Annotated in this window: 47 protein-coding genes, 3 tRNA genes and 1 riboswitch (1 of these 51 running past the window's edge); of the genes, 18 read left to right on the forward strand and 32 right to left on the reverse strand. The window is 63.4% G+C overall.

Features of this window, described 5'->3' with window-relative positions; translation table 11 throughout:
* The 8 genes from O0879_RS20575 to O0879_RS20610 form a co-directional block, all read right to left on the reverse strand.
* A partial coding sequence (locus tag O0879_RS20575) for a GTP-binding protein (protein WP_017452634.1) occupies positions 1 to 120 on the reverse strand: 120 nt, incomplete at its 3' end.
* Positions 121 to 208: 88 nt separating this feature from the next.
* A tRNA-Thr gene (locus tag O0879_RS20580) sits at positions 209 to 283 on the reverse strand.
* A gap of 43 nt (positions 284 to 326) precedes the next feature.
* Positions 327 to 400, reverse strand: a tRNA-Gly gene (locus O0879_RS20585).
* A gap of 62 nt (positions 401 to 462) precedes the next feature.
* Positions 463 to 547: transfer RNA gene (locus O0879_RS20590), tRNA-Tyr, on the reverse strand.
* A gap of 222 nt (positions 548 to 769) precedes the next feature.
* On the reverse strand, positions 770 to 2,416 hold the full coding sequence (locus O0879_RS20595) for a tetratricopeptide repeat-containing response regulator (protein WP_289918477.1): 1,647 nt from the start codon (positions 2,414 to 2,416) through the stop codon (positions 770 to 772).
* 133 nt (positions 2,417 to 2,549) lie between these two features.
* Positions 2,550 to 4,145 (reverse strand): DUF3369 domain-containing protein, encoded by a 1,596-nt coding sequence (locus O0879_RS20600; RefSeq protein WP_099665767.1) that lies wholly within the window; start codon positions 4,143 to 4,145, stop codon positions 2,550 to 2,552.
* Between the two features lie 63 nt (positions 4,146 to 4,208).
* The gene (locus tag O0879_RS20605; protein ID WP_289918480.1) at positions 4,209 to 5,300 is read right to left on the reverse strand and encodes a DnaJ domain-containing protein; all 1,092 of its coding nucleotides are present in this window, start codon (positions 5,298 to 5,300) and stop codon (positions 4,209 to 4,211) included.
* A 149-nt stretch (positions 5,301 to 5,449) separates the two neighbouring features.
* Positions 5,450 to 6,601, reverse strand: a complete 1,152-nt coding sequence (locus O0879_RS20610) for an SAM-dependent methyltransferase (RefSeq protein ID WP_289918482.1) — start codon at positions 6,599 to 6,601, stop codon at positions 5,450 to 5,452.
* Between the two features lie 74 nt (positions 6,602 to 6,675).
* On the opposite strand from O0879_RS20610, the gene O0879_RS20615 reads away from it, so the two are divergent.
* From O0879_RS20615 to pepF, 4 genes are all read left to right on the forward strand, one after another.
* A complete protein-coding gene (locus O0879_RS20615) occupies positions 6,676 to 7,464 on the forward strand; it encodes an SDR family oxidoreductase (protein ID WP_289918484.1) in 789 nt (262 codons plus the stop codon).
* Positions 7,465 to 7,517: 53 nt separating this feature from the next.
* A complete protein-coding gene (locus tag O0879_RS20620; RefSeq protein WP_046682033.1) occupies positions 7,518 to 7,916 on the forward strand; it encodes a dihydroneopterin aldolase in 399 nt (132 codons plus the stop codon).
* A 5-nt stretch (positions 7,917 to 7,921) separates the two neighbouring features.
* Positions 7,922 to 8,884 carry a tRNA 2-thiocytidine(32) synthetase TtcA gene (gene ttcA / locus O0879_RS20625; protein WP_289912652.1) on the forward strand — a complete coding sequence of 321 codons (963 nt, stop codon included), beginning with the start codon at positions 7,922 to 7,924 and terminating at the stop codon, positions 8,882 to 8,884.
* A gap of 179 nt (positions 8,885 to 9,063) precedes the next feature.
* On the forward strand, positions 9,064 to 10,947 hold the full coding sequence (gene pepF / locus O0879_RS20630) for an oligoendopeptidase F (RefSeq protein WP_289918486.1): 1,884 nt from the start codon (positions 9,064 to 9,066) through the stop codon (positions 10,945 to 10,947).
* Positions 10,948 to 10,990: 43 nt separating this feature from the next.
* On the opposite strand, the gene kefC is transcribed toward pepF, so the two are convergent.
* The 9 genes from kefC to hppD form a co-directional block, all read right to left on the reverse strand.
* The gene (gene kefC / locus O0879_RS20635; protein ID WP_289905836.1) at positions 10,991 to 12,817 is read right to left on the reverse strand and encodes a glutathione-regulated potassium-efflux system protein KefC; all 1,827 of its coding nucleotides are present in this window, start codon (positions 12,815 to 12,817) and stop codon (positions 10,991 to 10,993) included.
* Positions 12,818 to 12,880: 63 nt separating this feature from the next.
* Positions 12,881 to 13,453, reverse strand: a complete 573-nt coding sequence (locus tag O0879_RS20640; RefSeq protein WP_289918488.1) for a dual specificity protein phosphatase family protein — start codon at positions 13,451 to 13,453, stop codon at positions 12,881 to 12,883.
* A gap of 10 nt (positions 13,454 to 13,463) precedes the next feature.
* Positions 13,464 to 14,606, reverse strand: a complete 1,143-nt coding sequence (locus tag O0879_RS20645; RefSeq protein WP_289918490.1) for a glycosyltransferase — start codon at positions 14,604 to 14,606, stop codon at positions 13,464 to 13,466.
* Between the two features lie 99 nt (positions 14,607 to 14,705).
* Positions 14,706 to 15,848, reverse strand: coding sequence for an ankyrin repeat domain-containing protein (locus tag O0879_RS20650; RefSeq protein ID WP_289918492.1), 1,143 nt, complete (start codon positions 15,846 to 15,848; stop codon positions 14,706 to 14,708).
* Positions 15,849 to 15,909: 61 nt separating this feature from the next.
* Entirely contained in the window at positions 15,910 to 17,736 is a 1,827-nt protein-coding gene (locus tag O0879_RS20655; protein WP_289918495.1) for a M14 family metallopeptidase, read from the reverse strand.
* 125 nt (positions 17,737 to 17,861) lie between these two features.
* Positions 17,862 to 20,573, reverse strand: a complete 2,712-nt coding sequence (locus O0879_RS20660; protein ID WP_289918497.1) for a TonB-dependent receptor — start codon at positions 20,571 to 20,573, stop codon at positions 17,862 to 17,864.
* 163 nt (positions 20,574 to 20,736) lie between these two features.
* Entirely contained in the window at positions 20,737 to 22,233 is a 1,497-nt protein-coding gene (locus O0879_RS20665) for a S41 family peptidase (RefSeq protein WP_289918498.1), read from the reverse strand.
* Positions 22,234 to 22,356: 123 nt separating this feature from the next.
* Positions 22,357 to 25,953 (reverse strand): indolepyruvate ferredoxin oxidoreductase family protein, encoded by a 3,597-nt coding sequence (locus tag O0879_RS20670; protein ID WP_289899557.1) that lies wholly within the window; start codon positions 25,951 to 25,953, stop codon positions 22,357 to 22,359.
* A 196-nt stretch (positions 25,954 to 26,149) separates the two neighbouring features.
* Positions 26,150 to 27,277, reverse strand: coding sequence for a 4-hydroxyphenylpyruvate dioxygenase (gene hppD / locus O0879_RS20675; protein WP_099665780.1), 1,128 nt, complete (start codon positions 27,275 to 27,277; stop codon positions 26,150 to 26,152).
* A gap of 125 nt (positions 27,278 to 27,402) precedes the next feature.
* Between hppD and O0879_RS20680 the strand changes: the two genes are divergently transcribed.
* A complete protein-coding gene (locus O0879_RS20680; protein WP_034753092.1) occupies positions 27,403 to 27,927 on the forward strand; it encodes an Lrp/AsnC family transcriptional regulator in 525 nt (174 codons plus the stop codon).
* Here the strand turns inward: O0879_RS20680 and O0879_RS20685 are convergent.
* The 4 genes from O0879_RS20685 to O0879_RS20700 all read right to left on the reverse strand — a co-directional run bounded on the left by O0879_RS20685 (position 27,919) and on the right by O0879_RS20700 (position 32,514).
* A complete protein-coding gene (locus O0879_RS20685; protein WP_099665781.1) occupies positions 27,919 to 28,632 on the reverse strand; it encodes a GNAT family N-acetyltransferase in 714 nt (237 codons plus the stop codon). The two genes, O0879_RS20680 and O0879_RS20685, sit on opposite strands and share 9 nt — an antisense overlap.
* 87 nt (positions 28,633 to 28,719) lie before the next feature.
* Positions 28,720 to 29,817: a multifunctional CCA addition/repair protein gene (locus O0879_RS20690; RefSeq protein WP_289918500.1), complete on the reverse strand. Its 1,098-nt coding sequence runs from the start codon at positions 29,815 to 29,817 to the stop codon at positions 28,720 to 28,722.
* A gap of 12 nt (positions 29,818 to 29,829) precedes the next feature.
* Positions 29,830 to 30,546 carry a glutathione S-transferase family protein gene (locus O0879_RS20695; protein ID WP_289918502.1) on the reverse strand — a complete coding sequence of 239 codons (717 nt, stop codon included), beginning with the start codon at positions 30,544 to 30,546 and terminating at the stop codon, positions 29,830 to 29,832.
* Positions 30,547 to 30,558: 12 nt separating this feature from the next.
* Positions 30,559 to 32,514, reverse strand: coding sequence for a lytic transglycosylase domain-containing protein (locus O0879_RS20700; protein WP_289918504.1), 1,956 nt, complete (start codon positions 32,512 to 32,514; stop codon positions 30,559 to 30,561).
* Between the two features lie 137 nt (positions 32,515 to 32,651).
* On the opposite strand from O0879_RS20700, the gene O0879_RS20705 reads away from it, so the two are divergent.
* Complete coding sequence (locus O0879_RS20705; protein WP_289918506.1) at positions 32,652 to 33,179, forward strand: 5-formyltetrahydrofolate cyclo-ligase; 528 nt, start codon at positions 32,652 to 32,654, stop codon at positions 33,177 to 33,179.
* Between the two features lie 15 nt (positions 33,180 to 33,194).
* Here O0879_RS20705 and metF read toward each other — a convergent pair whose 3' ends face one another.
* From metF to metK, 4 genes are all read right to left on the reverse strand, one after another.
* Positions 33,195 to 34,025 carry a methylenetetrahydrofolate reductase [NAD(P)H] gene (gene metF / locus O0879_RS20710; protein WP_034783533.1) on the reverse strand — a complete coding sequence of 277 codons (831 nt, stop codon included), beginning with the start codon at positions 34,023 to 34,025 and terminating at the stop codon, positions 33,195 to 33,197.
* Positions 34,012 to 34,368, reverse strand: coding sequence for a phage holin family protein (locus tag O0879_RS20715; protein ID WP_099665786.1), 357 nt, complete (start codon positions 34,366 to 34,368; stop codon positions 34,012 to 34,014). The genes metF and O0879_RS20715 overlap by 14 nt, the downstream gene beginning before the upstream one ends.
* Before the next feature lie 194 nt (positions 34,369 to 34,562).
* On the reverse strand, positions 34,563 to 35,987 hold the full coding sequence (gene ahcY, locus O0879_RS20720) for an adenosylhomocysteinase (RefSeq protein ID WP_034783536.1): 1,425 nt from the start codon (positions 35,985 to 35,987) through the stop codon (positions 34,563 to 34,565).
* A 27-nt stretch (positions 35,988 to 36,014) separates the two neighbouring features.
* Positions 36,015 to 36,083: riboswitch (S-adenosyl-L-homocysteine riboswitch) on the reverse strand.
* Positions 36,084 to 36,209: 126 nt separating this feature from the next.
* A complete protein-coding gene (metK, locus tag O0879_RS20725) occupies positions 36,210 to 37,376 on the reverse strand; it encodes a methionine adenosyltransferase (RefSeq protein WP_034783537.1) in 1,167 nt (388 codons plus the stop codon).
* A gap of 188 nt (positions 37,377 to 37,564) precedes the next feature.
* Here metK and O0879_RS20730 point away from each other — a divergent pair, with 188 nt between their 5' ends.
* From O0879_RS20730 to dapF, 3 genes are read left to right on the forward strand one after another with little or no spacing between them, the layout of a single operon-like run.
* Positions 37,565 to 38,434 carry a lysophospholipid acyltransferase family protein gene (locus O0879_RS20730; RefSeq protein ID WP_289918508.1) on the forward strand — a complete coding sequence of 290 codons (870 nt, stop codon included), beginning with the start codon at positions 37,565 to 37,567 and terminating at the stop codon, positions 38,432 to 38,434.
* A complete protein-coding gene (locus O0879_RS20735) occupies positions 38,431 to 39,306 on the forward strand; it encodes a lipid A biosynthesis acyltransferase (RefSeq protein ID WP_077398734.1) in 876 nt (291 codons plus the stop codon). Before O0879_RS20730 ends, O0879_RS20735 begins: the two co-directional genes overlap by 4 nt.
* 11 nt (positions 39,307 to 39,317) lie before the next feature.
* Positions 39,318 to 40,181, forward strand: a complete 864-nt coding sequence (gene dapF, locus O0879_RS20740) for a diaminopimelate epimerase (protein WP_289918510.1) — start codon at positions 39,318 to 39,320, stop codon at positions 40,179 to 40,181.
* 11 nt (positions 40,182 to 40,192) lie between these two features.
* On the opposite strand, the gene O0879_RS20745 is transcribed toward dapF, so the two are convergent.
* On the reverse strand, positions 40,193 to 41,695 hold the full coding sequence (locus O0879_RS20745) for a hypothetical protein (RefSeq protein WP_289918513.1): 1,503 nt from the start codon (positions 41,693 to 41,695) through the stop codon (positions 40,193 to 40,195).
* Between the two features lie 415 nt (positions 41,696 to 42,110).
* Between O0879_RS20745 and O0879_RS20750 the strand changes: the two genes are divergently transcribed.
* The 8 genes from O0879_RS20750 to O0879_RS20785 all read left to right on the forward strand — a co-directional run bounded on the left by O0879_RS20750 (position 42,111) and on the right by O0879_RS20785 (position 49,603).
* A complete protein-coding gene (locus O0879_RS20750; protein ID WP_289918514.1) occupies positions 42,111 to 43,187 on the forward strand; it encodes a porin in 1,077 nt (358 codons plus the stop codon).
* A gap of 179 nt (positions 43,188 to 43,366) precedes the next feature.
* Entirely contained in the window at positions 43,367 to 44,044 is a 678-nt protein-coding gene (locus O0879_RS20755) for a DUF484 family protein (protein ID WP_099665791.1), read from the forward strand.
* 7 nt (positions 44,045 to 44,051) lie between these two features.
* Positions 44,052 to 44,999 (forward strand): tyrosine recombinase XerC, encoded by a 948-nt coding sequence (locus O0879_RS20760; protein ID WP_289918859.1) that lies wholly within the window; start codon positions 44,052 to 44,054, stop codon positions 44,997 to 44,999.
* A 135-nt stretch (positions 45,000 to 45,134) separates the two neighbouring features.
* Positions 45,135 to 46,223, forward strand: coding sequence for a GTP-binding protein (locus tag O0879_RS20765; protein WP_289918516.1), 1,089 nt, complete (start codon positions 45,135 to 45,137; stop codon positions 46,221 to 46,223).
* Between the two features lie 481 nt (positions 46,224 to 46,704).
* Entirely contained in the window at positions 46,705 to 47,157 is a 453-nt protein-coding gene (dksA, locus tag O0879_RS20770) for an RNA polymerase-binding protein DksA (protein ID WP_034753066.1), read from the forward strand.
* A gap of 210 nt (positions 47,158 to 47,367) precedes the next feature.
* Positions 47,368 to 47,904 (forward strand): ATP-dependent protease subunit HslV, encoded by a 537-nt coding sequence (gene hslV / locus O0879_RS20775; protein ID WP_099665794.1) that lies wholly within the window; start codon positions 47,368 to 47,370, stop codon positions 47,902 to 47,904.
* A 136-nt stretch (positions 47,905 to 48,040) separates the two neighbouring features.
* The gene (gene hslU / locus O0879_RS20780) at positions 48,041 to 49,393 is read left to right on the forward strand and encodes an ATP-dependent protease ATPase subunit HslU (RefSeq protein ID WP_289912446.1); all 1,353 of its coding nucleotides are present in this window, start codon (positions 48,041 to 48,043) and stop codon (positions 49,391 to 49,393) included.
* Positions 49,394 to 49,408: 15 nt separating this feature from the next.
* On the forward strand, positions 49,409 to 49,603 hold the full coding sequence (locus tag O0879_RS20785; protein WP_099665795.1) for a hypothetical protein: 195 nt from the start codon (positions 49,409 to 49,411) through the stop codon (positions 49,601 to 49,603).
* A gap of 68 nt (positions 49,604 to 49,671) precedes the next feature.
* Here the strand turns inward: O0879_RS20785 and O0879_RS20790 are convergent, their stop codons facing one another.
* A complete protein-coding gene (locus O0879_RS20790; RefSeq protein WP_099665796.1) occupies positions 49,672 to 50,286 on the reverse strand; it encodes an outer membrane beta-barrel protein in 615 nt (204 codons plus the stop codon).
* A gap of 167 nt (positions 50,287 to 50,453) precedes the next feature.
* On the opposite strand from O0879_RS20790, the gene O0879_RS20795 reads away from it, so the two are divergent.
* Positions 50,454 to 51,230 carry a helix-turn-helix transcriptional regulator gene (locus tag O0879_RS20795; protein ID WP_180278646.1) on the forward strand — a complete coding sequence of 259 codons (777 nt, stop codon included), beginning with the start codon at positions 50,454 to 50,456 and terminating at the stop codon, positions 51,228 to 51,230.
* On the opposite strand, the gene O0879_RS20800 is transcribed toward O0879_RS20795, so the two are convergent.
* The 5 genes in view from O0879_RS20800 to gspD are tightly spaced (at most 58 nt apart) and all read right to left on the reverse strand, a layout consistent with a single transcriptional unit that may run on beyond the window.
* Positions 51,203 to 53,455 (reverse strand): patatin-like phospholipase family protein, encoded by a 2,253-nt coding sequence (locus O0879_RS20800; RefSeq protein WP_289918519.1) that lies wholly within the window; start codon positions 53,453 to 53,455, stop codon positions 51,203 to 51,205. The two genes, O0879_RS20795 and O0879_RS20800, sit on opposite strands and share 28 nt — an antisense overlap.
* Positions 53,456 to 53,513: 58 nt before the next feature.
* Positions 53,514 to 54,071, reverse strand: a complete 558-nt coding sequence (locus O0879_RS20805; RefSeq protein ID WP_289918521.1) for a type II secretion system protein N — start codon at positions 54,069 to 54,071, stop codon at positions 53,514 to 53,516.
* Between the two features lie 15 nt (positions 54,072 to 54,086).
* Positions 54,087 to 55,307, reverse strand: a complete 1,221-nt coding sequence (gene gspF / locus O0879_RS20810) for a type II secretion system inner membrane protein GspF (protein WP_099665799.1) — start codon at positions 55,305 to 55,307, stop codon at positions 54,087 to 54,089.
* 10 nt (positions 55,308 to 55,317) lie between these two features.
* Positions 55,318 to 56,739 (reverse strand): type II secretion system ATPase GspE, encoded by a 1,422-nt coding sequence (gspE, locus tag O0879_RS20815; protein ID WP_077398708.1) that lies wholly within the window; start codon positions 56,737 to 56,739, stop codon positions 55,318 to 55,320.
* Positions 56,740 to 56,749: 10 nt separating this feature from the next.
* Positions 56,750 to 57,671, reverse strand: the 3' portion of a protein-coding gene (gene gspD / locus O0879_RS20820; RefSeq protein ID WP_289918522.1) for a type II secretion system secretin GspD. 1,319 nt of this gene lie beyond the right edge of the window; 922 of the gene's 2,241 nt are visible here — the last part of the coding sequence; the start codon falls outside the window, past its right edge; it ends in the stop codon at positions 56,750 to 56,752.

The following is a 57,671-nucleotide window of genomic DNA, read 5'->3' on the forward strand; positions in this document are numbered from 1 at the left end:
GAATTTCTTCGACAGAACCGTTGCGATTGCAGCGGTCAGCGTGGTTTTACCGTGGTCGACGTGGCCGATGGTGCCGACGTTGACGTGCGGCTTGGTCCGTTCGAATTTACCTTTTGCCATTTTGAACTCCTAATGATTTGATTAGATTGCTCAGGCACACGCCCGACGGTCTGGTTTGAATTGCTTCTGTGCTGCCTGCTGCGAATTCTGGTGCCCTTGACGTGGATCGAACACGTGGCCTCTCCCTTACCAAGGGAGTGCTCTACCACTGAGCTACAAGGGCTGTAATTTGTTGCATGCGATGCATCAAGCATCTGAACGGAAACTGGAGCGGGTGAAGGGAATCGAACCCTCGTCGTAAGCTTGGAAGGCTTCTGCTCTACCATTGAGCTACACCCGCGAGGTATCGTTCACTTTATCTTCACTTACTTTTGCTACTACCCAGTTTTCCTTGCAAAAACTTGGTGGAGGGGGCTGGATTCGAACCAGCGTACTCATAGAGAACAGATTTACAGTCTGTCGCCTTTAACCACTCGGCCACCCCTCCGCGGGAACCGCAGAGTATGAAGCATCTACTCACAACTGTCAACCTTATTTTCTGATGCCTGACTGCTGCATTTGCTTATAAAGAAGAAGTTGGCTGCTTCGGGGCGTGATTATAAGCTCCCGATTTGAGAATGTGCAAGGGTTGGCGCGAAAAAGTCTGCTTTTTTTGGATTTTTTTTATCCCCCCTGCCGGGAAGCCGCATTTTCCCGTCATTTCTCTCTTTTACCGGGCGTCAGACGGATGCATCCAGGAGTTGCCGAGAGGCTTATATTTACGCAACAACTGCTGATGCAGGCCCGACAGCACGGGCAATTTGGGGTTGCGCGGGTCCAGGCGGCGCACGCCGGCGATAAACGTCAGCGCCTGCTGCCCCATGCGCTCATCCCAGCCTTCGTGTTCCAGGCACTTCAGCACGGCCACGGCCGCATTGAACACCACTTGCGGATTATCGGGCAGGCGCGTGACGGCTTCGCCCATCAGATCGACGGCGCCACGGAAATCGCCCTCGCCCGCCCTGGCGGCGCCGGCCGCCACCATGTCGGCCACTTCCTGGCGGCTTTGCCGTGCCAGCGCCTTGGCCAGCTCTTCGCGCCCGGCATGCTCGAACACGGCCATGGCGCGCGTCATGGCCGCACTGTCGGGCGCATTGCGCATGACTTCGCGCATCACCTCGGCGGCGCCGTCTTCGCGCCCATGCGCCAGGCAGTGGCGCGCCAGCTCGGTTTTCAGCATGTTCGAGCCGCCCACGCTGTGGCGGTTGGCGGCCAGCGCCGCGTCGAGCGATTGCTGCAGGCGCTCCTCGTTGCCCGTATGCGCATGCAGCATGGCGCTGCACAGCGCACTGCACAGTTCCGCATTCTTTTGCCCGCCCATCGACTTGTCGAGGTCGCGGATCACGGCGCCCACCTGCAGCGGGTCGCCCTTGCGCACCAGGGTCTGCACCAGGCGCACATGGTCTTCCGGGTCGCGGAATTCCGAGTACTTGGCCTTGCTGACCACCAGCTTCAGGGATTTTTCCGCCATCTCGATATCGTCGGCCGCCAGGGCCGCCTCGCCCAGGCGGCGCAAGCGGCGCACGGCGTGCGGCGACAGGGCCACCGCTTCGCTCAGGGCGGCCTGCGCCAGTTCCGGCTTGCCTTGCGCCAGATGCGTGCGCGCCAGCCAGTCGTACGCGTCGAGAAAACGCTTGTTGTTTTCCAGCAATCCCTCCAGAGTGCCTTGCGCCGCTTCATACTCGCCCAGCAGGAACTGCGTCTTGGCCTGCCCCAGGCGCGCCCAGCCGATGGACTTGGCTGCGTACAGGCCCGCGTAGATCGGCTCGGCGTCGGCCGCTTCGCCCAGCAGCAGGTGCAATTCCGCGCGCAAGCGCAGAAAATCAGTGGCGTAACGGGGATACAGGCTGGCGCCCTCCGCGCAGGCGGCAATCGCCGCGCGCTCGTTGCCCACGTCGATCAACTCGTACACGGGCACGAAGGCATTGCGCTTGTCCAGCGCGCGGCCGATGCGCTCGAGCATGTTGTCAGCGGTGAAGGGCTTGAGGATGTAATCGGTGGGCAACAGCTCGACGGCGCTGACCACCTTGGCGAAGCTGCCTTCGCCCGTGACCATGAAGAACATGGTCGATGCGTGCATCAATTTGTGGTGGCGCAAGTCTTCCAGCATCTGCTGGCCATCCTGCCCGCCATCGAGATCGTATTCGCACAGGATCAAGTCATACGATTTGCTGCCCAGCATGCGGATCGCCTGGCCGGAGCTGGCCGCGTCGTCGATCTTCGCCAGGCCGCACAGGTTGAGCATATTGTGCAGGCTAGCGCGCATGCCCGGATGCGGCTCGATGATCAGTGCGCTGAGGCCCTTGAGTTCTTTCATGTCGTGATGTCCGAAAACTCCGCGGCGCGCCACACTGGTGCGTGGCGCCAGCCAGCATGAGGCTGCCGAGTATATGACGGCGCCGCGCGCAAGGGAATGGCGGCGCGCCGAAAAATGCCAACGAAGCGGCTACTCAAGCGACGGCGCGCTCCGGATGCCACAGTTGCGGCTCATGGTCGATCAGTTCCAGCAGCGCCGTCACCACTTCCGGATCGAACTGGCTGCCGCTACGCTGCTCGATGTACTCGCGCACCTGCGGATACGGCCACGGTTCCTTGTAAGGCCGCTCGTGCAGCAAGGCATCGAAAACGTCGACCACGGCAACGATGCGCGCGGCCACGGGAATGTTGCGCCCTTTCAAGCCATTCGGATAACCGGCGCCATCGAAGTGTTCGTGGTGGCCGCCGGCGATCTGCGCGCCATACGTGAGGTAGCTGACGCCGTCGACCATGTTGGCGGCCCGCTCGAGGATGGTGCGCCCGACGCTGGCATGCAGCTGCATCTGCGCCCGCTCCTCGTCCGTATGCTTGCCGGGTTTCAGCAGTACGGCGTCCGGCGTGGCCACCTTGCCCACGTCGTGCAGGATGCTTGCCAGGCCGATCATGTCGAGCAGCTGCGGGGTCAGCTCGTCGGCATACACGCCGCGCTGCTGCATGCGCCGGGCGATGGCGTCGGACAACAACTGCACCCGCCGCACGTGGCCGCCCGTGTCGCTGTCGCGGAACTCGGCCAGGTCGGCCAGCGCCACCACGGTCGCTTCCTGCGCCTTGCGCAGCTGGCCGAACATGTACAGGTTGTCGAAAGCGGCGGCGATACGCTGGCAAAACACTTCCAGCAAGTCGCGCTGGATCTGCGCCAGCGGCCACGGCGGCGTGACGGAAATGGCCAGCTCGCGGTTGCCTTCCGTGTGGATGAACAGCACATTGGCCGGATGCTCGAACTGGCTGCGCTTTTCCGCAAACGCCTTGTCGATGGTGGACGTGAGGGCATGGTCGGCCGGCATCGCTTCGGACTCGGCCAGCACGGCATACGTGCCCGTGGCGGCCACCACCTCGGGCCGTCCGGCGCCGCCCTGCATCAGGCACAGCACGCCGTCGGCGCCCACGTCGAGGATGGCGCTGACCTGATTCAGCACGCCGGAAGCGAATTCGCGCAGGGAATGGATCTGGTACAGATTGGTGGCGCCGGCGAGAATCTTGCCCAGGCCGATGCGGCTGCGTTCAAGCATCATCAGGCTCTCGTAGGCGCGCAGGGCCGAGATAACGGTGGTAAACAACTTTTGCGTCGTCAGTTCCGTCTTGGCCTTGTAATCGTTGATGTCGTATTCGATGATGACGCGCTGCTCGGGCGCCTGGCCCGGCTGGCCCGTGCGCAGCACGACGCGCACGATGGAGTTGTTCAGGTCGGCGCGGATGCGCTTGGCGAGGATCAGGCCGGCGTCATCCGTTTCCATCACCACGTCGAGCAGCACCAGCGCGATATCGGGCGTGTCGCGCAGGATGTCGTACGCCTCGCGGCCGCTGTAGGCGGAAAACAGTTCCAGTTCGCGGCCCTTGAAACTGACATTGCGCAGCGCCAGCCGCGTGACCGCATGCACGTCGACGTCATCATCGACGATCAGGACACGCCACAGGCGCTGGTCGGGCGCGGCCAGCCCGGCAGGACTGGCCACCGGCTCATCTTCGTCGAGCAGCCAGTTATCATCTGCATCGGCCTTGAGGTCGGTCATGAATACTCCTAATGGATAAGTTCGATGTGGACGCTGCGTTGACGCATATCAAGCATAATCAGATTAGATGCTGCTTACAACAGGATTCTGCGTACCGCCTTCGCTGGCGGACGGCGACGACGCCGGCGCCGAGGCACCGCTGCGCGTGGCGCCGCCACAACTATCCTGGCCCGGCCCGACGGCCTGGTAGCGCACTTCATACTTGCCCGCGCTGAGCTGCTCCACCAGCAGCTTGTCGTACGCGAGGATGTACAGGTAGCGCACGTTCGAGCGCCGCTCCGTGTCAAACAGCTTGACGAACACGGGCGCCGCATTGCCGCTGTTGTCGATGCTCACGGCCAGCTCATCGCCCTTGTTACCGATCGGGAATCCATCGACATAGCCGGAATGGGTCGGCCAGGGTTCGCCATTCGGCGCCACCAGCGATGGGGACTCGGCCTTGCCAGCCCCATCGCAGGCGGGCTGGATGCCTTTCAGGCTCAGCTGGGACACGGCCAGCACGCGGATCTCCGGCGTCTTCGCTTGCGGCGGCTCGGGCGCATACGGCTTGCCCACGGCCCAGCTGTCGACTGCCACCGCCTCGCCTTTCGACGACGACACGGCACCGGCCGCCGGCGTGGCCGCTTCCGCATGGGGCTTGGCGCCGTCGCGGGCCAGGCCGCTCCAGGCCGACGCCAGCGCGGCAGGCACGGGCTGCGACGTGTCGAGCATCAGCAAGGCACCCAGCCAGCCCAGCAACAGGCAGATAAACAAACTCAGCCACCAGCGCCAGTTGCGCCAGACGGGTTGCAGGCCGCGCCGCGGCTTGCCCTTCGGCGGCGGCACATCCTGCGCCCAGGCGTGTTCATGCGGCTGGGCATGGCCTTTCGCGCGGCCATCGCGGCTCTTGCCTTCTTCCTGGTGGGTGCTTTCCAGCCATTCGATTTCCCACTCCTCGGCGGCGATCCACTCGTCGTGTTCCTTGCGGCGTTGTGGATCGGACAAGGTGCCATAGGCGCTGTTGAGGATCGCCATGATGCGGGCGGCCTTTTCGTCGCCGGGATTCTTGTCCGGGTGGTATTTCTGGCTGAGGGCTTTGTACGCGGCACGTATGACTTCCTGCGGCGCCAGGCGCGCCACCTTCAGGTTGTCATAGTGTGTATGTATCTTTCCCATCGTTCTATCTTGAAATCGGTGCGCGGCGACGGGTTCTTGCAGGATGGAACCGTGCTGTGTCGGTCATCATATACGATATGACAAGATAATAACCACCGGCGGACAGGAAATTGCAGGGCGATACTGCCCTGCCTTGATATTGCAGGCGCTTACAAGCGGTGACTGCGGTCGCTGGACAACAGCGCTTCCGGCAACTCCACGCGGTGCCCCACTACCAGCACCTTGAACAATTCCCCCATCTCGGAGGGCGACACCAGCTTTTGCACGGCGCTCGCTTGCGGCAAATAGGTCTTGACCTGCTCCGGATCGGTGCGCAGCAGCAAGTCGCCGAGACCCGCGCCCAGCAGGAAGGACGCCTGGTTCATGTAGGCGAGCACATCGAGGCCCGCCTCCTGCGCCGCCACCGCCATCGCCGTAAAATCCACGTGGGCCGTGATGTCCTGCAAGCCGGGCAGATAAAACGGTTCCGCGTGGGCGTGATGGCGGTAATGGCACATCAGGGTGCCCGTGGCGCGCAAGTCGAGGTAATACTCATGCGCAGGAAAACCATAGTCGAACAGCACGGCCGCGCCTCCCTTGCCATTGGTCAGCATGCGCGCCAGCGAGCGCATGAAACCGCAGGCGACGCCATGAATTTCCGTGACATAGCCGACCGGCAAGGCATCCGCCTCGGGCACCTGGGCGGCGATCTGCGCAGCCACGTCGGCGCCAGCGGGCCGTTCGACAAACACGAACTGGCCGTCGGCGATGCTGACGTCGAGTTCGCACCAGCCGGCGGGCGTCTTGCTGATCAGGTTGACGGGCATGGCGTCCAGCACTTCATTGCCGAACACGGCACCCTCGAAACTGTCGGGAAAGCCGTCGAGCCACACCACTTGCGGGAAGGCTGCCAGCGCCAGCTCCTGGCGCGCGCGCAATTCGCCGGACAATTCGACGATCGCATACTGTTCGACATGGATGCCGGCATTCGCCGCTTCCGTCAGGATATCGCAGGCCAGCTTGCCCGTGCCGGCGCCGAATTCGAGGATGCGCGGGGCCGTTTGCGCCATAATAGCGGCTGCCACATGGGCCAACGTGGCGCCGAACAGGGGCGAAATCTCCGGCGAGGTTGTAAAATCGCCATCTTTGCCCAGCTTGGCGGCGCCGCCGCTGTAATAGCCGAGGTCAGGCGCATACAGCGCCAGCTCCATGAAGCGGACAAAGGGAATGGCGCCGTCATTGCGCGCGATTTCGGCGGCAATCTGGTGCTGCAAGGCATGGGACGCGGCCAGCGCGTCGCTATCGGGTGCGGGAAGAGACATTCCCGCATTGTAGCGAATCGGCGGCGCATGCCGCCAGTGTGGCGTCCACCGAATATCTCAACCATAGCAAAGACATGACAGAAGCAACGACAACGCCATTCGACAGCACACCCCGCGTCGCCCTCGTCACGGGCGCGGCGCGGCGCATCGGCCGCGCCATCGCGCTGGGCCTGGCGCGCGACGGCTGGGATATAGCCGTCCATTACCGCGATTCGCGCGACGAAGCGCTCAGTCTGGTCGCGGAAATCACCGCGCTGGGCCGCCGCGCGCAAGCGTTCCACTGCGACCTGGCGCAGGAAGCGGCCGTACGCCAGCTGTTGCCGCAGGCACAGGCGGCGCTGGGCCCCGTGACGTGCGTCGTCAACAACGCATCGTTGTTTGCATACGACAATGCGGGCGATTTTTCCGTCGCCGCGCTCGACGCCCACATGCACGCCAACCTGGCCGCTCCCATTCTGCTGGCGCAAGCCCTGTACCAGGCCACCCCGGCAGGCGGGCAAGCCGTGGTCATCAACTTGCTGGACCAAAAACTGTACAATCTCAATCCTGATTTTTTGTCGTACACCCTGTCCAAGGCGGCGCTGCTGTCGGCGACCACCATGCTGGCCCAGGCGCTGGCGCCGAAAGTGCGCGTGGTGGGCATTGCCCCCGGCATCACCATGGTCTCCGGCGAGCAGACGGAAGCGAACTTTGCCAAGGCGCATGAAAACACGCCGCTGGGACGCTCCAGCACGCCCGAGGATGTGGCCGACAGCGTCTGCTACGTGGCCGGCGCGCGCGCGCTGACGGGCACGACCCTGCTGGTCGATGGCGGCCAGCATTTGATCGGCTTGCCGCGCGACGTCATGTTTTTGACCAAATAATCAGCAGCCCTACCAAACAACCAGCACTCCAGCATTCCCTAAAAGGTAAAACTATGTCGTCCGCCCTGTCCCACCCTCGCCTGGCCGATTGCCGCCGCCTGTTCCTGCGCAATTACGAAGTCCTCATCAACATCGGCGTCTACGACTTCGAAAAAAAGGGCGAGCAGCGCGTCCTCATCAACGTCGACCTGTACATCCCCCTGGCCCTGTCGACGCCGAAGGATGACCAGTTGGAAGAAGTGGTCGACTACGACTTCATGCGCGAAACCATCGCCAAACGCATGGCGCAAGGCCACGTGCAGCTGCAGGAAAGCCTGGTTGACGACGTGCTGGCCGCCATGCTGGCCCACCCGCGCGTGCGCGCCGCGCGCGTATCGAGCATGAAACCGGATGTGTATCCCGACTGCGAAGGCGTGGGCGTGGAAGTATTCAAGATCAAGGATGAAGCATGAACAACATGAATGACAGCGCCGTACTGGAAACGATGACGGCCGCCGTGGAAGTGCCGGCCAATGTCGAAGCGCAGAAACTGGCGCGCAAGAAGGCGGAAAAGATCGCCCTGGAAAACAACAAACTACACAAGCGCTTGTGCCGCCTGGTAGGACAAGCCATCGGCGATTTCAACATGATCGAAGACGGCGACAAGGTGATGGTCTGCCTGTCCGGCGGCAAGGATAGCTACGCGCTGCTGGACATCTTGATGACCTTGCGCGAACGCGCGCCGATTCACTTCGATATCGTCGCCGTCAACCTGGACCAGAAGCAGCCGAACTTCCCGCCGGAAATCCTGCCCGCCTACCTGACGGAACTGGGCGTCGCCTTCCACATCGAAAACCAGGATACCTACAGCATCGTCAAGCGCCTGATCCCGGAAGGCAAGACGACCTGCTCGCTGTGCTCGCGCCTGCGCCGCGGCATCCTGTACCGCGTGGCCGACGAGCTGGGCGCCAACAAGATCGCCCTGGGCCACCACCGAGATGATATTTTGGAAACATTCTTCCTGAATATGTTCTTCGGCGGAAAACTGAAAGGCATGCCGGCCAAGCTGCAGTCGGACGACGGCAAGCACATCGTCATCCGCCCGATGGCTTACGTGAAGGAAGAAGACACGCAGCGCTATGCAGAAGTCAAGGGCTTCCCCATCATTCCATGCGACCTGTGCGGTTCGCAGGAAAACCTGCAGCGCAAGCAGATCAAGGGCCTGATGCGCGAATGGGACAAGAAATTCCCCGGCCGCGTGGAAAGCATCTTCTCGGCCCTGTCGAACGTGGCGCCGTCCCACCTGATGGACCCGAAATTGTTCGGCTTCAAGGATTTGAAGGCGGACGGCGTGGCCAACCCCATGGGCGACATCGCCTTCGATGAAGAGCCATGCTCGACGCCGACCACGTTCGGCACCATCGCGCTGCAACCTCTGTAAAAACCTCCTGTTGTTCCGCCGCCACCGTCCAGGTGGCGCGCGGTATCTTCCCTCGGCCTCTTTCCCCCCGCGTCCATTTGAGGTACCGTAGTCAGCTCTGCCGGTACGCGGTGCGTCACGCGCGCATCCCTGCACGGCGGTCAGCACGCATTCTTCCGACAACCTCACTGGAATGAACCATGACGCCATCCGCGCTCAAGCGCCCCCTGCTGTTCTCCCTGCTCGCTCTCGGCCTCTCCTCTGCCTTCGCCGCGCCTGCCGCTGCCCCCACCGACCGCCAGGCCGACCGCTGGGACCTGACGGCGCTGTATCAAGACGACGCCGCGTTCGACGCCGACGCGAAAAAGCTGTCGGCGCAGCTGCAGCAACTGGGCGCCTGCAAGGGACAGTTGAAAGCGTCGCCGGCCCGCCTGAAAAGCTGCCTGGACCTGTACGCCGAGGCGCGCAAGCGCGTCAACACGCTCACCACCTACGCGGCGCAGTATTACGACCAGGATACGGGCGACAGCAAGGGCAACCAGCTGAACCAGCGCGCCGCCCTGCTGGGCAACGACTTCTCCCAAGCGACAACCTTCCTGCAGCCGGAAATCCTCGCCCTGGGCGGCAAGCGCATCGACGCCATGCTGGTGAAGGACAAGGGTTTGCAACTGTACCGTTTTCAATTGAGCAACATGCTGCGCAGCGCGCCGCACACGCTCGACGCGGCTGGCGAACAGCTGGTGGCCCAGTTCGGCCTCGCAACAAGCTCGGCCGCCAGTGTCTACCGCACCCTGGCCAATGCGGAAATCCCATGGCCCACCGTGAAACTGTCGGACGGCAAGGAAGTACGTCTCGATCAGGCGGCGTACACGAAATACCGGGGTGACGACCAGCGCGCCGACCGCAAGCTGGTGTTCGACGCCTTCTTCGGCAAGTGGAAGGAATATGAACGCACGTTCGGCGAAACCCTGTACGGCCAGCTGAAGACGGACGCCGCGTATGCGAAAGTGCGCCGCTATGCCGATTCGCAAAGCGCGGCGCTCGACGCCGACCATCTGCCGCCGGCCGTCTACCAGACCCTGATCGCGCAAACCAACGCCAACCTGCCCACCTTGCACCGCTACTTCAAGCTGCGCGCGCGCATGCTGGGCGTCAAGGACCTCGCGTATTACGACATCTATGCGCCGCTGCTGACAAGCGACCGCACCTTCCCGCTGGCCGACGGCAAGCAGATGATGCTCGATTCCGTCGCGCCGCTGGGCCACGACTACGTCAAGGCCCTCACCGCCGCCGTGGACGCTCGCTGGATGGACGTGTACCCGCGCCCGCGCAAGGTGGCGGGCGCCTACATGAATGGCGACGCGTACGACGTGCACCCGTTCGTGCTGCTCAACTACACGGACAACTACGAAGCCGTCAGCACCCTGACGCACGAATGGGGCCACGCCATGCACTCGGTGCTGGCCAACAAGGCGCAGCCATCGATCTATGCGCCGTACAGCATCTTTGTCGCGGAAATCGCCTCGACGACGAACGAGGCGCTGCTGCTCGACGCGCGCCTGAAGCAGGCCAAGGACGATGACGAGCGCCTGCTGTACCTGGGCGCGGCGCTGGAAAACCTGCGCGGCACCTACTTCCGCCAGGCCATGTTCGCCGAATTCGAAGCGGCCATCCACGGCAAGGTGGATAAAGGAGAGTCGCTGACGGGCGAAGAGATCACGGCCATCTATGCCGGCATCCTCAAACGCTACCATGGCGAGGCGCAAGGCGTCATGACCATCGATCCCGCCTACGCGCTGGAATGGGCCTACGTGCCGCATTTTTATCACGGCTTCTACGTGTTCCAGTACGCCACCTCGATCGCCGCGGCGCAGGATTTCGCGCAGCGCATCCTCGACAAGGAGCCGGGCGCGCTGGCCGCCTACCTGAAGATGCTCAGCTCCGGCGGTTCCGCGTATCCGTATGAGCTGGTGAAGGCGGCCGGCGTCGATCTGGCCTCGCCGAAACCGTACCAGGCGCTGGCGGCGCGCATGAACGGCATCATGGACCAGATCGAGACGATTGAAGCGAAGCGGGGGAAATAATGCTGGGGTCAGACCCCCTCGATTGTTAGCACAAGCCTTCGCGTTAACGGTGTTGAGGGTCTGACCCCGGTTCTCCCGCTTGCTCCGAGGCAAACGCCGCCGCATCGCTCTCGAACATGTCTTCCAGTTCCTCGCGCGCCTGGCGCGTGAGGGACATGACTTTTTGCTGGTCCTGGAAGTGCGGCGCCACTTCCAGCAGGGTTTTCAGGTTATGCCGGCCAAAGATGCCGGCCGCGCGCTGCGCCCGCTCCGGGCTGAAGCCCACCTGCTGCAAGGTCTGCTCGCCCAGCAGCAGCGCCGCGGCGAACGTTTCGCGTTCGATCAGCGTCACGCCCCGCTTCATCAATTCATAGTAATGCGTGACGTTGCGCGCACGCGCCAGAATCGTCAGTTGCGGCAGGCGCAGGCGCACGGCGTCGACCAGGGCCAGGCTGTCGTCCACATTGTCGATGGCGATCACCAGCGCCCTGGCCTTCTCGATGCCCGCCGCCACCAGCAGGTCCACGCGCGTGGCGTCGCCATAAAACACCTTGAAGCCGAACTTGCGCAGCAGGTCGATCTGGTCCGGGTCGTGATCGAGTACCGTCACGCCGATCTTGTTGGCTGCCAACAGGCGGCCGATGATCTGGCCAAAGCGGCCGAAACCGGCGATGACGATGGGATTGTCCTGCGCCTCGATATGGTCGTCGGGGCGGCGCTTCTTCTCGCCTTGCAGGCGCGGCGCGACGAATTTGTCGTGCAACAGCAGCAGCAAGGGCGTGGCCACCATCGACAGGGTCACCACCACGACCAGCAGCGCGGCCGTCTCCGGGGCAAACACGTGCGCGGCCTCGGCGGCGGCAAACACGACGAAGGCAAATTCGCCCCCTTGCGACAGCAGCAACGCAAAGAACAGCTGCTGGCCGCGGGGAATGTCGACAAACTTCGACAGCACATACAGCAAGGCGATCTTCACCGCCAGCAGGCCCGCCACCAAGGCCAGGATCAGCAAGGGCTGGGCGCGCAGCACGCCGAAATCGACGGACATGCCCACGGCGATGAAGAATAGGCCTAGGAGCAGTCCCTTGAACGGTTCCAGGTCGGAAATGAGTTCATGGCGGTATTCGGAGTCAGCCAGCAGCACGCCCGCCATGAAGGTGCCCAGCGCCATCGACAGGCCCACCGATTCCATCAGCACGCAGATGGCGATCACCAGTAGCAGGGCGAAGGCCGTGAAGATTTCGCGCAAGTCCGTCCTGGCGATGAAGCGCAGGATGGGGTTCACCAGAAAACGCCCGCCGATCACCAGCGCCGCCAGCACGGCGGCCAGCTTGGCCACGCGCAGCCAGCCCGGTTCGCCGCTGTGCGTGACCAGCCCGCCCAACAGCGGCACCAGCGCGATCATGGGAATGGCGGCGATATCCTGGAACAGCAAAATGGAAAAGCCGGCAGAACCGGCCGGGGTGCTCATCAGCTTGCGTTCGCCCAGGGTGGCCAGCACGATGGCCGTCGACGACAGCGACAGGCCCAGCGCGCCGACCAGCGCCGTGCGCCAGTCCACGCCAAAGGCCATGGCCACAGCGCACAAGCCCGCGCTGACGACGCCCACCTGCGCCCCGCCCCAGCCAAAGATGGGACGGCGCAGCAGCCACAAGCGCTTCGGCTCCAGCTCCAGGCCGATCAAAAACAGCAGCAGCACCACGCCGAATTCGGAAAAGCTGAGGATCACCTCGACATTCTTGATCAGGCCCAGGCCCCAGGGACCGATGACGACGCCGGCCACCAGGTAACCCAGCACGGCGCCCATGCCCAGGCGCTTGGCCAGCGGCACCATGATGATGGCGGCGACCAGGTAAAACAGTATGTTGATGAGAAAGCTGTGGTGTTCCATGCGGATTCCGGAAAAACGTGACTGGAATCGCAATCATGCCTGAAGTGGCGCGCCAGCGGGGTATCAGGGTTGCGGCGCCTCGATACGTGCGCGTAGTTCGTCGACATTCACGCGCTGGAGGTAGCTTTCGATATTCTTCCACACGGCGTGGTAGCCGTAGCCGCCGTTTTTCAGCTCGTCGATCGCCTTTTCGCGCGGCCAGCCCTGGTACAGCATGCGGTACATGGCGGCCATCATGCCCGTTCGGTCGGCGCCGTGCAGGCAATGCAGCAGCACGGGACCCTGCTGTCCGGCGGCACGGATGGCACGCATGGTGTCGATCACATGGCGGTCGCGGATGGCCCAGGTATTGATGGGGATGCGGACGGCGCGGATGCCGCTGCCTTCCAGCACCTGCGTATCGGAGTGGAAGGAGCGCAGGCTGATCACCGTCTTCACGCCCAGCGCCTGCAGCTGGGCCACGTCGGCGCTATCCAGCCTGGCGCTGCGGTACAGGACGGGCGTGACCTGGTGCAGGTTCGACACCTGCGGCAGCGGCGTGGCCCAGTCCGGATGGCGTGGCGGCGATGGTTGCGCCCCGGCCGGCGCGGCGGCCAGCCCCAGGGCGAGGGTCAACAGTACGACATGCAGCATCATGGTTTCCTGGTTATTGAAGAACGGCGCCGGCGCGCAGCACCTGCGCCAGCACGTCCAGGGCGGCGCGCGGGCGGCCCAGGGCCAGCGCCTTTGCGCGCATCGATTGCAACTGCTCGGGATGCTCGAGCAACAGGCGCACCCGGTATTCCAGGGTGACGGCATCGAATGCCTTCAGGGCCACGCCCTGCTCCAGCAGATAGTCGGCATTGCGCTCTTCCTGGCCGGGAATCGGCGAATTGACGATCATGGGCAAGCCCAGCGCCAGGCATTCCGAGGTGGTCAGCCCGCCCGGCTTGGTGATCACCAGGTCGGCGCACGCCATCAGGCGCTCGACTTCGCTGGTAAAGCCTTGCGCCAGCAGGCGGCCCGGATACTGGCCGGCCAATGCCTGCAGCGCCGCCAGCGCGGCGGCGTTTTTCCCCGCCAGCACGATCAGCTGGAAGTCGCCTGGCAGCGCCAGCAGGCGCGCGGCGACCGTTTCAAGGCTGCCCAGTCCCGCCCCGCCGCCCATCAGCAGGATCGTCGTGCGCCGCGGGTCGAGGCCAAACGCCTGCGCGCACGACACGCGGTCGGGCACCTGCGCGAACGCGGGCATAATGGGGATGCCCGTCACGTGGATGCGCCCGGCGGGGATGCCTTCGTGGCGCATGCGGAACGCCACTTCGTCGGTGGCGGCGAAATAGCCCTGCATCTGCTCGTGCACCCACATGCGGTGCAAGTCGAAATCCGTGACCTGCACCCACACGGGGCAAGCCAGCTGCTGCTGGCGCAATGCGCGCGACAGCAATTCGGCCGGCAGGAAATGCGTGCAAATGATGGCATCGGGCTGGAAAGCAGCGATCCGCGCCATCAGCGCGCGCGTATTGAGGCGCTCGACGGCGCGGCGCAGGCGCTGCATCGAGCTGTCGCGCGGCGCATCGTGGGTGGCGTGATACAGATAGCCCCACAGCGCGGGCGCCTTGTTGACCAGCTTGATATACAAATCCGTGTACAGCTTGCGGAAGGCGGGCGTGACGAAATCCATCACGTCGAGATGCAGAGCCAGCGCCGCTGGGCCGCCGCCATCGCGCGCCGCATACGCCTCGATGGCTTGCGCCGCGCGCATGTGGCCGGCGCCGGCCGAGACGCTCAGGAGAAGAATTTTTTGTGTCATGAAAAACCGATGCGTGAACAGGTTGCGCGCGGACGCGGAAGATGCATTGGCAGGATAACATCGCTGCAAGCTGGCCGGTTTGATCTGGCCACGTGCGCGCTAGCCGATGACGGGGACGGGCAAGGCCGACACTTTCCAGCTGCCTTTGAGCTTGCGTTCGATCAAGGCCGACAAAGTGCTGGCGTCGGGCGCGCCTTTTTTGGTGAACTTCACCGGCACCAGCAGATAGATGGTGACCTTGTCATCGTCGGCAATGTCCTCCTCCGGCTCCGGATTCCAGCGCTTGTCGATGGCCAGCAGCGCGTCGACGCCGTCCGGCCAGGCCAGGTCCGCCAGGTGCGGAGCGTCGCGCCGCAGCAGCTCGCCCGCCGCCAGGCTGGCCTGGTCGAGCGTGCGCCGTCCCAGGCGTGCCAGCAGCGCCACCGGAAAACGCCAGGGGCTGTGCTGCGCAAAGCCGTGGACCGTCAGCGGCCAGCGGCCAGGCAGGCAGATGGCCAGTTCGGTCATCGGGGATTGCTGGAAGAGGCCGGCCGTAAACAGCAGCTTGAAATCGCGCTTGCCGCCGATGCAGCTGATGCCCAGCGAAAAGCGCGCGTCGCCGCTGTCCGGGCTGAACACGGCCGGCAATACCCAGCCGGCGCTGTTGTGCATGAAGGTGCGGATCGATTCCTGCGGTGAGGCGGCCGCTTGCTGCGGCACGTCGAGTATGCTGACGCCGCCGGCGGCAGCGAGCAATTGGGTGATCGCGGGAAAACCCCAGCCGCTGGCGATATCGACCGGCGCCTGGTTCCAGCGCGTATGCAGGCGGTTCGGATTGGCGCCCGACTGCAACAGCAATGCCACCACGTCCTGGTGGCCGCCCACGCAGGCGCTGTCCAGCGGCGACAGTATATTGTCCGGCAAGCCGTCGACGGCAGCACCCTGTTCGAGCAGCCAGCGGCAGGTATCCAGATGGCCATGGCTTGCCGCCGCGTCCAGCGGCGTATGGTTGCGGTAGCCGGGCAAGGGCAGATCGACGTCCAGGCCCAGCGACACGAGCAGGACGCAGACGTCGCGGCTGCCGCCGGCCGCGGCCAGATGCAGCAGCGATTCGCCGTCATCCATGTTGTAGCGGCGCAAGGTCAACAGCAGCGGCGTGGCTTCGAGCAGGCTGCGCACCTGTTCCACCTGATTTTCGCCGACGGCGTCGCAGAGGCGAAAAAACGTCTCGCGGTGCTGGTTGTAGAGTGTCTTGTTGACCATGCATGTTCTCTGCTCGTGGTGGCGGCGCCATCATCGAGCGGAGAATAGCATTTTCTTTCGATTAATCTGCGCGATTTGACAACTTCGGTGTGCGCGTCGGCGGCAATGCCAAGCCGGCAGGCGCGACATCCGTGCGCAATACCGGATACAGGTTCAGGCGTTCATCCCAGGAAGCGTGGCGGCGGGCGAAGAATTCCAGGCGCGCGGCCGGGCTCTTGGCAAATGCGGGATCGCTGGCCAGCTTCTGCTGGAACTGCGCCGCCAGCGCCGGGTCGGCCGCCAGCTGGGCGCGCGCCACGTCTTCGGCCACGTATTCTTCCATGTACTCCTTGCGCTCGAAGGCCGTATTGAAACTGCCCCAGGCCAGCAGGGAATCGGGCGCGCGCGGTTCGAGCAGGGCCACGACCAGGCGCGCCTTGGCCTGGTTGACGGGCACGTACAGTGCGCCCGCACCGACCACGCGCGCCTCTTTCTGCCACTCGCCCTGCACGGCCGCCGTCTGGCGTCCCTCGAACGACTGCGCGCCGAATTTCACCTGCGTGGCGCGAAAGGTCTCGACCGGCAGCTTGCCCGGCGCGCCAGCCAGTACCTGATACGACACGCCATGCTGGCGCAGCTTGGCAGCCACCATCTGCGCCTGCGCGGCGGGCACCAGGTAGCCGGCCTGCGGCGCGGCCTGCTGCAGGTCGGGCACGATCTCGTCGCGCAGCGGCACGTTCCAGATCTGCGGCGTGGTTTCATCGTAGCGCGTCATCAGCGCGCCCGACACTTCGGACGGCGTACGTGTGTAGGCGTAGCCGCGAAACGCGATCATGCGCCTCTTCTCCGTCGTCTTGTAGGTGAGCGGCAGGGTGGCACCGGCCAGCAGCGCGGCGCGCGCGTCCGCCTCGAGCGCCGTTTGCCGCCACTGCGCGCCATGCAGCGCCACTTGCGACAGCAGCGAGACGATGGTGTTGCGGGTGATGCGCACGCGGGTCGGATAATCCTTCCACGAATGGGTTTCCACCAGCATGCCGAAGCGGTTGCGCAGCTGGAAATAGCCATGCGAAAAGCGGGGATTCGGCGCCGAATCGACAAAACCCGATTGCGGATTGTCGTTCTCGGCAAACGAAATATAAAACGGTTTCGGGTCCGAACCCTGGCTGGCCAGGTCGGCCAGCACGCCGTCGCGCAGCGCCGTTCCCGCCACGCGCAGGGCCGCATCGCCCGCATGCACGGGTTCGACCTGGATCGAGATATCGGGTTCGAACTGGGCGCCGTCGGTGACGTGCAGGTCGACGTAGGCCAGCGGGTCCCAGGCGTTCACCAGCGCCAGCATGTGCTGCATCTCGGGCGTATCGGCCTTCATGTATTCGCGGTTCAGATTGTAGTTTTGCGCCGTGCTGCGCCAGCCCATTTCCACGGGACCGCGCTGGTTCGGACGGTTCCACTGACCGAAGCGCTCATGGCCATCGACATTGAAGACGGGGACGAACAGCAGCACCTGCTTGTCCAGCGCGCCGGGCGCCGCCTTGCCCTCCAGGACTTCGCGCAAGGCCAGGAAGCCCGCATCCTTGCCATCGATTTCGCCCGCATGGATGCCGCCCTGCACCAGCAGCACGGGCAGCTTGCGGCGTGCCGCTTCGGCCGGCGTCAGCGCGCCCGTATTCGTCACGGCCAGCGCCAGCATGGGGCGGTTTTCCGGCGTGCGGCCAAATTCGATACAACGCACCTGCTTCGGATAGCGCGCCTGGAACTGGCGGCACAGGGTTTCCACTTCCGCGTAGCGGCCCGTATTCAAAAAGCCCGAGCGCTCGGCCACCGTCGTCAGGGCGGGAGCGGGAGCGGCGTGTGCGCTGGCGGCAAACACGGTCAACAGGGCGGTGGACAGCAGGGCGTGGCGTAGCATGGGTCAAACTCCATCGAGAGAGGACAAGCGGGCAATTATAGAGTGGCGGTCGGATAAAAACGCGCCGGAAAATAAAAAAGCCGGAACAGTGTCAGCTGCTCCGGCCTTGCTTCGGCAAGCGTGAATTACGAGCCAAAATGGTAGTTGAACTCGACCCACCCCTGGCGGCCTTGCGGGCTGTAGTTGCCGATCAGGTAGTACGGCCAACCGTTGCTGGCGTCGCGCTTGATCTTGTCGAACACGTTGTTGACGATCAGCGAAACGGTGGCGCGGTCGTTGATGCGGTAGACGGTGCTGATGTTGGCCAGCGCCGTCGGCGTCAGGTAAGCCTTGCCGGCGGCATTCGGCACCTTGCCGTAACGGCTGACCAGCAAGGTATTCGACCAGTCGCCCGCGGCCCAGTTGACGCTCAGGTTCAACTTGTCGGGCCAATCCCTGTTGGTCATCGATTTGGTTTCGTCGGTCTCTTCATCACCGGCAAATTGCTGCGATTTCTTGCTCAGTACCTTGGCGTAGTTGGCCTTGAAGGCGAAGCGGCCATAGTCCGTCGTGCGCAGCAGATACTTCAGGCTGACATCGATGCCGCTGCTGCTTTGCTTGGCCGCGTTGATCGGATTGACGGTGATGGTCTTGATCTCGCCCGCCTTGTTCAAGGCATTGGCCGCGTAACGCTCGATACGGCCCAGGGTATCGATACAGGTCGGCGAGCCGATATCGGCCTTGCCGAGGCGGCAATCGGATTCGTCGCGCAGCAGCTTGTCGGCGTCCAGATTCGTCACCAGGTCGTCGATCTTGATGTTCCAGTAATCGACCGAAACGTCGAAATTGGAACTCGGCGACCAGACGCCGCCCACGCCGAAGGACTTGCCCTTTTCCGACTGCAGGTCGCGGCTGCCGTTCTGCACGTAATCGGCACCCGGCGATTTATTGGCATACTCGCAGCCGTCGATGGCCTTGCCCGCAGCATCGCAACGGTAATAGTCGGTGGTGCTCGCATAATAGCCTTTGCCGCGTGCCTGGTAGATGTAATTCATGTCCGGCGCGCGGAAGCTGGTGGCATAGTTGGCGCGGAACAGCAGCTCCGGCGCCGGGCGCAATTCCAGCCCGCCGTTGTAGGTGAACTTGCCTTCCTTGCGGCCGGCAAAGCTGTAGCGGTCATAGCGGCCGGCGACGGTAGCGGTCAGCTTTTCATGCAGCGGCACATTCAACTCCGCGCCCAGCGCATAGCGCGAACGGGTGCCGGCCGTGACGCCCGAACCGGTGGCGACATTGAAATAGCCCTGGTCGATGCGCGCGTCGGGTTCGTTGCTGAAGCCCTGCTTGCTCGCTTCGGCAATCGTGGCGATTTTCACCGTGCCGGCGGGCAACTGGAACAGGTCGCCATTCGTGGCCAGGCTCAGGGTATTCGTCCAGGCCTTGTCATGGCTGGTGCTGTAGCCGCTGATACTGTCGAATTCGGCCGGCGTCAGGCGCTGCGACAGGCGCGCGGGATCGGCTGCGTAGATGGCCACGCCCTTGGCGTCCGTGCCCAGCTTGGGCCCCAGGAAGAAGCTGTCGATGTTCGACAACATGCGCGGCGTGTGGCCTTCGCTCTTGTAGATGGACGCGTTGTAATTGGCTTCATACTGCCAGGCGCTGCCCGGAATGCGGCCCTTGGCACCGAGCGAGATGGCCGTGGCCAAGTCGTCCCAGCTGCGGTTGTAGCGCTGCACGCCGCCGATTTCCTCGGGCGAGATAAAGCGCGTCCACTCTTCGTAGGCGCCGCTGTTCTGGTTCAGGAAGGAATTGCCGTTCAGCGAAGCCGAGGCCCACGACGGGCCGCGCGTATTGTTGACGGTCTTGTTCTTGCCGATCAGAACATCGGCAAACAGGGTGGTGTCGGCATCGAGCTCGTAATTGGCGCTGCCGAACACGTTCTGGCTCTGGTTCTTCGTCTGCGTGGTCCAGAAGGTCGGGCGGGCTTTCGGGCTGGCGCAATAGCTGCCGTTTGCCGCCGTGTACTTGCTGACGCTACCGCCGAACATGTCGCCGAACTGGCTGCAGGTGTCGCCCAGGTCGACATATTTGTCTTTTACCAGGGTGCGGCGCGCGGCGACCGTCGTCGGCACGCCGGAGCGGCTGGTCATGAAGTCGCGGTCCATGCTCCACAGCGGGTCGCGCTGGCTCAGTTCCACGCTGAACAGGGTATGCAGCTTGTCGAAATTGCCGCCGCCCGTCAGCTGCACGCGCTGGTTGCCGGCGCCGCCGCGCGAGGTGTCGCCCAGCTTGACGTTGATATCGAAGCCGTCCGTCTGTTTTTTCAGGATCACGTTGACCACGCCGGCGATCGCGTCCGAGCCATAGATGGCCGAGGCGCCGCCGTTGAGGATTTCGATGCGCTCGACAATGCTCGACGGGATGTTCGCCAGGTTGGTGAAGTTGACGGCGCCGTCATAGGCGATGGGGAAGTCGGCCAGGCGGCGGCCGTTCAGCAGGATCAAGGTATGGTTCGGACCCAGGCCGCGCAGGCTGATGGTATTGGCCGACGGCGTGAAGGTATTGCCGTAATCCTCGCCCTGCGTAAAGCCGCTGTTCTGCACCTGGCTGGTCAACGCGTCGAAGACGTTCTTGTAGCCCTGCTTGGTGATTTCGTCGCCGGTCAGGATGGTGACGGAAGACGGGCCTTCCAGGCTGGCGCGGGGAATGCGCGAACCGGTGACCACGACGGCTGGCGGGGTGGCCGCCGCCTGCTGATCCGCTGCGGGCGCTTGCGTTTGCGCGTGCGCCTGCCATGCGGTGCCGCCCAGGATGGCCAATACGCCAAGGCTGAGCGGTGTTAACTTGAACTGTTTCGACATCGTTGCGCTTCTCAAGGTGGGAGAAAAGCGGCAAGATAGCAAAATGTCAGTCATTCCAGAACGAATGGATTCATCTTTCTATATATCAAAATTGTTATATAGAAATATTCATGAGCAGGAAAACGCTAGGCGTCCTCGCTAGCTCATGGCAGGAACATGCGCGTTAACGGCGCCTGATGGCAATTTCCTTGTAGGACGGCCGCAACAGGCGCGCGGCCGTGTCGGCCGGACTCTCCATCGAACTCAGCAGCCTGGTGGCCCCCATGGCCGGCGTGCAGCTGCCGCTGCTGCGGTAGCGCAACGCCGCCGCCAGCATGCCTTCCGCCGCGTCGCCCAGCGCATGCTGGTAATCGTCCGCCACGTCGCAGGTCGGCGCCATGCCATCGGCAAAGTCGCCAAAGCCCTTGGCGTTGACACCCTGGAATTGCACGGCGAAATACGTGGTGCCGCAATTCGGCGCGGGATAGAAACCGTAGGGCTTGCCACATGTCGTGCCGCCGATCAGGTTGACTTGCACGTCCACGCCGCGCAAGCCGTTGATGATCGCTTCGCTGGCCGAGCAGGTGTTGCCCGTTGTCAATAAGGTCACCCGCTTGAGCCCCAGCGAGGGCAGCGGCGTGCCCTTGGCCAGGGGATTCTGCGCGGGAAAGCCCTGGCTTTGCGCATGGAATGGCACGGGCGCTTCCGGCCGCGTCTTGTCATTGAAGAGCACCTGCTCGAAGGTCTTGCCGGTGGTGACTTGCGGACCGGCGATCATGTAAGCGAGTTCGCTGGCGACATCGAGGTAACCGCCGCCGTTGTAGCGCACATCGAGCACCAGGTCGCTGATGCCGGCCGCCTGGAAGCGGCCCATGGTCTCGACCAACTGGCGTTCGGCCACGTTGTTGTGCGTATTGAAGGTCAGGTAGCCCACCTTGCCCGTGGGCGTATCGATGATGCGCTCGTTCTGCACGGCGCTGGTGCTCACGTCCACCGCCGTCAGGCTCACCGACAGGGGCGCGCCGTTACGGCTGAATCCCAGCGTGTGCGCGCCTTGCGCCTTGGGGAACAGGCCGGCGTTGAGGATAGCCACGCTGGCCGTGTCGGGGACATTGACGAAATCGACGCCATCGACGGTTTGCAGCACGTCACCACGCCGCAAGCCCGCCAGTGCCGCCGGCGAGCCTGGCTCGACGATCGAGATCACCGCCTTGCGCGGCGGCGTGGTACGCGTCAGCGCCAGCAGCATGCCGTAGCCCAGTTCCACGCCATTGAGCGAAGCTTCCCATTCGGCCGTCGTGTACGTGAAATGGAACTGGTCCTTCGGCTTGCCGGATGCCGTCGTGGCCCTTGTTTTCAGCACATCGAAGTACGCGACGGGCGTGGCAAAGCTCTGCGCCTGGTAGGTGGTCGGCACTTCGCGGTACCACAGATACGTTTCATCGATCCAGCTGCGCACCCACGTCAGTTCATCGAGCAAGGTGCCCGGCTTGTCGATGCTGCTGCCGCCGCGCGGCGCCGCACAGCGGTTCTCGACCGTGGACGAAGCGACCAGCGCCGCCGGACCCGCCGGCGTCACGGGCGGCACGACGGGCGCGCTGTCGCTGCCTCCGCCTCCGCCGCAGGCACTCAACAACAATACGAGAGGAACCGCCAGGGCGGAAAAGCGCAGGGAAGACATGACGAACTTTCCGAAAAGAAATTATCGAAAAATTATAAGACGTTTTACAAACAGGCGTTGTTTTCTTTGATACAAAAAAATGGCGCCCGCAGGCGCCATTGCTACAGCGTGAAATTCACCCCATCACGCCACGGTGGCCGCCACGGGTGCCGCCACGACGGGCGGCAGCGGCGTCGGCGCATTGAAGGCGATCAGCAAACTGGCTTCCTTCTCTTTCGCCGCCTTCAGATGACGCTCCTTCACGTGGCCATAGCCGCGGATGTCTTCCGGAATGCTGGCAATCGCCACGGCTTGCGCCAGCTTGGCCATCGTCAGTTTCGGCAGCAAGCCACCCACCGTCGTGCGGTACTCGAGTATCAGCGCCCGTTCCATCTTGCGCTCGGCCGTATGGCCGAACACGTCGAAGGCCGTGCCGCGCAAGCCCTTGAACTTGGCCAGCACGCCGAACGCCTTCAGCATCCACGGGCCATATTCCTTCTTGATCAAATGGCCATGGGCATCCGTTTTCGCCATGATCGGCGGCGCCAGGTGGAACTTGAGCTTGATGTCGCCCTCGAACATGGCGGCGATCTTCGCCTGGAAGGCGCCGTCCGTGTACAGGCGCGCCACTTCGTATTCGTCCTTGTAGGCCATCAGCTTGTAGAAGTAGCGGGCCACGGCTTCCGTCAGGCGCAGGTGCGGACCATTCAGCGCGCTTTCGGCGGCGCGCACCTGGCCGACGAAGTCCAGGTACTGCTGCGCATACGCGCGGTCCTGGTAAGCCGTCAGCAGGGCCACGCGCTTTTCGATCAGGTCGTCGAGCGTTTCGATGCGCTTGAATTCCACCACCTTGGCTGGCGTCGTCATGCGCACCAGGCTGGCCGCATCGTGGGCGCCGGCGCGGCCCCAGTTGAAGGCCGCCTTGTTGAACGCCACCGAGACATTGTTCAAGTCGATGGCCTTCATGATGGCAGCTTCCGACAGCGGCACTTTGCCTTTTTGCCAGGCATAGCCGAGCATGAACATGTTCGTCGCGATGGAGTCGCCCATCAGCGCCGTGGCGATCTGGCCCGCGTCGATGAAGTCCACGTGGTCGCTGCCGCACGCCTTTTCGATTTCCATGCGCGCCGAGGCGCCGGGGAATTGCCAGTCCGGGTTTTTCACGAACGCGGCCGTCGACGAGCTGGTCGAGTTGATCATGGCCCAGCTGCGGCCCTCTCCCATGCGCGACAAGGCGTCGCGGCTGGCCGTGACGATCAAGTCGCAGCCGATGACGAGGTCGGCCGCACCGGTACCCACGCGCGTCGAGTGGATATCTTCCTGGCGGTCCGCCAGGCGCACGTGCGACATCACGGGGCCGCCTTTTTGCGCCAGGCCGCTCATGTCCAGCACGGAACAGCCCTTGCCTTCCACGTGGGCCGCCATGGCCAGGATCTGGCCCACGGTGACGACGCCCGTGCCGCCGATGCCGGTGACCAGGATGCCGAACGGCTCGGCCGTCGACGGAATGACGGGCGTCGGCAAGGCCGGCGCCGCTGGCGCGTCCTTGTCGGCGGCAGCCGCCTTCTTCGGCTTTTTCAAGCCGCCGCCTTCCACCGTCACGAAGCTCGGGCAGAAACCCGTCGTGCACGAGAAATCCTTGTTGCAGGACGACTGGTTAATCTGGCGCTTGCGCCCCAGTTCCGTTTCCAGCGGTTCCACCGACAGGCAGTTCGATTGCACGGAACAGTCGCCGCAGCCTTCGCAGACGGCTTCGTTGATGACGGCGCGCTTGGCCGGGTCCGGGTATTCATTGCGTTTCCGGCGGCGGCGTTTTTCCGAGGCGCAGGTCTGGTCGTAGATCATGGCCGATACGCCGGGCATGTCGCGCAGTTCGCGCTGCACGTCCATCAGTTCCGAACGGTGGCGCACGGTGACGCCTTCCGCCCAGGCGTAATCGTCCGGGTACTTTTCCGGTTCATCCGTGACGACGATGATGGGGCCCACGCCTTCGGCGGCGATCTGGCGCGAAATGATCGCCGGCGACAGGGGGCCGTCGAATTCCTGGCCGCCCGTCATGGCCACCGCATCGTTGAACAGGATTTTATAAGTGATGTTCACCTTGGCCGAGACGGCCGCGCGGATGGCCAGGATGCCCGAGTGGAAATACGTGCCGTCGCCGAGGTTGGTAAATACGTGCTTTTCATTCGTGAACGGCGCCTGGCCCACCCAGGTGACGCCTTCGGCGCCCATGTGGGTGAATGTCGACGTTTCGCGGTCCATCCACAGCACCATGTAGTGGCAGCCGATGCCGGCCAGCGCGCGCGAGCCTTCCGGCACCTTGGTCGAACTGTTGTGCGGGCAGCCGGAGCAGAAGAACGGCGTGCGGTCCTTTTGCGGATCGGGTTTCACGCTGATGGCCTTGAGGACGTTTTCCTTCGCTTCTAGGTAAGCGATGCGCTCCTTCACGCGCTGCTCCACAGGGTGGCCGGCGTAGTAGCGCGAAATGCGGCTAGCGATGGCGCGGGCGATCATGGCCGGGTTCAGCTCATACGTGGCCGGCAGCAGCCAGTCGCCGTGACCGGTGCCCTTCTGGTTGCTCCATTCGCCCGTGTCGTCGAACTTGCCGACCACGCGCGGGCGCTCGCCGTCCTTGAGGTTGTACAGCTCTTCCTTCAACGCGTATTCGAGGATTTGCCGCTTTTCTTCCACCACGAGGATTTCGTCGAGGCCCTTGGCGAATTCGTGCACGCCGTCCGCTTCCAGCGGCCAGGTCATGCCGATCTTGTACAGACGGATGCCGATGTCGGACGCCGTCTGTTCGTCGATGCCCAGGTCGGCCAGCGCCTGGCGCGTGTCCAGGTAGGATTTGCCGGCCGTGATGATGCCGATGCGCGCCTTCGGGCTGTCCCAGATGATTTTATTGAGCTTGTTGGCACGCGCATACGCCAGCGCCGCATACCATTTGTAGCTGTTCATGCGTACTTCTTGTTCCAGCACCGTGTCGGGCCAGCGGATGTTCAAGCCACCGGCCGGCATTTCGAAGTCGGTCGGCAGGGTGATCTGCACGCGGTCCGGGTCGAAATCGACGGCGGCGCCCGACTCGATGATGTCGGTCACGCATTTCATCGACACCCATAGCCCCGTGTAGCGGCTCATGGCCCACGCGTGCAAGCCGTAGTCGATGTATTCCTGCACCGACGACGGGTACAGCACGGGGATGCCGCAGGCGTTCAGGATATGGTCGGACTGGTGCGCCGTGGACGAGGATTTCGCCGCATGGTCGTCGCCGGCCAGCACCAGCACGCCGCCATGCTTGGCGGAGCCGGCGTTATTCGCGTGCTTGAACACGTCGCCGCAGCGGTCGACGCCGGGGCCCTTGCCGTACCACATGCCGAACACGCCGTCGTATTTCGCGTCTTCGAACAGATTCGTTTGCTGCGTGCCCCAGACGGCCGTGGCGGCCAGGTCTTCGTTCAGGCCCGGGTGGAATTTGACGTGGTGTTCATCGAGGTATTTCTTGGCCTTGATCGCCGTCATGTCGACGGACGTCACAGGCGAACCGCGGTAACCGGTGATGTAGCCGGCCGTATTCAGGCCAGCCTTCAAATCGCGCTCGCGCTGCAGCATGGGCAGGCGGATCAGCGCTTGCGTGCCCGTCATGAAGGCGCGGCCGCGCTCCAGCGTGTATTTGTCGTTCAGGGAAATTTCGGACGCGTGCGCGCCCGGCTCAAGACTCGAGCCCTTGATTGGTGCATTCATTACTTGTCTCCATTATTCTCTGTGCTACGCGTGCAAAGTCGGTTGAACTCACACGTACCGGCTGTGCCTTGTGGACAATGCCGGTGCGGAAAAATGACTTGTTTGTCGTAGACTACCACAGGAATGCGCGCAGTTCTTTGCTGCGCTGCACTCCCGGGCGGGTACCATTTTCACTACTATTTGTTACAGAGCAACATTACGCCGCGTTCGTATCTTTCAGCACGCCGCGCTTGATCTGATCCAGCTCGATCGATTCGAACAGGGCGCGGAAATTGCCTTCGCCGAAGCCCTGGTCGCCCTTGCGCTGGATGATCTCGAAGAAGATCGGGCCGATCACCGTCTGCGTGAAGATTTGCAGCAACAGCTCGCGTTCGTTTTCCGTGCTGTGGCCATCGATCAGGATGCGCAGGCGGCGCAGTTCTTCCAGCTGCTCACCATGGTTCGGCAGGCGGCGGTTGACCAGCTCATAGTAAGTTTCAATCGTATCCTGGAAATCGATACCCGTATCGCGCATGCCTTGCACGGACGCGTAGATATTGTCCGTACCCAGCGCGATGTGCTGGATGCCTTCGCCATGGTACTGGTCCAGGTATTCGGCGATCTGCGACTTGTCGTCCGACGACTCATTGATCGGAATGCGGATCTTGCCGCACGGCGAAGTCATGGCCTTCGATTTGAGGCCCGTCAACTTGCCTTCGATGTCGAAATAACGCACTTCGCGGAAGTTGAACAGGCTTTCATAGAACGTCGCCCATTCCTTCATGCGGCCACGGTGCACATTGTGCGTCAGGTGGTCGATATACGTCAGGCCATGGCCGACGGGGTTGGCGACGGCGCCGGGAATGGCGACGAAATCGACGTCATAGATGCTGATGTCGCCGATGCCGCCCGGTGCGGCCGCGTCCGGCTTGTCGGCGCCCTTGCCGCGCCAGCGGTCGACGAAGTACAGCAGGGAATCGCCTACGCCCTTGATGGCGGGGATATTCAGCTCCATCGGACCTGTTTTATTGTCGAAACCCCAGGCGCCCAGTTCCAGCGCGCGGCGGTACACAAACGCCGCGTCGTCGACGCGGATGGCGATGGCGCACACGGACGGGCCGTGATGGCGGGCAAAACGCTGCGCGAACGAATCTTGTTCGGCATTGATGATGAAATTGATGTCGCCCTGGCGGTACAGGGTCACATCCTTGTGGCGGTGGCGCGCGATGGCCGTGAAGCCCATGTTCTCGAACAGCTTGCCCAATGCTTTTGGGTCTGGTGCTGCATACTCGACGAACTCGAAACCATCGGTACCCATCGGGTTATCCCAAGGCTGAAATTGCATGATGTCTCCTCCAAGAAGTAGCGCACAGTATAGGCGCGGTCTGTGGGCATTAAATGCCAAAGATCTCCCGAACAATCATGATTTGCGCAATAATATTGCGTGAAACAAGAACCACCGGAGGAAGCATGAGCAAAATTACGCTGGATAAAACGGATCGCAAGATCCTCGCCGTCCTGCAGGCCGATGGCCGCCTGTCGAACCAGGACGTGGCCGAGCAGGTCAGCCTGTCGCCGTCGCCATGCTTGCGCCGCGTCAAACGGCTGGAAGAAGCGGGCGTGATCCGCCAGTACGTGGCCCTGCTGGACCCGGAAAAGATCGGCCTGGGCTTGCTCGCCTACGTCAACGTGCGGCTGGAAAAGCACAGCGACGCCACGGCGCACAGCACGGCGCGCGTGCTGGCGCCGAATCTGGTGACGAATACCTCGCCGCGCGCCGACTTTGCCGTGGCCGTGGCGCAATGGCCGGAAGTGGTGGCCTGCTATGCGATGACTGGGGAAATGGATTATTTACTGCGCGTGCATGTGGAAGACATGGAGCACTTTTCGCGCTTCATGATGGCGACCCTGCTGCGCCACCCGGCCGTGCTGGACGTGAAATCGAGCTTTGCCTTGCAGCGCATCAAGGATACGACGGCCCTGCCCTTACTGTGACGGCGGTGACGGCGGCCCGGGCTTCTTCTTGCGCCCCGGCAAGCGATCCCACAGCTTGAACGCGGCGCGCGCGTTGGCCTTGAACGTGTAGTCGAACATGGCGAACTGTTCCTGCACGGCTTCCTGCAGCATGCTGGTCGGGTTCGGCGGCAACAGTTTCAGATATGCATCGGCTTCGCCATAGTCGCGCTGGATTTCCATGCCCGCCTTCTTGGCGATATGCATCATCGTCTTGTTCGACGACAAACAATGCATATACAGGGTATCGACATCGTTGTTACGGCAGTGAATCGCCGCCCGTTCGAACAATTTCGACCCGACCCCCATGCCGCGCATGGATTTCGACACGGATACGCCAAACTCCGCCACCTGCTCCTTGTCCGTCACCACGCTTTTCGCCGGCGACTGGTCCTTAGGCGCAAACGCCAGGTGCCCCACGCCCACCAGCTTGAACAGGCTGTTGTAGACGCCGTAGATCATGTCGCGCGAAAAATCCATCTTTTGCACGTACTGGGCCACGAGTTCATCGGGCAAGGCGCTGCCGAAGCGCAGCAGGCGGTCGCTTTTCTCGAGCGACAGGAAATGCTTCATCATGCGGCGCCGGTCGCGCTCATGCAATTGCTTGACGAGCACGGTCGGACGCCCGCCACCGCTACGGCTGAGCCAGCGGCGAAACGGGTTTTGAAACAGCTTGGGTAAGGTCACGTCGACTCCTGGGGGCGGTGCTGCGGCACGTCAGGCAGGTATTGTGCGGTGCAACATTATGGCGCCATTGTAGCCTATTCCCGCAATTCAAGCCTGGGCCAGGAACGCTTGCACGGCCGCCACCCGCGCCGCGTGGATGACTTCGGGGATGCGTTTCGGCTCAGTACAGCCTTGCGCCAGCGCACCCGCATTCACGGCGCGCGCCGCGTCCAATCCACCCTGCAGCCGCGCCGCCTGAGGGAAATCGCCAGTGACCAGCCCGTCGCAAGCCACGGCTTGCAACAGTTGCGCAAAGCGCTGCGGCTTGCGCAAGCCGTCGCAGCGTTCGCACAAGCTCACCACGGCTTCAGCGCTCAGCGCCAGCGCGCCATTGATATGGTCCCGTTCGAGCGCCGCCATGACGGCCAGCTCGCGGCACTCATTGGGCACGCGCAAGCGCTCGCTCAGTTGCTCGATGGCATCTTTGCTCATATGCAGCATCAGGGCGGCGAAACGCACGGGCAAGTCATGACCTTGCGCGGCGGCATGGTCGACGACCTGCAGCAAGCGCTCGCTCAGCGTGATTTCGCCCATGATGCGCGCCAGGGCGCCGCATTCGTGCAGCACCGTCAGCATGCGCGAAGGATGGCTTTCCATCAGCCCCTTGGCCACTTCCTGCCACACGCGCTCGGCCACGAGGGCGTCGACTTCGCCGTCGGCCACCATGCGGCGCATCAGGGCCAGGGTGGCTGGCGCAACAGTGAACGCATGAAAACGGGCGGCAAAGCGGGCCAGGCGCAAGATGCGCACGGGGTCTTCGCCGAACGCGTCGGAGACGTGGCGGAAGATTTTATTGCGAATGTCCGCTATGCCGCCGAACGGGTCGGTCAACGTCCCGTCCTCGGCCCGGGCGATGGCGTTGATGGTCAGGTCGCGGCGCACCAGGTCGTCTTCCAGCGTGACGTCGGGCGCCGTGTGGAAGACAAAGCCCCGGTAGCCGGGCGCCGTCTTGCGCTCCGTGCGGGCCAGGGCGTATTCTTCCTGCGTCTTCGGGTGCAAAAACACGGGGAAATCCTTGCCGACGGGCCGGAAGCCCTGGCGCAGCATGTCTTCCGGCGTAGCGCCCACGACGACGTGGTCGTGGTCTTTCACGGGCAAGCCCAGCAGTTGGTCGCGCACCGCGCCACCGACCGTGTAAATCTTCATAACACTCTTTTCTTATTCAGGTAATTCCGCGTCGTGCTTGGCAGCGACTTCCGTTTCCGCCAGCGCTTCCGCGATCCAGCGCGCGACGGCCGGGTGCGCCTGCACGCGCTCGCAATACGCATTCAGGGCCGGCGCCAGGCTCACGCCATACGTGCGAAAACGCATGACGACGGGGGCGAAATACGCGTCGGCGATGGAAAAATCGCCAAACAGGAACTGGTGGTGGCCAAAGCGCGACAGGCACTCTTCCCAGATTTCGCTGATGCGGCCAATGTCGGCCTGCGCGGCGGCCGTGCGGCCACGTCCCGGCAATCTTGCCTTGATATTCATCGACATGTCCGTGCGCAAGCCGGTAAAGCCGGAATGCATTTCCGCGCAGATACAACGCGCCATGGCGCGCGCGGCCACGTCTTGCGGCCACATGTGTTTATCGGGAAACTGCTCGGCCAGGTATTCGCAGATGGCCAGGCTGTCCCAGATCGTGATCTCGCCCGCCAGCAGCACGGGAACCCGGCCGCAGGCCGAGTATTCGGCGATCTTGGTGGCCGTGTCGCTCTGGTCGAGCAGCACGCGCACTTCCTGGAACGGGATGCCGAAGGCCGTCATGGCCACCCACGGGCGCATCGACCACGATGAGTAATTCTTGTTGCCGATGATGAGGGTCAGGCCCGGCTCGCGCGCGGCGGCCAGGGTTTGCGTCAGGCTGGGATCAAGGATGGTCGTTTGCATGGTCGGCGGACTTTAGTTGGATGATGGCAAATCGGCGGAAACGGCGCTGTTTTTCGGCCCTACGGTGCCCAGGCGCGCCTTCAGCGACTGCGGGCTCTTCTCGAACAGGGCAGCGTAATAGGTGGCGTTGGCCATCACGTTTTTCACGTAGCCGCGCGTTTCCGTGTACGGAATGATCTCGGCAAAGACGGCGCCTTCCAGCGGACGCGTCATGGTGGCGCGCCAGATGCGCAGGCGCCCCGGTCCCGCGTTGTAGGCGGCGCTGGCCAGCACTTGCGAACCGTCAAGACCGCCAAGCACCATGTTCAGGTAATTCGTGCCCAGCAAGACATTGGTGCGCACATCGCTCAAGGTTTCCGTGACGAAATCGGTGAGGCCGATCTTCTTGGCAACATAGCGGGCCGTCGACGGCATGACCTGCATCAAACCGGACGCGCCCACGTGCGACTGCGCATCCATGATGAAGCGTGATTCCTGGCGGATCAAGCCATACACCCAGGCCTTGTCCAGGCCCAGGGTTTGCGTGGCCGGATGCATGACGTCGTCATGCGGCGTCGGGTAGCGCTGCGTATAGTCCACTTCCAGGCGCGTGCGGTCCGAGGTGTTGACCATGCGGTCGAGCACATTGTTTTGGCGCGCAAATTCCGCGGCCGCCAGATGCTGGCGGTCCGTCATCGAACGCAATTCCCAGTTCCACTCGCGCGTGCCTTCGAAGCGCAGGCGCATGTTGAAAAATTTCAAGGCGCGCTGCAAGCCCGGATTGGCGGCCATGGCGGCGATTTCCGTCGGACTGACGGGCTGGCCCGGCGGCGGTAAGACCAGATGGTTGCCCAGCTCTTCATTGGCCAGCAAGCCATAGAAATTCGACTGGTCGGCAATCGTGCGGTACAGGGCGTCCGCCTGCGGGTTCGGGCGGCCCGGCGTTTCCGCCTGCTGTGCGCGCGCCAGCCAGTACACCCAGGTGGGATCCGTGCGCAGGGACGTCGGCATGGCCTGGATGGCGGCCTTCACCAGTGGCCAGTTGCCTTCACGCAAGGCGATACGCGCCTTCCATTGCATCTGCTCCTGGGTCAGGGGCGCGCCATTGGTTTTTTGCCAATATTCGAACGCTTCCGGCGCCAGCGCATACGACGCTTGCAGGGCTAGGCTGGCCCAGCCGATGGCCTGTTCCTGCGGCGTCAATTGCGCGCTCGCCTTTTGCAGGGCCACGACGCCCAGTTTCAAGGTGCTTTTCGCCATGCGGCCGACGGCCACCAGGTACATTTCGTGGTCGGCACGGCTGGCGCCCGCGCCCTTGGCCAGCACCAGCGCCGGCAAGTCGATGGCTTGCGCCATCTTCGCGTCGGACGCGCCCAGCAACAGGGCGATGCGACGGGCCGGGCCGGTAGCGTTGGTCTGGCCCGCCAGGCGGATCTGCGCCCACAGGTCGTTCGTGTCGAACTGGCCATTTTGCGCCAGTGCCGCGATCAGGCTGCCGCACGCTTCGCCATAGCCAGGCGGCGAGACGAGCAGGTTGCGCGCCTCGGCCGCCACGTTCTGCCCCTTGGCGGCGCGCGACATCAGCGCGTAGCACTTGAGCTGGGTATCGTCGTCGAGGGCGAATTGCGGGTATTGTTCATCAAACACGACCCAGTCGCGCTTGCGGCCCAATTCCAGCAGCCAGTCGTTGCGGAAACGGTCGGCGATGGCGCTGCCCTTGTAGCGGTTCAGGTAATCGCGAAATTGTGCCTCGGTCAACTGTTTGATGCGCGGTTTCAGCCGATAATAGTCGACATACGAGGGAATCTGGTAATTCGTCAGGCGCCCCGCATAAAAGTCGGCTTTTTCGACGTCATCCTTGCGCGCGGCGTCGCGCAGCAGCAAGAAGGCATCGTCCTCGCTGCGCGTGTCGGGAGCGGCAGGCGTTACGGTGGCGGACACCTGGGCCAGGGCGGCCAGGGGAGACAGGGCCGATGCAACACACAGCATCGTGCCGGCAATCCATTTCAGTGGGGAAATCAATGTACGACTCTCAATCTTAACTTGATGGTGATATGAATAGCGACCCTAGAATAACATGCGATCCGGCTGCACGGCCACCCATTGCGCCACAGGAAAAAGCCGGCTTGCGCAAAGCCTTGCTGGCGGCCCGGCGCGCCCTGCCCGGCGCCACGCGCGCGCAGTGGGATGCGGCCATCGCGCAGCGCCTGCTGGACTGGTGCGCGCAGGAAAACGTCGAGGAACTGGGCGTGTACTGGCCCCTGCATGGCGAGCCGGACTTGCACGGCGCGTATGCGCAGCTGGCCGCGCGCGGCGTGCAATTAAGCTTGCCGGTGGTGCTGGAAAAGCATGCGCCGCTGGCATTCAGTGACTGGCGGCCCGGAGAAGCGATGGTCAAGGATGGCATGGGCGTGGCCGTGCCCGCCGAATTGCGCCTGCGCCCGGCGCCCGCCACCCTGCTGGTACCTTGCCTGGGTTTTAATGGGGAACGGTACCGGCTCGGCTATGGCGGCGGGTATTACGACCGCACCCTGGAACACGCGCCACGCCCCCGCACCCTCGGTGTGGCATACGGCTGCCTGAAGGCGTCATTTGCCAGCGGCACATATGACATCGCCCTCGATCACATCGTGACGGAGGGCGATCTGCTCTGACGGATCAGATGGGGATTACTTGACCAGACGCTGCCACAGTGCGGTCGTGGGCGCCGCCTGGTTCATGCTATAGAAATGCAAGCCTGGCGCGCCGCCTTCCAGCAGGCGTTCGCACAAGCCCGTCACCACGTCCAGGCCAAAAGCCTTGATGGACGCGCTGTCGTCGCCAAAGCTGGCCAGTTTCAGACGCACCCAGCGTGGAATTTCCGCGCCGCACATGTCCGAAAAGCGCATCAATTGCGTGTAATTCGTGATCGGCATGATGCCGGCCACGATGGGCACGTTGATGCCCATCTTCTGCGTCTGCTCGACAAACTGGAAATACGCGTCGGCATTGTAGAAGTACTGGGTGATGGCCGCATCGGCGCCGGCCTGCACCTTGCGCGCGAACGCGTTCAGGTCGTCCTGCGGCGAACGGGCTTGCGGGTGCACTTCCGGATAGGCAGCCACTTCGATATGGAAATGGTCGCCCGTCTCGGCGCGGATGAATTCCACCAGCTCGTTGGCGTAGCGGAACTCGCCCGAGGCGCCATAGCCGCTCGGCAAGTCACCGCGCAAGGCCACGATGCGGTTCACGCCGGCCGCCTTGAAGTCGGCCAGCACGGCGCGGATCGATTCGCGCGAACCGCCCACGCAAGACAGATGGGGCGCGGCCTGCTCGCCGGCCGCCAGGATCTCGCGCACGGTGTCCAAGGTACCCTGCTGCGTGGTGCCGCCGGCGCCAAAGGTCACCGAGAAATACTTCGGATGCAATTCAGACAACTTGACACGCGTGGCGCGCAGCTTTTCCGCCCCTTCCGGGGTTTTCGGCGGGAAAAACTCAATACTGAAGTTATGCTTTTCCATCGTCGTTGCTCAAAAGTAAGGTCGACAAGGCCCAGGAAATGATGCTGTACAGAATGGCACCGCCCACGGCCGACCAGAAACTGGCGACATGGAAACCAGCGATCATCTGCGCCACCAGCCAGAACATGAAGCCGTTGATGATCAAAATGAACAGGCCCAGCGACAAGAACGTCACGGGCAGGGTCAGCAGGATCAGTAAGGGACGGATCAGCGCATTGACCAGCCCCAGCACGGCAGCGGCCAGCAGCGCGGTCCAGCCGCTGCTCATCGTCACCGAGTGCATCAAATAAGGGACGGCAAACAGGGCCGCCGCATTGATAAACCAAATCAGTAGCAAGCGCATTTCTCTAGCCTGTCAAAAAAGAGGGCAAGCCGGCATAGCCGGCCTTTTCAAAGTACACCGATCAGTATTGTTGCCTCAGGAACCGTAGCGAGCGGATGCGCGGCGTGGCCGAGAAGCGCAACTGTGCTGTAGCACAGTGAGCATCGCCGGCCGCGCCCCGCGCCGCGCAGTAGGTTCCCGAGGCAAGCAACCGATTAGTAGCGGTAGTGGTCGGGCTTGTATGGACCTTCCGTGCGCACGCCGATGTAGTCGGCTTGCTCTTGCGTCAGTTCCGTCAGCTGCGCATTCAACTTTTTGAGTTGCAAACGAGCGACTTTTTCATCGAGGTGTTTCGGCAAGGTGTACACGCCGACCGGGTAGTTGGCCGTGTTCGCGTACAGCTCGATCTGGGCGATCGTCTGGTTGGCGAACGACGAGCTCATCACGTACGACGGGTGGCCCGTGCCGCAACCGAGGTTGACCAGGCGGCCTTCGGCCAGCAGGATGATGCGGCGGCCCGACGGGAAGATGATGTGGTCGACTTGCGGCTTGATGTTTTCCCACTCGTATTGTTTCAACGAAGCAACGTCGATTTCATTGTCAAAGTGACCAATGTTGCAGACGATGGCCTGGTCTTTCATGCGCGTCAGGTGATCGTGCGTGAGGATGTGATAGTTGCCGGTGCAGGTGACGAAAATGTCGCCGTGTTCGCAAGCGTAATCCATGGTCACGACGCGGTAGCCTTCCATCGCCGCCTGCAATGCGCAGATCGGATCGACTTCCGTCACCCACACTTGCGCCGACAGTGCGCGCATGGCCTGGGCCGAACCTTTACCGACATCACCGTAACCGGCGATGACGGCGACCTTACCGGCGATCATCACGTCGGTGGCGCGCTTGATGCCGTCGACCAGCGATTCGCGGCAGCCATACAGGTTGTCGAATTTCGATTTCGTGACGGAATCGTTCACGTTAATCGCAGGGAAAGCCAGCTTGCCTTCCTTGTGCATTTGATACAAACGGTGCACGCCGGTGGTGGTTTCTTCCGTCACGCCGAGGATTTCCGGCAGACGCTTCGAGTACCAGGTCGGGTCGGCCAGCAAGTGCTTCTTGATCGAGTTGAACAGGCAGATTTCTTCTTCCGAGCCTGGATTGGCCAGTACCGACAGGTCGGTTTCCGCGCGCACGCCCAGGTGCAGCAGCAGGGTGGCGTCGCCGCCATCATCGAGGATCATGTTCGAGTAGACGGCCTTGCCATCCACGTTCGGCCATTCGAAGATGCGGTGCGTGTATTCCCAGTAATCGTCCAGCGACTCGCCCTTGACGGCGAACACAGGCGTGCCGGCGGCAGCGATGGCGGCGGCGGCATGGTCTTGCGTGGAGTAAATGTTGCACGATGCCCAACGCACTTGCGCGCCCAGTGCTTCCAGGGTCTGGATCAGCACGGCGGTCTGGATGGTCATGTGGATGGAACCGGTGATGCGCGCGCCTTTCAGCGGCTGCGCTGCCGCGAATTCTTCGCGGATGGCCATCAGGCCAGGCATTTCCGTTTCAGCAATCTTGATTTCTTTGTCGCCCCATGCGGCCAAGGTGATATCGGCGATGGTGTAGTCGTGTTGCGATTTGAGTACGGCGTTCATCACGCCCTCCTTTCAGTTGTTGAAAAAGGTACGTGAGCGCAGTTGCAGGATATTCCGAGCCTGGCGAATTTCTTCGTCGCAACGCTCCTCGGACACGGGATTTTATCATTGTCAAGGCCGCCGCGCCAGCCTGTTTGCACGGCATTGCCACGTAACAACACATAAAAAAAGCGCCCGCGGCCAGCAGGCCGGGGCGCTTTTCTTGCAAGTCTGACTAGATTATTACTTCAGGCCGGCAGCGTCGCGCAGCAGGGCGACCTTGTCCGTGCGTTCCCACGTGAATTCCGGCTCTTCACGGCCGAAGTGGCCGTAGGCGGCGCTCTTCTGGTAGATCGGGCGCAACAGGTCGAGCATTTGCACGATGCCTTTTGGACGCAGATCAAAGTGCGCCAGCACCAGCTTGGCGATTTCCGCGTCGGGAATCACGCCCGTGCCTTCCGTGTACACGGTGATGTTGATCGGCTTGGCCACGCCGATGGCGTAGCTGACCTGCACCTGGCATTGGCGCGCCAGGCCGGCCGCGACGATGTTTTTCGCCACGTAGCGGGCCGCGTAGGCTGCCGAACGGTCGACTTTCGACGGGTCCTTGCCCGAGAATGCGCCGCCGCCGTGCGGGGCTGCGCCGCCGTAGGTGTCGACGATGATCTTGCGGCCGGTCAAACCGCAATCGCCTTGCGGACCGCCGATGACGAAACGGCCCGTCGGGTTGACGAGGAATTTGGTCTCCGTCAGCCATTCGCGTGGCAGGATCGGCTTGATGATTTCCTCGATGACGGCTTCTTCGATCTGCTTGTGCGAGATTTCCGGCGCATGCTGGGTCGACAGCACGACCGTGTGCACGCCGACCGGGCGGCCATCGACGTAGCGCAGCGTGACTTGCGATTTCGCGTCCGGACGCAGCCATGGCAAACGGCCATCCTTGCGCAGCTGCGACTGGCGCTCGACCAGGCGGTGCGCGTAGTGGATGGCGGCAGGCATCAGCTCGGCCGTTTCATCGCAGGCGTAACCGAACATCAAGCCCTGATCACCAGCGCCTTGATCCAGGTCAATGCCAGCACCTTCATCGACGCCTTGCGCGATGTCCGGCGATTGCTTGTCGTAGGCCACCAGCACGGCGCAACCCTTGTAGTCGATGCCGTATTCCGTGTTGTCGTAGCCGATGCGTTTGATGGTTTCGCGCGCAACTTGAATATAATCCACATTGGCGTGCGTGGTAATCTCGCCAGCCAGCACCACCAGACCGGTGTTGCACAGGGTTTCGGCAGCCACGCGGGCGGCTGGATCCTGGGTCAGGATGGCGTCAAGGATGGCATCGGAAATTTGATCGGCAACCTTGTCGGGATGGCCTTCCGAAACGGATTCGGAAGTGAAGAGATAATCGTTTGACATTGCAAGCTCCTGTTTACTATGTGAATGTTCTGTCGCAGTAAAGAGGATTTTGCCTGCGACGCTTTAGCGAGATTTATATTCCGCATCGCAAGTTGTCTATTAACTCAGCGGTTACTGCATACGTGGTATTTTACGCTTCTTAAAAAATTTTGGCACGGCAACACGCCATTCCTGGAAACAGCTTATACATGTTAGTCCCAATTTTCCGCTTCTTATCGATCTTTCCCCTGCCCGTCCTGCATGGTCTGGGCGCTGCGCTCGGCTGGGTAATTTACGCCATTTCCCCGTCCTACCGCCGCCGCATGCGCGAGAACATGCAAGGTGCGGGGTTTTCGCAACACTTGCACACGGCCGTGGCCGAAGCGGGCAAGAGCGTGCTGGAACTGCCCTTCATCTGGTGCGCGCCAGCCGAACGCGTGGCGCGCCATGCGACGGTGGAAAACTGGGAACTGGTGGAAAAAGCGCTGCAGCACGGCCGCGGCATCGTCTTCCTGACGCCGCACCTGGGCTGCTTTGAAATCGTCGCCCAGCAAATCGCGCTGCGCACGCCGCTCACCGTGATGTACCGCCCGCCCAAGCGCGCCGCATTGAAGCCGCTGATCGAAGGCGCGCGCGCGCGCGAAAACCTGATGCTGGCGCCGGCCAATATGTCGGGCGTGCGCATTTTCGCCAAATGCCTGAAGAAAGGCCAGCCCATCGGCCTGCTGCCCGACCAGGTGCCGCAGGAAGGCGAAGGCGTGTGGGCCGATTTCTTCGGCCGCCCCGCCTACACCATGACCCTGCCCGCCAAGCTGGCGCAGATGGGCGGCGCCGAAGTCATCATCACCTACGCGGAACGCCTGCCGGGCGGGCGCGGCTATGTCGTGCATTTCGTTCCCTTCACCGAGTCCCTCGACAGCACCTCGGCCGAGCAGGCGCGCACCATCAATGCGGCCATGGAACAATTGATCGCGCGCAGCCCGTCGCAATACCTGTGGAGCTACAATCGCTATAAAGTGCCGCGCGGCGCGCCGCCGCCCACGCCGGCCGCGCCGGATGCCGCCGGGGAGCAGGCATGAGACTGCTGATCGCCTTCATGTGGCTGCTGCACTGGCTGCCCTTGCCCATCCTCGGCCGCTTCGGCGTGGCCGTCGGCAGCCTGCTGTTCATCGCCATGCCCACGCGGCGCAAGATTGCCCTGACGAATCTGCGCCTGTGCATGCCGGAATTGACGGAAGCCCAGCGCGTGGCGCTGGCGCGCCAGCATTTCCAGGCATATTCGCGCAGCGTGTGGGAACGCAGCATCCTGTGGTGGTCGTCGGAAGCGCGCCTGAACCGCCTGATCAAAAAGGTGCCCGCCTTCCCCGGCCAGCAGATCGCGGCCAAGCCGACCATCCTGCTGTGCCCGCACTTTGTCTGCCTCGACGTGGCCGGCGCCGCCACGGCCATGGAAATTTCCGCCTCGTCAATGTATGTGCAGCAAAAGAACGCCGCCTTCGACCAGGCCTTGCGCAACGGCCGTTCGCGCTTCAAGCCGCCCAAGCTGTTTACGCGCCAGGACGGCATCAAGACGATCCTGCGCGCACTGCGCGACGGCTTGCCGTATTTCATGCTGCCGGACATGGATTTTGGCGAAAAGGATGCGGAATTCGTGCCCTTCTTCGGCGTGCCCGCCGCCACCCTGACGGCCACGGCGCGCCTGGCGCTGGCCGCCAAGGCGCAAGTCATTCCCGTCATCGCCACCTTCCTGCCCAATTACCAGGGCTGGCAAGTGACGTATTACCCGGCGTGGGACGATTATCCGGGCGACGACATCACGGCCGCCACGCGCCGCATGAACGAATTCATCGAAGAGCGCGTGCGCGAAGCGCCGGCCGAATATTTCTGGACGCATAAACGCTTCAAGACGCGTCCGGAAGGCGAAGCATCGTTCTACAACCAGCACAAGTGATACGGCAGACCATGAAACTCCAATTTACCAAAATGCATGGCGCCGGCAATGACTTCATCGTCATCGACGCCATCCATCAAGAGATCGACTTCACGCCGGCCCAGTGGCAGCGCCTGGCCGACCGCCGTTTCGGCATCGGCGCCGACCAGATCCTCGTGGTGGAAAAGCCGCGCCTGCCCGGCTGCGACTTCCGCTACCGCATCTATAACAACGATGGCGGCGAAGTCGAGCAATGCGGCAACGGCGCACGCGCCTTCGTCAAGTTCGTCAGTGAAAAAGGCTTGTCCGACAAGACCAGCATCCGCGTGGAAACCATGGCCGGCATCATCGCGCCGCGCCTGGAGATCGACGGCAGCATCACGGTCGACATGGGCGCGCCCGTGCTGGAGCCAAAGCTGGTGCCGTTCGATGCCAGCGGCCTGGACGGCATAGCGCAAGGCAAGGACACCGTGTGGCCGCTGGACCTGGCGCTGCCGGGCCAAACGTCGCCCGTGCTGGTATCCGTCGTGTCGATGGGCAATCCGCACGCCGTGCAAGTGGTCGACGATGTCGATGCGCAAGACCTGGACGTGACGGGCCCGCGCATCGAGCACCACCCGCGCTTTCCCCGCAGGGTCAACGCCGGCTACATGCAGATCGTCGACCGCCAGCACGTGAAACTGCGCGTGTTTGAACGGGGCGCGGGTGAAACCCTGGCATGCGGCACGGGCGCCTGCGCCGCCGCCGTGGCCGGCATCTTGCGCGGCTTGCTCGATTCCCCCGTGCGCATCAGCGCGCGCGGCGGCGAACTGTCGATCGCCTGGCAAGGCCCCGGCCATCCCGTCCTGATGACGGGCCCGGCCGTGACCGTGTTCGAAGGCACGATCGAGCTGTAAGCCAGTAAAAGTCAGGCCGCCAGGAACTGCTGTTCCTGCGCGACATCAAGTTCCGCCAGATAGCACTTCAGGCGGTACAGGCGCTGCCGGTAATTGCCTTCCGGTCCCGCCACGCCGCAATCGACACGCTCGAACAGGCGCACCGCCTGGTCCAGCAGCTGGCGCTCCTGCGCCGTGCGGATCAATGCCAGGCGCCGCTTGCCGCGTCCATGCGTGGCGCTGATATCGATCAACAGACAATGCCCCTGGTCGGCCGCGTGTATATCGAGCAGCAATGCCTCGGCACGCGACAGATGAAAGCAGCGCGCCAGCGCCAGCCGCATCGCCAGCAGGGGATGGCTCTGGCCCAATTGCCGTAAATGCCCATCGGCGTGCATGGCGGCGCACTGGCCCCAGTCGCCGGGTTCGCCTTGCGGCGCGATCTTCGCCAGCGCCGCCTCCGCCTCACGGCTGCCTTGCGCCTGCGCCTGCAGCAGCCAATACGCGGCCCGCACATCGTTGTTGACGCCGTCGCGGCGATTACGCCAGGCATGCATGCCGCACTCGAGCTGGGCCGGGCCATGCCCCAGGTCGGCGGCACGCTCCAGGCAGGAATGGGCTTCGACCACATTGCGCTGGGAAAATTCCGGTTTCGTATAGATGCGCGACAGCACGAACCAGGCTTCGGCCAGTCCCTGCTCGCCAGCCTGCGTCAGCCAGCGCACGGCCCGCTTGAAATTGGCCGCGCCGTTGCGCGTGGCCAGCCGCTGGCCATGCGCATCCATGCGCGCATAGCCGAGTCCCAGCTCCAGCTGCGCCGTGCGGTCGCCGCCATGCGCGGCCAGCTCGCAACACTGCCAACCCTCGGCATCGCCGCCAAGCGCCAGGGCCTGGGCGCAACGCGACAGCAGCAACACCTGCTGCGCATCGAGGGCGATGGTGCGCGCCCCGGCCGCCGCCTGGCGCTGCAGCAGCTCGCGCGCCAGCGGCAAGCCTTGCGACAGGAAGCCCGCATGGTTGCCCTGGCTCCAGGCCTGCTCCAGCCACGAGTACAGCGGCGCGTCGCCATCGAGGACTTGCTCGCCAGCAAGGCTGGTGTCCGTCCCGGCAGCGGCAAGCGATCCTTCTTGCATGGACAGCAACCATTGCGCATCGGGCAAGCCGGCCCGCACGGCCGCGTCCAGCGCCACGCGCGCCTTGGCGCGCAAGGCTTCACAGTGGCTGGCGGCATTGCCCAACACCAGTTGCGCCAGCACCAGGCCCGCCTGCACCAGGCCCGCATCGAACGCCTGCGCGTAATAGGGAATCAGCGCCTTGGCTGCCGGCTGCGCCACTTCGAACGGCACATGCGTGCCAATCAGCAAGCACGCTTCCTCGCTATCTTCCTGGGCCGCCCGCGCCAGCCAGTGCAAGGCCGTGGGCAAGCTTTGCGGCACGCCCTGTCCAAACAGATACACCCGTCCCAACGCCAGCTGGCAAGCGACATCGCCCGCACGTGCGCCCTTGATCAATCCTAATGTTTCGCGATTTGCCATCGATTCTCGATATTGAGTCAATGATTCTAATAATAGTGAGCCGTCTCCAGGCCCATCAACGCAGGCCTTCCCTTAGTGTACCGTCCTTGTGTCACAAATCCGCCAAAGCGGCCTCAAGAACTTGATTCAACGCAACAATGTCCTGGCGCGGACATGCCAATATAGCAAGGCGCCGCTAGCGTGGCGGTGGGAGAACGCTGGCCCTCGGCGCGGGCTCGGCAGAAACCGCGCGTTACAAAAATACAACAGGGGCATGCAGATATGCCGCTTTTCACCAATCTTTTCACGCACATTTGACCAATCCCGCACGTCTTGCGCGCCGACGAATTAAGGTTCATTCATCGAAACGCGACAGTTAGCGCATTTCAATCTGCTCGGATCTCGGACGGAACTCACTTTTAATAGGGAATAAGACATGAAAAAATCACTCGTTGCCCTCGCACTCTTCGGCGCCTTTGCCGCAACCGCACAAGCGCAGTCGTCCGTCCAAATCTACGGCACGATCGATGCAGGCCTGGGCAAAGCGACGGGTTCGACCACCGCCGTCACCAAGCGCGACAACAACAAACTGGGCTTCAAGGGCACGGAAGATCTGGGCAATGGCTTGAAAGCTATTTTCCAACTGGAAATTCGCTATGAATCCGACACGGGCACGCTGGAAAGCAACTCCCGTCCGCTGTTCCAGGGTCAAAGCCGCGTCGGCCTGCAAGGCGACTTCGGTACCGTACGCCTGGGCCGTGGCCTGACCGCCTTCCAGGAATCGAGCACCGCGTTCGAACCATGGTCGGGCATGCCGACGCAAGCCGGTTTCCAGACCGACCTGACCGTGGCCGCCTACACCAGCGATCCACTGAGCGCGGATGGCAACTCGCGTAACCGCTTCTCGAACGCCGTATTCTACAACTCGCCAGTCATCAGCGGCTTCCAGTTCAACGCCACCGTGGCCGCCAAGGAAGCGAATAACAATACCGCCGTCCCAGCGCGTCCGCCGGTCAACCCAATAACGTTTGCCTCGGGTAACTATGCATTACTGGGCAACGCGGTACCAGCATCGAATCCATACTCGATCTCGGCGACCTATACCAACGAGCAATTCGCCGCCATGGCCGCTTACGAACGCAATGGCGTGCAAGCCAAACTGTGGTCGGTTGCAGCATCGTTCAATCCGATCAAGGAATTGAAACTGATGGCGTCGTACCAGCATCAGGATGATGGCAACTTCAAGATCATCAACACCGATACCAAATCGTGGGTGCTGGGCGCCAACTATGACGTCGGCCCAGGCAAGATCCGCGCCGGTTACGGTCAAAAAACGCCAGATGGCGTCGTCAAAACCAAGCAAGCATCGCTGGGCTATGACTACAATCTGTCGAAACGCACCTACCTGTACGCGGATATTTCGAACAAGAAAGCAGCAGCTCCTAATAGCCTCAACTACACCGTTGCGAAAACCGTCAACTACATCGGCATCGGCGTACACCACAACTTCTAATGCCCGGCCGGTCACCCTTCACGGGTGATTGCTGAGCTAAGAATGCAAGGCGGCATGGGCAACCATGCCGCTTTTTTCATGCGTGCGCGGAAAATGCATCGACGCCGTCCCCTTTGCGCCTATGCCGCCGCACTCTCGGTTAGAATGAAGTGTTCAACTTTCACTGACAGATATTCTCAATGACCGCCACACTCGATTCCAGCACCGTCGCCCAGTACCTGAGCGAGCACCCGAATTTCTTCGAAGAGCATACCGCCCTGCTCGGTGAGGTCAAGCTGAGCAGCCCGCTGACGGGACGCACCATCTCGCTGCAGGAGCGCCAGATGGAAGTGATGCGCGACAAGTACAAGGCGCTGGAACTGCGCATGTCCAAGCTGAGCCGCCTGGCCGAGGAAAATGGCGACATCGCCAGCAAATTCCACGGCTGGAACCAGGCCATGCTGCAAGTGCGCAACGATGCGGACATGCCGCGCGTGCTGGTCGACGCCTTGCAAAGCAATTTCGACGTGCCCTGCGTCAGCCTGCGCCTGTGGCAAGTGTTGCCGGAACACGCCAACGGCTGGTTCACGGAAGATGTGACGGCCGACGTGCGCATGTTCGCCAACAGCCTGCAAGCGCCGTACTGCGGCAGCAACCGCGATTTCGAAGCCGTGCACTGGTTGCAGGCCGATAAGATCGAATCGACCGTCATGATCGCCCTGCGCGCCCCGAACACCACGGGCACCTTCGGCTTGCTGGTGCTCGGCTCGCCTGACAGCGAACGCTTTACCTCGAGCATGGGCACGGACTTCCTCGTGCATATCGGCGCCACGGCCAGCGCCGCCCTGGCCGCACTGCGTGCCGGCACGCCTGCCTGAGCACGCCATGAAGGAGGCGCGCGGCAAGGCTGACTGGCTCGACGCCTATCTGGCGCAGCTGGCCACGCAGCGCAAGCTGTCGCCACATACGCTAGACGCCTACGGGCGCGACTTGCGCGCCTTGCTGGAACTGAGCGGCAGTACGCCCTGGACGGCGCTGGCGCACAATGAAGTGCGCCGCTACACGGCCAAGCTGCACGCCGGCGGCCTCGACCCGCGTTCGATCGCCCGCAAGCTGTCGTCGTGGCGGGGCTTTTTCAACTGGCTCAGCGGCGAGACCCCGCTCGACGCCAATCCCGTCGACGGCATCCGCGCCCCCAAGCGGGCTAAGACCTTGCCGAAAGCCCTGTCGGTGGACGATGCCGTGCGCCTCGTGGCGCCCGCGCAACACCAGCAAGGCGCCGCCGAACCGGAACAGCTGTGCAACCGCGCCATGTTCGAGCTGCTGTACTCGAGCGGCTTGCGCGTGTCCGAACTGACCAGCCTGGACATCCACTATTGCAGGGCCGACGGCGGCCAGCCCGCCTCGCTGGGCTGGCTCGACATGGCCAGCTTCGAAGTCATCGTCACGGGCAAGGGCAACAAGATGCGCAAGGTGCCCGTCGGCAAGGCGGCCCTCGTGGCCCTGACCGCCTGGCTGGGCGTGCGCCCGCCAGCGGCCGACGGCAGCGCTGCCTTGTTTTTAAGCACGCGCGGCACGCGCATCTCGCCCCGCGTGCTGCAGCTGCGCCTGAAGGCGCACGCGCTGGCGACGGACATTCCCGCCAACGTGCACCCGCACGTGCTGCGCCACTCGTTCGCTTCGCACGTGCTGCAATCGTCGGGCGACTTGCGCGCCGTGCAGGAAATGCTGGGCCATTCCAGCATCACCTCGACCCAGGTCTACACGGCCCTCGACTTCCAGCACCTGGCGCACGTGTACGACCAGGCGCACCCGCGCGCCAAGCTCAAGTAGGCAGCGGCGCCGGTGGGGCAGCCTGATCCATATCAAGCGGATGGGCGCGCATTTGCAAGCTTTTGCAAAATTCCGGCATAATCGTCCGCATTCTTCCGCTTGCGCGGCGGCACCACCGATTACAAGGCATCTCTCATGGCACTGATTCCAACCACCATCCTCACCGGTTTCCTGGGCGCAGGCAAAACCACCTTGCTCAACCGCATACTGCAGGAAGAGCACGGCATGCGCATCGCCGTGATCGAAAACGAGTTTGGCCAGGAAAACATCGATAACGAGATCCTGGTGCAGGATAGCAACGAACACATCATCGAGATGAACAACGGCTGCATCTGCTGCACCGTGCGGGGCGACCTGATCGTGGGCCTCACGGAACTGGCGCGCAAGCGCGACGCCGGTTTGCTGGCGTTCGACCGCGTCGTCATCGAAACGACGGGCCTGGCCAATCCCGGCCCCGTGGCGCAAACCTTCTTTGTCGACGAAGAAGTGGGCAGCCACTACATGCTCGACGCTATTATCACGGTAGTCGATGCCCGTCATGCCATGAAGCAACTGGATGAGTACGAGGAAGCCCAGCGGCAAGTGGGCTTTGCCGACAAGCTGCTGCTGTCGAAAACCGATCTCGTCAGTGAAGACGACGTGGCCATCCTGACGCGCCGCCTGAAACGCATCAACCCGCGCGCGCCCATCGCCAAGGTCGATTTCGGCCGCGCGCCGCTGGCCGAGGTGCTCGACATCCGCGGCTTCAACCTGAATGAAAAGCTGGAACTGGACCCGGATTTCCTGGCAACGGAAACGGCGCACGTGCATGATCACGATCATGCGCACGACCATGCGCATGCGCAGGAGCACGAGCACAAGCATGAGCACAGCGACGCCTGCGCCACCGATTGCGGCCATGCCGACCATCACCATGCGCAGCACAGCGACGATATCGCCGCCTTTGTTTTCAAGAGCACGCAACCGTTCGACAGCGCCAAGCTCGACGAGTTCCTCGGCGGCCTGGTGCAAGTGTATGGCCCGCGCATGCTGCGCTACAAGGGCGTGCTGCTGATGCAGGGCGCGGAGCGCAAGGTGGTCTTCCAGGGCGTGCACCAGCTGATGGGCAGCGACCTGGGCGCCAAATGGGGCGAAAATGAAGTGCGCGGCAGCAAAATGGTGTTTATTGGCAAGAATCTACCAAAAGACATTTTTATTCGCGGACTCGAACAATGTTTGGTATAAACTAGCCGGGTTTTGCAAAGTATCCGTTGCAAAGCAGAAACAAAAGGGAAAGTTAAGCACGCTTTCCCGCTGTCTGACACCCGTCTTGCTGGCATAAACCAACAAGTAGCCGTTTCTGATCGGCTAGTCAACAAATCGGGATGGCAATATAAAGCAAAGCGTGCCAAAATCAGCGACGAAAACGGCCCATGTCGTTCGCCTGTCATGAAATGCTGGCAAACTGCCGCTGGCCGCATGCCAGGCATGCAACCGATCCACCCAACACGCCTGTTGACGCGCGCATAGCGCGACTGGCATAGAGCGGTAAAAAGTTATCAACATGGCACCTTAGCCGGCCGGTAGTCCTGGCTTTCGCCGGCAAGCCAAGGTCGCACGCAGTACAGCGGGACAGCAATGCCAAGCGGAACCTGTACAGTTGCTCGGTATCGCCGCATCAACTGATCAATTTGAAAACTCTGTCGTATCGAAGGTAAGCGAAGTTATGACCAAAACTAATAAATCGACCCCGGCCGCCAACCAAGACATCCCTCTCATCAGCGAAGACCAAATTCGCGCCATGAGCGAAGATGACTACATGAATCCGGCACAACTGGCATTCTTCAAGGCGCGCCTGCAGCAGCTCGAAAAAGACTTGCTGAAAAACGCCGGCGAAACCACGGAACACTTGCGTGAAACCGTGCTCGTACCGGACCCTGCCGACCGCGCCACCATCGAGGAAGAGCATGCGCTGGAACTGCGCACGCGCGACCGCGAACGCAAATTGCTGAAGAAAGTGCAGCAATCGATCGCCAGCATCGACGCCGGCGACTATGGCTGGTGCGAAGAAACGGGCGAGCCTATCGGCATCCCGCGCCTGATCGCCCGTCCGACCGCCACCCTGTCGCTGGAAGCCCAGCAACGGCGCGAACTGAAGCAAAAGCTGTACGGCGACTGATCGCCCTCCCCTTGCGCGGCCGCCCCGGCGGCCCGCGATGGCGAATAAAAAAGCACACGACCTCCGGTTGCGTGCTTTTTTTTCGTCCCGCGCCGACTACACTGAAGCAAGCACTGCCGCTTGCAATTGCCTTTTCCATCCCCACTTTTGAGCCATGGGCGCGCAATCGCATGGCCTTGCACGCATCGGCACGAATCTTTTGAGGTCACTATGGAACAATTTCACGGCACCACCATCCTCTGCGTCCGGCGCGGCAAGCAAGTCGCCCTGGGCGGCGACGGCCAGGTCACGCTGGGCAACATCGTCATGAAGGGCACGGCCCGCAAAGTGCGTAAGTTGTATCAGGGCAAGGTCCTGGTCGGCTTTGCCGGCGGCACCGCCGACGCGTTCACCCTGCTCGACCGCTTCGAAGGCAAGCTGGAAAAACACCAGGGCAACCTGCTGCGCGCCTCCGTCGAACTGGCCAAGGACTGGCGCACCGACCGCGTGCTGCGCCGCCTGGAAGCGATGCTGCTGGTGGCCGACAGCGAATCGACCCTGGTCATCACGGGCAATGGCGACGTGCTGGAACCGGAAGACGGCATCGGCGCCATCGGCTCGGGCGGCACCTACGCCCAGTCCGCCGCCAAGGCGCTGCAGGAAAACACGGAGCTCTCGCCGGCCGAGGTGGTCAAGAAATCGCTGACCATCGCCGCCGAGCTGTGCATCTACACGAATATGTCCCACATCATCGAGACCTTGGACTAAGAGTCCCCGAGAAAACGCCCATGGCTGCGTTGCATGGCCTGGGCGTACAAAAAGGTACTGCCTGCGGCCAAGCGCCTTGCCCTGAACGTTTTTCGGGCACTCTACGCAAAAGAAAGATAGAAAGCCAACTATGATCATGAACATGACCCCGTCGGAAATCGTCACCGAACTCGACAAGCACGTGGTGGGCCAGGCCAAGGCCAAGCGCGCCGTCGCCATCGCCCTGCGCAACCGCTGGCGACGCCAGCAGGTGGCCGAGCCCCTGCGCCATGAAATCACGCCCAAGAACATCCTCATGATCGGCCCCACGGGCGTCGGCAAGACGGAAATCGCGCGCCGCCTGGCCAAGCTGGCCGAGGCGCCGTTCATCAAGATCGAAGCGACCAAGTTCACGGAAGTGGGCTATGTGGGGCGCGACGTCGACACCATCATCCGCGACCTGATCGACATCGGCATCAAGCAGACGCGCGCGCTGGAAATGAAGAAGGTGCGCGCGCGCGCCGAAGATGCGGCCGAAGACCGCGTGATCGACATCCTCGTGCCGCCGGCGCGCGACTTCGGCTTCACGCCGAATACGGCGGCGGCCGTGGACACGGGCAGCGGCGACAGCACGCGCCAGACCTTCCGCAAGCGCTTGCGCCAGGGCGAGCTCGATGACAAGGAAATCGAGATCGAGCTGGCCGAGGCGGGCCCACAGATGGAAATCATGGCGCCGCCGGGCATGGAAGAAATGACGGAGCAGATCAAATCCATGTTCTCGGGCGTGGGCGGACAGCGCAAGAAGGCGCGCAAGGTCAAGATCCGCGAAGCGTTGAAACTGCTGGTCGAGGAAGAAGCGGCGAAGCTGCTGAACGAAGATGAGCTGAAACAGAAAGCCATCCAGAACGTCGAGCAGAACGGCATCGTCTTCCTCGATGAAATCGACAAGATCGCCTCGCGCTCGGAGTCCGGCGGCGCCGACGTCTCGCGCGCGGGCGTGCAGCGCGACCTGCTGCCGCTGGTCGAGGGCACCACCGTCAATACCAAGTACGGCATGATCCGCACGGACCACATCCTGTTCATCGCCTCGGGCGCGTTCCACCTGTCGAAACCGTCGGACCTGATCCCGGAACTGCAGGGGCGCTTCCCCATCCGCGTGGAACTCGAATCGCTGTCGATCTCGGACTTCGAGCGCATCTTGACGAGCACGGACGCCTGCCTGACGATGCAGTACGAAGCCTTGCTGGCGACGGAAAACCTGAAGCTGCAATTTGCGCCGGAAGGCATCACGCGCCTGGCGGAAATCGCCTACTCGGTAAACGAGCGCACGGAAAACATCGGCGCGCGCCGCTTGCATACGGTGATGGAAAAACTGCTGGAAGAAGTGTCATTTGCGGCCAGCGAAGGCAGCAGCAGCACGGAAAACCTGCTGGTGATCGATGCCGCGTATGTCAACGAACGCCTCGAAGCGCTGTCGGTCAACGAAGACCTGTCGCGCTACGTGCTGTAATCAGGGAGGGGACCGATGGCAAACAAGGCATTGGCGACGCGGCAGAAAATGCAGTTCCGCGTCGAACCCTCGCAAAAACCGCGCAACCCCGTCGCCACTGCTGCCCTGCAGCGCGCCGCCGGGGCGCACGTCAAGACCGTGTCAGGCCAGCGCCAGCAGGAAAAGCGGCTGCTGGCGAAATTGCTGTTGAAAGTCGAAATAGACAAATAGGCCGCCCGCGGACACCCTTTTCATAGGGCGTCCGCCATCAGGCCACTCTCTGCCGCAGCAGCATCCCCTTAGAAACGGTAGGACGCGCCCAGCGAAAACATGTCGACCTTGGTCGTCTGCTTGCTGCTGTACTTGACCGGCACGCGGTCCCAGTCCAGGTGCAGCGCCCAGTTCTTGTTCAGCGCATACGCCGCGCCGATGCCATAGGTCAGGCCGATCTTGTCCTTCTTGTCCGAACCGCCGCCCAGATAATCGACCTTGCCCTGCGTGTAAGCCGCGCCCAGGCGGCCGCTCAGGGTGAACGCGTCAAACTGGTAGCCGAGCACGCCCTGCATGCCGAGGCCCGTGAACTTGCCGCGGCCCGCGCGCCGGCCGGCGCCCGTGTCGAAGCCGGACTTCACTTCGCCGCCCATATACCCCACCAGCTCAATCGAAGGCAGGGCCACGCCGCCCTGAAACGGCAGCGCGTCGAAACTGTAACCCACGTAGGCCTTGCCGTTGCGCTTGCTGCTTTTGTCGCAATCGTTTTGTCCCGGCACGCAGTCGAGGCCGGTACTGGCGCGAAAGCCATAGCTGGCGCCCATGTAGATGGGGCCCGGCGCAGGATCGGCTGCCGATGCATGCAAGGGAGCGATGGCGGCCAGCGCCAGCAGCGCTGCGGGGAAACGTAATTTGAAGGACATGAATAACCTCTACAAGTGGATGAGTTGCCTGGTTGTAGCGCGCCGTGCGAGCCACAAGCGGGAGTGTCATCTCTTTTGCCGTAAAGTACTATCACCTTGTGCAAAGTGCCATTAAGGGCTACATTCGGTACCGTTACCCGCTACCAAACTTATCAAAAAGGATATCCGTGAGTTCACCCGAACTGGTTTTGCGCGTGCTGCGCACGCAACTGCGCGCCGCCGGCATCACCTATAAAGTGCTGGCCGAACGCATCGGCATGAGCGAATCGAGCGTCAAGCGCATGTTTGGCCAACACGACATGTCGCTGTCGCGCCTGGCCCTGATCTGCAAGGCCTCGGGCATCGCCATGGAAGACGTGCTGCGCGGCGCAGCCGACATCACGCCGCATGCCGACACGCTCACCCTGGTGCAGGAAAAGTCGCTGGTGGCGCATCCGCGCCTGCTGCTGGTGGCGATCTGCTGCCTGGGCCACTGGAGCCTGGAACAGGTGGTGGAAACGTATGCGCTGACGCAAGCCGAATGCATCGGCTGCCTGGCGGAGCTGGATCGCCTGGGCTTGATCGAGCTCAAGCCGCTGAACCGCTATAGCCTGCGCGTCTCGAACGCCTTCCACTGGCTGGCCGACGGCCCGGTGCAGCAGTACTTCCGCGAACACGTGGTGGCCGATTATTTCAGCGGGCATTTTGACGGCGCCGGCGAAACCCTGATGTGCATCCCGGCGCGCCTGTCGCTGTCGAGCGCGCAGGAGCTGGTGCAAAAGATCCGCCAGCTGGCCGAGGAACTGGCGCGCCTGCACCAGAACGACCGCCGCCTGGCCCCCGCCGAGCGCGACGGCTTTACCCTGCTGCTGGGCTTTCGCTCATGGGAATTTGCCGCCTTCACGGCCCTGCGCCGCAGTACGGCGTCCGCCGCGCCCTACCAGACCGGTCCCAGGAACAGGTAGAGCGTGCTCTCGCCGCCCTTCGATGCGCCCGACGCCACGTACACGGGACCGAAGCGCGTATCGACGGAGATGAAGGCGCTGCTGGCCTGCGTGAATTTGGTGGATTTCCAGTGCTCGCTCTGATCGAAGCCGCCGCCCATTTCCAGCGAAAAGCCGGCCCGCACGGCGCCGCCCAGGGTGCTGGGCAGGGAACCGATGCGACGCGCCATCACGAAGCGCGCCAGGGCCACGCTGCGCCCCGTCACCGATTCGAACTGCGTGCCGGACAGGCGCAGGAAGCCGCCCAGGCTGAGTGGCGCCTCGCCGCGCTGCGCGCGCGCCCATTCGCCATACACATGGCCAGCCCAATTGCCGCGGCCAAAGGCCTTCAGGCCCGTGATGGCGGAACGCCCCAGGCCCGTCTCGCCCGAACCCGTGGTCGAGGCGCGCGTCCAGGTGGCGTCAAACAGCACGCCGCGCGTGGGGAAACCGGGCGAATCGAGCGTATCGACGCGGAACTGGACGAACTGGTTGGTGCCCAGCGCCCGCTCCTGCGGGTAGGCCGGGTCGGCCGGGATGCTGACACCGGCCTTGACTTCGCTGCGCGAGACACCGAACTGCAGGTCGCCCCAGAAGCCGAACTGGCGTCCCAGCACCAGGCTGGCGCCCTGGCCGCTGTAAGCGACGCGCGCGCTGCGCCGTCCCTTGTCGAACAGGTCGACCGCCTGCGAGCTGTACTGGATCGACGGCGCGATATACCACGGGTTGCCAGCGCCCAGCGGCTGCCAGTACTGCACCCCGAAATTGCGCGTGGTGCCGATCTGCGCCATGCTGCGCAATTCGCCGCCCCAGCTGTTCAGATTCGAGCGCACATGCAGCAGCTTCAGGGCAAAGGTATTGCTGTCCCTGAAATCGCTGCCCACTTCCAGGCCCACGCGCAGGCGGCTGCTGGCCCACGGCGCTTCGACGGCCTTGATGGTGACGGCGCGCTGGTCGCCGGAATCGACCACTTCCGTCTCCACGCGCGCCACGTCGCCGCGGCCATACAGCTTGGTCGCCGCCTTGAGCACATCTTCCTGGCTGATCGACTGCCCTTCCACCAGGCCCGATTGCGCCTGCAGGATGCGCGGATTGATATCGCCCTCGCTCTCCACGGCCAGGCGCGTGAGCGGCAGGGCCACGTCCAGCAGGGCCGGCGCGGCCAGGCGCAGCTGCTCGCGCGCCGCATACTGTTCCGGCGGCAGGGCCAGCGGCGCCAGGCGGGCGGCCAGGGCCTGCGCCGCCTGCTCGCCGGCGCGCATGGCGCGCGCATAGTTTTCAAAGTCGAGGAAACTGACGCCCGTCAAATCCGGCGCCACCAGGATATCCTGCGGCTGCAGCTCCTTGAGCGAGCGCTGCACATTCTGTTCCGTGAGGATTTGCAGCATCTGCTGCGCCACGCCGATGGCGCTGCCCAGCTCTTTTTCCGGCGCCAGCGGCGTGCCCACGTTGACGGCGATGATGATGTCGGCGCCCATGGCGCGCGCCATGTCGACGGGCAGGTTGCGCACCAGGCCCCCATCGACCACCAGCCGGTTATTCACGCGTACGGGGGCAAACACGCCCGGCACGGCCAGCGAGGCGCGCATCGACAGGAACAGGGGTGTATCGACCAGTTCCACCAGTTCGCCATTGACCAGGTCCGACGCCACCGAGCGAAAAGGCAGCGGCAGCTGGCTGGCGGGGCGGTCGCGCATGCCGGCCGGCAGCAGCCGGTTCAAGGCCATTTCCAGCGCCGCATTGCTGGCCGCCGACGGCGGCGTGGAAATGCCGTTGCGGCTGGTGCCAAACTCGATGCGCGACGGCAGCAACAAATCTTCCTCGCGGCGGCGGAACGCCAGTTCGTCGCGCGGCGGCCGGTCGGCCACCACGCGCGCCCAGTTGGTCTCGCGCGCCATCTTTTCCAGGTCCGCCACGGAGGCGCCGGCCGCATACGCGCCGCCCACCACGCCGCCCATGCTGGTGCCGACCACCATGTCGATCGGCACATGCAGCTCCTGCAGCACTTTCAAGACGCCGATATGCGCCAGGCCGCGCGCGCCGCCGCCCGACAGCACCAGGGCGATGCGCGGACGCGCCGCGACGGGTGCGGGAACGGCCGGCGTGGCGGCGGAGGTAGTGGGGGCGGCGGGAACGGCGGCGACAGCCGGCGGCAAGGCGCACAGCGCCGCCACGCAGCCCGCCAGGACGGCACGAATCGAGAACATGAAGACTCCTGTGGCAATGGCGGCATGGCGCCATCGGCAAAATACGATAAAAACAGCGTTAATTCGGCGGCGGCACGCTGCTCACTTGCGGCGCCGGCATCATGGTCGCCGGCCGCTGCTGCTCCATCGGCAGCGGCGGCGGCACCAGGTTCGTGGCCGGCGCTGGGGCCGCGGCCGGCGCTGGGGTGGCGGACACCTGCCCCGGCAAGGCCAGCGCCTTATCGTCGGCCACCAGGTCGATGCGCTTGCTCACGCCGCCGTCGCGCAGCAGCACGTGGCGCGCATGCACTTCCAGCACCGTCACGCCGGGCACCACTTCGGCACCTTCCGGCAAGGCGACGGAGGGCTTGCCATCGGTCGAGATGATGGCCACGCTGCCGCGGCCATTACCGGCGGCCACCACGCCCTTGAGCTGGTAGTTGCTGGCCGTGGCCACGCTGACCTGGCCGCCGAACAGCGAAGCGCCCGCCTCCATGCTGGCATCCTGCACCACCGGATTGGGGGGCGGATTGATGGGACGCTGCGGCGCCTTGAACAGCTGCATGGCCCAATAGGCCAGCGACACGGACAGCGCCACGACGGCGAGCAAACTTGTAACTTGAGGCAAACGCTTCATGGCTTCCTTGGATACTTATCTTACAAGCTGATTGATTTCGATAATCGGCATCAGCACGGCCAGCACGATCAGCAGCACCACCACGCCCATCGCGAGGATCAGGGCCGGTTCCAGCAGGCCGGCGATGGTGAGCGTGCGGCGTTCCAGATCCTGCTCCTGCGCGCTGGCGGCGCGCTCCAGCATGGCCGGCAACTCGCCCGTGATTTCGCCCGCGCGTATCATGTGGATCAGCATGGGCGGAAAATGCTTTTGCGCCGACAGCGCGCGCGCCAGGCTGACGCCCTCGCGCACGGCGCCGCTGGCGTCAGCCACCAGTTCCTGCATCGCCACGTTGGTGAGCGTGTCGCGGCTCGTGTCGAGCGCGCGCAGGATCGGCACGCCGGATCCCGTGGTGATGGCCAGGGTGCTGGCGAAGCGCGCCGTGTTCAGGCTACGCTCGAATTTTCCATACAAGGGCGCCGTCAGCAGCCAGGTATGCCAGCGCCGCTTCAGGGCCGGCTGCTGCAGCGCGCGGCGCCAGGCGAACCAGGCGCCGGCCAGGATCACGGCCACGACGAGGCCATAGTTGCGCACGAAGTCCGACAGCGCCAGCATGATCACCGTCAGCATGGGCAGCTTCTGCTTGGTATTGGCGAATACGGAGACGATCTGCGGCACCACATAGGTGAGCAGGAAAATGACGATGGAAAACGCCACCACCGTGACGATGGCCGGATACGTGAATGCCAGCTTGACCTTCTGCACCAGCGCATTGCGCCGCTCGATATAGTCGGCCAGGCGCGAGAGCACGCGCGACAAATGGCCGATCTGCTCGCCCGACGCCACCAGCGCCCGGTAAATTTCCGCGAAATCGCGCGGATGGCGCGCCAGCACGTCGGAAAACGCGGCGCCGCCGATCACTTCCGAGCGGATCGAGGCGATCAAATCGCGCAGATACGGCCGCTCGGCCTGTTCCAGCAGCGCGGAAAACGCCTGCTCCAGCGGCAGGCCCGCTTCCAGCAAACTGGCCAGCTGGCGCGTAAACAGGGCCAGCTCGGTGCTCGACAGGCGCTCGCCGAAGCCGCGCCGTTTGGTCACGCCGGCGGCGTCGACCTGCGCGGCGATCGGCTCGACGGCCAGCGGTACCAGGCCTTGCACGCGCAACTCGGCGCGCGCGGAACGGGGACTGTCGGCATTGAGCACGCCCTTGCGGGTGGCGCCTTGCGCGTCGACGGCTTCATAGCGGAATGCGGGCATGGTGGCGGGCCTAGTCTTTGGTCACGCGCAGCAACTCGGCCTGCGTGGTGGTGCCGTCGCGCAGCCAGCGTTCGCCGTCGTCGCGCATGCTCGTCATGCCGTCCTGCAGGGCCACGGCGCGCACTTCCGCTTCCGAGGCACGGTTGTGGATCTGCGCGCGGATCTGCTCCGTCGTGCGCAGCAGCTCATACACGCCCACGCGGCCCTGGTAGCCCGTCTGGCCGCAATGCTCGCAGCCGACCGCCTGCCAGTACTGGCCGTCGAAGGTCTTGCAGGAACCGCACAGCTTGCGCACCAGGCGCTGCGCCAGCACCCCCAGCAGCGACGACGACAGCAGGAACGGCTCGATGCCCATGTCGAGCAGGCGCGTGACGGCTGCCGACGCGTCGTTCGTATGCAGGGTCGCCAGCACCAGGTGACCCGTCAAGGATGCCTGCACGGCGATCTGCGCCGTTTCCAGGTCGCGGATCTCGCCGATCATGATCACATCTGGATCTTGCCGCAAAATCGCCCGCAGCGCCTTGGCAAATGTCATGTCGATGCGCGGATTGACCTGCGTCTGGCCGACGCCGGCCAGGTCGTACTCGATCGGGTCTTCCACCGTCAGGATGTTCGTGGTGGTGGCGTTGAGCATCGACAGCGCCGCGTACAGGGTCGTCGTCTTGCCCGAGCCGGTAGGGCCCGTGACGAGCACGATGCCGTGCGGCTGCGTGATCAGGCCGTCGAACTGCCCCAGCATGGGCGCGCTCATGCCCAAGTGCTGCAGGTCGAGGCGCCCCGCTTCCTTGTCCAGCAAACGCAGCACGGCCCGTTCGCCATGCCCGGTGGGCAGGGTCGAGACGCGCACGTCGACGGGCTTGCCGCCCACGCGCAGGGTGATGCGGCCGTCCTGCGGCAAGCGCTTTTCGGCGATGTCGAGCTGCGCCATGATCTTGATGCGCGAAATCAGCGAACCGTGGATGGCTTTCCTGGGACGCACGACGTCGCGCAGGCTGCCGTCGATGCGGAAGCGCACGACGGACGTCTGTTCGAACGGCTCGATGTGGATGTCGGAGGCGCCTTCACGCAGCGCCTGCGTGAGCAGCGCGTTGATCATGCGGATGACGGGCGCGTCGTCGGACGATTCGAGCAAATCCTCGATGGCCGGCACGTCCTGCAGCAGTTTTGTCAAATCCAGGTCGGCGTCGAATTCATCGGCCATCTGCGACGCGTCGCCGCCGCCGCCCGCGTAGGCGCCGGCAATGGCCGCATCGAGGTCGCCGCGCGGCAGCACCGTCAGCTGGATCTGGCCGAAACGGCGCGACACTTCGGCAATCGCCGCCGGTGCCGTCGACGCGGCCACCAGCACCTCGACGGGGGCGCCGTCGACGGCGCCGGGCCGGGCCAGCAAGCCGAAATCGCGCGCGTAGGCGTAGGGAAGCAGATTACTCATGACTGTCCCATCACTTCTGCGGCTGCTGCGGCTGTTGCTGATATTGCTGCAACAGCGACTGCGGCGGCGTGGCCGCGTTGGCCGGCGCGCCTGGCGGCGGCGTCGGCGCCGGCGGCACGGGGCGCGTCACCATGCTGCCGCCCACCGGCTGGCCATCCTGCAGGGCCGGCAGCACGGGCGTGCCCAGGTCTTTCAGCATCAGATTGCCCGACGCCGGCACGGCGGCCGTCTCGGCCGAACGCATGTAGTCGTAGCGGTCGGCCGCCAGGCTGCCGCTCTGCTCCTTGTTGCGCACGATGACGGGGCGCAGGAAGATCATCAGATTGGTTTTCTTGCGCTCGCGCGTCTGGTACTTGAACAGGTTGCCGATCAGGGGAATGTCGCCCAGGCCGCGCACTTTTTCCGCGTTGTCGCCCGTGCTGTCCTCGATCAGGCCGCCCAGGACGATGATCTGGCCATCGTCGGCCAGCACATTGTTTTCGATCACGCGGTTGTTGATGGTGATGCCGCTGACGGCCGTCGACGTGGACTTGTCCACGCTCGACGTCTCGTGATAGATGCCCAGCTTGATCGTGCCGCCTTCGGAAATCTGCGGACGCACCTTCAGGGTCAGGCCCACTTCCTTGCGGTCGATGGTCTGGAACGGGTTGGTGTTGGTGCCGGCCGTGCTGGTGTACTGGCCCGTCAGGATAGGCACGTTCTGGCCCACCTTGATGGTCGCCAGCTCGTTGTCCAGGGTGATCAGGTTCGGCGTCGACAGGATGTTCGCGTTGCCGTCCGACTCCAGCGCATGCGCCACGGCGCCCAGGCCCAGCGCGCCGTTGATCTGCTTGAAGATGCCCAGGGTCAGGCCGCCCGTCGGCAGCACCTTGCCGCCGCCCAGCGCCAGCTTGGCGATATTGTTGTCCGTGCCGCCGGCGAACGACTGCAGC

Origin of the sequence: Janthinobacterium sp. SUN120 (assembly GCF_030397735.1) — a bacterium.
GTDB classification, from domain to species: Bacteria; Pseudomonadota; Gammaproteobacteria; order Burkholderiales; family Burkholderiaceae_D; genus Janthinobacterium; species Janthinobacterium kumbetense.

Coding starts and splice junctions, on each gene's coding strand:
- O0879_RS20595 (WP_289918477.1), bottom strand. CDS start 2,416: ATGAAAGAACTCAAGGGCCTCAGCGCACTGATCATCGAGCCGCATCCG.
- O0879_RS20600 (WP_099665767.1), bottom strand. CDS start 4,145: ATGACCGACCTCAAGGCCGATGCAGATGATAACTGGCTGCTCGACGAA.
- O0879_RS20605 (WP_289918480.1), bottom strand. CDS start 5,300: ATGGGAAAGATACATACACACTATGACAACCTGAAGGTGGCGCGCCTG.
- O0879_RS20610 (WP_289918482.1), bottom strand. CDS start 6,601: ATGTCTCTTCCCGCACCCGATAGCGACGCGCTGGCCGCGTCCCATGCC.
- O0879_RS20615 (WP_289918484.1), top strand. CDS start 6,676: ATGACAGAAGCAACGACAACGCCATTCGACAGCACACCCCGCGTCGCC.
- O0879_RS20620 (WP_046682033.1), top strand. CDS start 7,518: ATGTCGTCCGCCCTGTCCCACCCTCGCCTGGCCGATTGCCGCCGCCTG.
- ttcA (WP_289912652.1), top strand. CDS start 7,922: ATGAATGACAGCGCCGTACTGGAAACGATGACGGCCGCCGTGGAAGTG.
- pepF (WP_289918486.1), top strand. CDS start 9,064: ATGACGCCATCCGCGCTCAAGCGCCCCCTGCTGTTCTCCCTGCTCGCT.
- kefC (WP_289905836.1), bottom strand. CDS start 12,817: ATGGAACACCACAGCTTTCTCATCAACATACTGTTTTACCTGGTCGCC.
- O0879_RS20640 (WP_289918488.1), bottom strand. CDS start 13,453: ATGATGCTGCATGTCGTACTGTTGACCCTCGCCCTGGGGCTGGCCGCC.
- O0879_RS20645 (WP_289918490.1), bottom strand. CDS start 14,606: ATGACACAAAAAATTCTTCTCCTGAGCGTCTCGGCCGGCGCCGGCCAC.
- O0879_RS20650 (WP_289918492.1), bottom strand. CDS start 15,848: ATGGTCAACAAGACACTCTACAACCAGCACCGCGAGACGTTTTTTCGC.
- O0879_RS20655 (WP_289918495.1), bottom strand. CDS start 17,736: ATGCTACGCCACGCCCTGCTGTCCACCGCCCTGTTGACCGTGTTTGCC.
- O0879_RS20660 (WP_289918497.1), bottom strand. CDS start 20,573: ATGTCGAAACAGTTCAAGTTAACACCGCTCAGCCTTGGCGTATTGGCC.
- O0879_RS20665 (WP_289918498.1), bottom strand. CDS start 22,233: ATGTCTTCCCTGCGCTTTTCCGCCCTGGCGGTTCCTCTCGTATTGTTG.
- O0879_RS20670 (WP_289899557.1), bottom strand. CDS start 25,953: ATGAATGCACCAATCAAGGGCTCGAGTCTTGAGCCGGGCGCGCACGCG.
- hppD (WP_099665780.1), bottom strand. CDS start 27,277: ATGCAATTTCAGCCTTGGGATAACCCGATGGGTACCGATGGTTTCGAG.
- O0879_RS20680 (WP_034753092.1), top strand. CDS start 27,403: ATGAGCAAAATTACGCTGGATAAAACGGATCGCAAGATCCTCGCCGTC.
- O0879_RS20690 (WP_289918500.1), bottom strand. CDS start 29,817: ATGAAGATTTACACGGTCGGTGGCGCGGTGCGCGACCAACTGCTGGGC.
- O0879_RS20695 (WP_289918502.1), bottom strand. CDS start 30,546: ATGCAAACGACCATCCTTGATCCCAGCCTGACGCAAACCCTGGCCGCC.
- O0879_RS20700 (WP_289918504.1), bottom strand. CDS start 32,514: ATGCTGTGTGTTGCATCGGCCCTGTCTCCCCTGGCCGCCCTGGCCCAG.
- metF (WP_034783533.1), bottom strand. CDS start 34,025: ATGGAAAAGCATAACTTCAGTATTGAGTTTTTCCCGCCGAAAACCCCG.
- O0879_RS20715 (WP_099665786.1), bottom strand. CDS start 34,368: ATGCGCTTGCTACTGATTTGGTTTATCAATGCGGCGGCCCTGTTTGCC.
- ahcY (WP_034783536.1), bottom strand. CDS start 35,987: ATGAACGCCGTACTCAAATCGCAACACGACTACACCATCGCCGATATC.
- metK (WP_034783537.1), bottom strand. CDS start 37,376: ATGTCAAACGATTATCTCTTCACTTCCGAATCCGTTTCGGAAGGCCAT.
- O0879_RS20730 (WP_289918508.1), top strand. CDS start 37,565: ATGTTAGTCCCAATTTTCCGCTTCTTATCGATCTTTCCCCTGCCCGTC.
- O0879_RS20735 (WP_077398734.1), top strand. CDS start 38,431: ATGAGACTGCTGATCGCCTTCATGTGGCTGCTGCACTGGCTGCCCTTG.
- dapF (WP_289918510.1), top strand. CDS start 39,318: ATGAAACTCCAATTTACCAAAATGCATGGCGCCGGCAATGACTTCATC.
- O0879_RS20745 (WP_289918513.1), bottom strand. CDS start 41,695: ATGGCAAATCGCGAAACATTAGGATTGATCAAGGGCGCACGTGCGGGC.
- O0879_RS20750 (WP_289918514.1), top strand. CDS start 42,111: ATGAAAAAATCACTCGTTGCCCTCGCACTCTTCGGCGCCTTTGCCGCA.
- O0879_RS20755 (WP_099665791.1), top strand. CDS start 43,367: ATGACCGCCACACTCGATTCCAGCACCGTCGCCCAGTACCTGAGCGAG.
- O0879_RS20760 (WP_289918859.1), top strand. CDS start 44,052: ATGAAGGAGGCGCGCGGCAAGGCTGACTGGCTCGACGCCTATCTGGCG.
- O0879_RS20765 (WP_289918516.1), top strand. CDS start 45,135: ATGGCACTGATTCCAACCACCATCCTCACCGGTTTCCTGGGCGCAGGC.
- dksA (WP_034753066.1), top strand. CDS start 46,705: ATGACCAAAACTAATAAATCGACCCCGGCCGCCAACCAAGACATCCCT.
- hslV (WP_099665794.1), top strand. CDS start 47,368: ATGGAACAATTTCACGGCACCACCATCCTCTGCGTCCGGCGCGGCAAG.
- hslU (WP_289912446.1), top strand. CDS start 48,041: ATGAACATGACCCCGTCGGAAATCGTCACCGAACTCGACAAGCACGTG.
- O0879_RS20785 (WP_099665795.1), top strand. CDS start 49,409: ATGGCAAACAAGGCATTGGCGACGCGGCAGAAAATGCAGTTCCGCGTC.
- O0879_RS20790 (WP_099665796.1), bottom strand. CDS start 50,286: ATGTCCTTCAAATTACGTTTCCCCGCAGCGCTGCTGGCGCTGGCCGCC.
- O0879_RS20800 (WP_289918519.1), bottom strand. CDS start 53,455: ATGTTCTCGATTCGTGCCGTCCTGGCGGGCTGCGTGGCGGCGCTGTGC.
- O0879_RS20805 (WP_289918521.1), bottom strand. CDS start 54,071: ATGAAGCGTTTGCCTCAAGTTACAAGTTTGCTCGCCGTCGTGGCGCTG.
- gspF (WP_099665799.1), bottom strand. CDS start 55,307: ATGCCCGCATTCCGCTATGAAGCCGTCGACGCGCAAGGCGCCACCCGC.
- gspE (WP_077398708.1), bottom strand. CDS start 56,739: ATGAGTAATCTGCTTCCCTACGCCTACGCGCGCGATTTCGGCTTGCTG.